This is a genomic window from Paenibacillus sp. CF095 (assembly GCF_900101225.1).
Classification (GTDB): domain Bacteria; phylum Bacillota; class Bacilli; order Paenibacillales; family Paenibacillaceae; genus Paenibacillus.
Genome location: NZ_FMZN01000006.1, coordinates 1 through 57,671, shown reverse-complemented (window position 1 = coordinate 57,671; position 57,671 = coordinate 1). Strand labels below are relative to the sequence as shown.

Sequence of the window (57,671 nt, the reverse complement as noted above, 5' to 3'; positions counted from 1 at the left end):
GTAAACAACTTGGTCGCATATTCAAACTGCCCGTTCATTCCCTCATCCAGCAACGAAATGACCAAGGTAAGGTCAAATTGGGAAACCGCATGCGTTTCCGGATAAGATTCGATCTGGATATCCCCGAAGCTTTGAACGTTATCTTCCTTCGTTTCCAGCGCAAACATGACATCGAATACAGGATTGCGGCTTTGATCGCGCGGCACCTGCAGCTTTTTAACAAGTTCTTCAAACGGATAATCCTGGTGGTCGTAGGCCCCCAGCATCGTTTCTTTGACTTCGTTTAAGTAAGCGAGGAACGTCTTCTCCCCGGATGGATAATGGCGAATCGCCAACGTGTTGACAAACATTCCGATGAGCGGCTCCAGGTCAGCATGTGTGCGGCCCGAAACCGGTGTGCCTACAATGAAGTCTTCTTGTCCCGAGTACTTGCTGAGCAGGATGGAATAGGCCGCCGATAACACCATATATAGGGTAGCACCGTTCTCATCGGCAATGCGCTGCAGCCTGTCGGTCATCTTCTTGTCGATACTGAAAGGCAGCACATCTCCCTCAAAGCTGCGAGCAGCAGGTCTGACAAAGTCCGTAGGCAACTCAAGCGTTGGCAGTTCACCTTCCAACATGTCCAGCCAGTAGGCTTCCTGGCGTTTCAGCCGTTCTTTTACAGGTTCGGACTGCTGCCAAGCGGCGAATTCCTTGTATTGAATCCGAAGCGGTTCCAGTGTCTCACCGTTATACAGGCGCAGCAGCTCTTCGATGAAGATACCCATAGACATGCCATCCGTGACGATATGATGAATGTCCAGCATAAGCAGATGACGTTCCGCTTCCCATTCAACTAAGCCCACACGCAGCAGCGGCGGCCGCTCCAAATCAAAGACACGTACAAAGGCATCCGCAATGCTTTTTGTTTCACTTTCCGTCGCTTTTGTATACTCGACGGCAAACTCTAAGTCCGAATAAACCCGTTGTACCGGTTCACCGTCGACCATTTCGAAGCCAGTTCGCAAAACTTCGTGACGAGCGATTAATCCTTTGAGCGCCGCCTCGAATTGATTCTGCTCCAAGCGCCCGACGAGAACCGTCATGCCGGACATGTTGTAGCTAAGCTCGGCACCTTCCATCTGCTGCTGGATGTACAGCCGTTTTTGCACAGAGGAAAGCGGATAATACTCCCTTTTATCCAGAACCGGAATGGAGAGGAATTCCTGCTGCTCCAATCGGCTAATCACTTCAGCCATCGCTTCAATAGTCGAGTACCGGAATACATCGCGCAGTGGCAGGTCCACGTGCAGCTCCTTGTGCACCTTGCTGACCAGCGTCGTCGCCCGCAGCGAGTGACCGCCGAGGTCGAAGAAGTTGTCCGTCACACCAATCGTAACTGACCCAAGCACGTCCTGCCAGATGGAGACCAATTTCGTCTCCAGATCGTTGCGCGGCGCCACGTATTCGCGCCCTGCACTTGCTCCCTCTTCCGGCGCCGGCAGCGCTTTCCGGTCGATTTTCCCGTTTGGTGTCAGAGGTAAATGCTCCAGCTCTACAAAGTACGACGGAATCATGTAACCGGGCAGCTCGCTGGAGATCGCTCGTTTCAGGTCGGCCGCCGTCAGTTCGATATCCGTTGTGTAGTACGCGCACAGCGCCTTTTGCCCGTTCGCATCACTTCGAACCAGCACAACCGCTTCGCGTATACCTACCACCCGCAGCAGCTGCGATTCGATCTCACCCGTCTCGATCCGGTAGCCCCGGATTTTCGCTTGATTGTCGATCCGGCCGATGAAATCCACGTTTCCGTCCTCCATCCACCGCGCCAAATCTCCCGTGCGATAAAGTCGCTCACCTACGACAAACGGACTATCTACAAACTTCTCTTCCGTCAGCTCTGGACGGTTCAAGTACCCGCGTGCCACACCGACTCCGCCGATAACCAATTCGCCCAGCACGCCGACTGGAACAGGATTCAGATGTGCATCCACGATGTAAAACTTCGCATTTAACCACGCTTTGCCAATCGGCACATGGCCTGTCTGCGGCAGTTTCTCCAACTCCTCGTCATAGAAACTGGAGTCAATTGCCGCTTCCGTCACGCCGTAGGCGTTAATGATGCGGAATGACGGGCCGAACCGTTCCTGCAAGGTACGGTAATCCGCTACACTGCAGCTGTCCGAGCTTGTGATCAACAGCTCCATATCGCTTAATTCCAACCCCTGCTCATGCACGTACTCCATGAACGGCACGATCAGCGCTGGTGTTGATTCAAAGATGGTGACCTGCTCCCGTTCTATCCAGTGGTGCAGACGAGACGGATCGATCCGGTCGTCCTTCGGTACAATGACCATGCTGCCGCCGTTGTACAACGTCCGCGCGATATCGCCCACGAAAACATCAAACGAGAAGCTGGCGAGTTGCAGCAGGCGCACCGGGAACTGATCCAACCGATATTCCCGTCGGTAACCCGCTGCCGTGTTCACCAGGCTGCGGTGCTCAATCATCACGCCCTTCGGCTTGCCCGTCGTTCCGGACGTGTAGATGATATACGCCAAATCCTCAGGACGGGCTTCATGGAAACTGTCCATACCGACAACATCAACATCATTTGGATAACTCTCACCACCACCGTTCACAGCCCCCGTTAGCTTGCCGTTGACTGGATCGAGAGCACTGCTGGAGCCTTGGCCGAAGTCCATTGGCGCATTGTTTCGTTCCCCGCTGTATGACGTTTCGTCGTCGAGATATAGCACCGTCGCCAGTGCCAGTTCCTCTTCGCTGACCCAGGCTTCAGCACGCTCTCGCAGGAGCGTTTGCGTTAGCAGCACCTTCGCTCCGCTGTCTTCGAGCATGAACCGCACGCGGTCCGCCGGATAATCCGGGTCGAGCGGTACATAGGCCCCGCCCGCTTTCCAGACAGCCAGCACGGCCACCAGCAGGTCCACCGAGCGCTCGGCGAGAATGCCAACAATCTCCTCACGGCCAATGCCGCTTCCGCGTAGCGTAGCCGCCAAGCGATTCGTCCGCTCGTTCAGCTCCGCGTACGTCAGCCGATCGTTCTCATATACGACGGCTTCCGCTTCCGGCGTGTGTTCCGCCTGTTTCTCGAACAGTCGATGGAACGCTGCCACAGGAGCCTCTTCCGGCTGCGCCGGGTTAAACGCGCCGACAATCTGCTCTTTTTCCTCTGCCGTTAACAAGTTCAGCTCGGCAATAGTCGCCGACGGGTTGCGGAGAATGGATTCAAGCAATTGCAAGTAGTGGGCAGCCAACTTCTCCACCGTTTCGGTTTTGTATAGAGCCGTGGCGTATTCAAACAGATATTCCAAGCCGTCCTCAATCTCCGTAACGTCCAAGCTGAGATCGAATTTAGAAACAATTTCTTCGCTGGCATACGTCGACAAATGAAGGCCCGGAAGCTGAATTTCCACATTTTCTGTATTCTGCAAAGCAAACATCGTATCAAACAGTGGATGACGGCGTAAATCACGAGCCACGTTTACCTTATCCACCAGTTCCTCAAACGGATAATTCTGATGTTCAAAAGCACTCAGCGTTGTCTCCCTGATTTCCTTCAAGTAGTCAAGGAACGTCTTACTGGCAGCCGGGTAACTGCGGATGGCCAAGGTATTAACGAACATCCCGATCAGCGGCTGAACGTCGCTATGATTTCTGCCCGCAATCGGCGTCCCAACCACCACGTCTTCCTGACCTGAATATTTATGCAGAAGTACTTTATACGCCGCAAGCAGAACCATGTAAAGCGTTGCGCCGTTCTCAGCTGCAAGCCGTTTCAGACCTTCGCTTTTCTCAATATTCATAAACAATTGCAGCGTGCGGCCCTCGTAGCTCTGCATAGCCGGGCGCGGATAGTCCGTCGGCATTTCCAAAACCGGCAGTTCTCCGCGGAACATGTCAATCCAGTAGGCTTCCTGCTTGGCAAGCTGCGTTTTCTGGTCGTCCGATTGCTGCCATACTGCATAATCTTTGTACTGAATGCGGAGTGGCTTGAGCGGCTCCCCGCTGTACAAGTGCACGAACTCTTCGATCAGTACGTCCATTGAAACGCCGTCAGATACGATATGATGTGTATCGAACATCAGGATGTGCCGGTCCGGCGCGAGTTCGGCAATGCCCACCCGCAGAAGTGGCGGCTTCGCTAGATCAAACGCACGAACGAATTGGCGCACCGTTTCTTCCGCCTGCTCCTCGCTGATCTGCACATATTCCACCTGGAAGGTGACTTCTTCGTAGATCCGCTGAACTGCTTCGCCTTCAACCATCTCAAAGCCAGTACGTAGCGTTTCATGACGAGCTACAAGCCCGCGGAACGCTTCTTCAAACCGCTGCCGGTTGAGCTGCCCTTCGAGCAGCATAGCTCCTGGTATGTTGTAGCTCAGCTCGCCTCCTTCCAGCTGGTTCAAGATATAGAGACGTTTCTGCGCGGAAGAGAGAGGATAATACTCGCTAGGTTCTGCAACCGGAATAGCCGTAAACGAGCCGATCTCCAAACGCTCCATAGCCACAGCCATTTCCTCAACTGTCGAGTAGCGGAATACGTCGCGAAGCGGGAATTGGGCGCCCAGCTCCTTATGCATTTTGCTGACAAGTGTTGTCGCCCGCAGGGAATGTCCACCGAGGTCGAAGAAGTTGTCCGTTACGCCTACCTTCTTCTCCCGAGCAAGCACTTCCTGCCAAATGGCGGCCAGTTTTACCTCCAGTTCGGTGCGCGGCGCCACGTATTCGCGGCCTCCGCCTGCTCCCCCTTCCGGCGCTGGCAGCGCCTTCCGGTCAATTTTCCCATTCGGCGTTAGAGGCAATTGCTCCAGTTCGACGAAATACGACGGAATCATGTATCCCGGCAGTTCGCTGGAGATCGCACGTTTCAAATCTGCCGCCGTCAAGTCTTTTTCCACTGTATAATAAGCGCACAACGCTTTCTGCCCCTCTTGATCTTCCCTGACAACAACGACTGCTTCCTTCACGCCACCTACACTCAGCAGCTTTGCTTCGACTTCGCCCGTCTCGATCCGGTAACCCCGGATTTTTGCCTGGTTATCGATCCGGCCGATGAAGTCCACGTTGCCGTCTTCCATCCACCGCGCCAAGTCTCCCGTGCGATACAACCGCTCACCAGCGGTGAAAGGGCTGTCTACAAACTTCTCTTCCGTCAGCTCTGGACGGTTCAAGTAACCGCGTGCTACCCCAACGCCGCCGATAACTAGCTCGCCCAGCACCCCGACCGGTACGGGATTCAGATGTGCATCCACGATGTAAAACTTCGCATTCAACCACGCTTTGCCAATCGGCACATGGCCTGTCTGCGGCAATTTCGCCAACTCCTCGTCATAAAAACTGGAGTCAATTGCCGCTTCCGTCACGCCGTAGGCGTTAATGATGCGGAATGACGGGCCGAACCGTTCCTGCAAGGTACGGTAATCTGCCACACTGCAGCTGTCCGAGCTTGTGATCAATAGCTCCATCCCGCTCAACTTTAGCCCTTGCTCGTGCACGTATTCCATAAACGGTACAATCAGCGCCGGCGTTGATTCAAAGATCGTCACTTGCTCCCGCTCTATCCAGTAGTGCAGACGAGAGGGATCAATCCGGTCGTCTTTCGGTACAATCACCATCGTGCCTCCGTTGTACAACGTCCGCGCGATATCGCCCACGAATACGTCAAACGAGAAGCTGGCGAGCTGCAGCAGCCGCACCGGGAACTGATCCAACCGATATTCCCGTCGGTAACCCGCTGCCGTGTTCACCAGGCTGCGGTGCTCGATCATTACACCCTTTGGTTTACCCGTTGTTCCCGACGTGTAGATGACGTACGCCAGATCCTCTGGACGGGCTTCATGGAAGTTGTCCATACCGACAACATCAACATCATTTGGGTGACTCTCATTACGGTCGTTCACAGCACCCGTCAGCTCGCCGGAGACCAGACCTGAAACCATGCTGGAGCCTTGGACGAAGTCCATTGGTGCATTCGCTCGGTCTTCGCTGTATGATGTTTCGTCATCGAGATACAGCACCGTCTCCAGTGCTAGTTCCTCTTCGCCAAGCCAGGATTCGGCACGCTCTCGCAGCAGCGTTTGTGTCAGCAGCACCTTCGCACCGCTGTCTTCCAGCATGAACCGCACGCGGTCCGCCGGATAATCCGGATCAAGCGGTACATACGCCCCTCCCGCTTTCCAGACGGCCAGCACGGCCACCAGCAAATCCACCGAACGCTCGGCGAGAATGCCAACGATTGTCTCCCGACTGATGCCGCTTCTACGCAGCGTTGCCGACAGGCGGTTCGCCCGCTCGTTCAACTCCGTATACGTCAACCGATCGTTCTCGTACACGACGGCTTCCTCTTCCGGTGTGCGCTCCGCCTGTTGCTCGAACAGTCGATGGAACGCTGCCACAGGAGCCACTTCCGGCTGGAACGGATTAAACACGCCGACAATTTCTTCTTTTTCCGCCGCCGTCAAAAGCTCTAACTCATGTACACGAACATTCGGATTAGCCGCAACCTGCTCCAATGCACGGGCAAAATGACCGTGGATCTGCCTGATGTCATGCTCTCTGAACGTCAGTGCATTGTACGTAAACCGCAGCAAAATATGCTCTTCCGGAATGACGGTAATGTCCAGATCGTAGTTCGTTTGTTCCGGCGATTGAATATTAGCGATTTTCAGCGCTTCTTGTCCTCCGCCGACAACCTGCTCAATCTGTTCTTCCATCGGATAATTTTCAAAGACCATAATATGGTTGATCAAGTCGCGCTTTTGCTCGCTCAGCGACTGAATTTCGAACAGTGGGAACGTTTCGTAAACTCCCGATGCCAGCGCTTGATCCTGGGTTTTTCTCAAAATATCGGCTACCGTTTCCTCGGCTTTACCTTGAATACGGACCGGGATCGTATTAATAAACAGGCCAATCATGCTTTCGATGCCCGGAATTTCCGCCGGACGCCCGGATACAACGGAGCCGAATACAACATCCTCGCTGTTGTTGTATATCTGTAGAACCAGTCCCCATACAGTCTGCATAAACGTGTTGAGTGTCACCTGCTGCTGGCGCGCCACACGCTCAATTTGCCCAGTCAGTCCTTGGCTGAGTTCCACATCGATTTCAGCCATTTCAAAAGCATGCTGTTTCAGCTGCGTTCTCTCCTGCGGCAGCTTGGTCTGCTGATCGTAACCCGCCAAATACTCCGACCAGTAATCCGAAGCTTTCACTACATCTTGAGCTTCCAACCATTCGATATACCGGGAGTACGAGGTAACCGGAGGAAGCTCTGGCGCTCGCTTCTCCTGAAACGCAAAGTAAGTGTCGAACACTTCCTTGATCATGAAGGACATGCACCAGCCATCCATCAAAATGTGATGATGACTCCAAATCACATGGTAAGACTCGTCGCCTGTGCGCAAAACGGTCACACGCATAAGAGAGTCTTGGGCCAAATCAAACTTGTTCGCTTTATCCGCGCTGACAAAATCGGCTATTGTCTTCTCCGGGTGTTCATCTCTTGCCAAGCGAATATCTTCAAAATACACTTCACACTTCCGCTCGCGGAATACCACTTGAATCGGCTCGTCTCTCCAGCCGGTAATAAAATTGGTCCGCAGCGCCTCATTTCGCTGTACCAGCGTATCCAATCCGCGAGTGAAAGCTTCCAAATTCAGGCTTCCGTACAGATCAAAGGTCACCTGTTCGAAGTAAGCTTCCGAATCGGCATCCAGCAAGCTATGGAACAACATCCCTTTTTGCAGCGGAGTCAGGGTATATACATTCTCCAGTTCGCCCAGTGCCGCCGTATGTTCGGACAGCTGCTCCAGTTCCTCCACCGTCATATCTTGAAGCAGTACGTCACTAGGCGTAAGCTCCGGCCGCTCTTTGGATACGCAATGGCTGATGACTTCACGCAAACTCGATTGAAGCAGGGTGCCCAGGCGCTCAACCGTCTCCCGTTGATACTGGGTTTCCCCATAACGGATCGTGAGTTCCAACACGCCTTCCGACACCATACCGTTGATATCGAGGACATAATCCATCACAGCATTTGGGCTTGAATCGGAGCCCGGACTGAACGGAGACGGCTGCGAGCCGCTGCTTTCGTAATCCTGATCGAACTGACCCAAATAGTTAAAACTGATCTCCGGCTCCAAAACGAAGCTCTCTCCGTCACGCGGCGCCGACAAATAACGCTGGATGCCGTAGCCGATTCCTTTGTTCGGAATGCGGCGCAAGTTTTCTTTCACCTGTTTCACCTGATGACCGAGTGCCTGAGCGTGACCCAGCTTCAGAACAACAGGGAATTGGCTTGTAAACCAACCTACCGTGCGCGTAATGTCCACATCTGGCAAAAGTTCTTCCCGGCCGTGGCCTTCGAGATTCACCAGCACGCGTTCCTGACTGCTCCAAGCTTGTACGGAGAGGCCCAGCGCAGTAAGCAGCAAATCATTCATTTCCGTATGGTAAGCACGGTGAGCCTGCTTCAGCAGCTGTTCAGTTTCGTCCGCTGTCCATCGAACGGTTACGAGCCCGCTGTCCTTCAGTTTGGATCTGCCTTGTTCAAAATCTTTTGGAAGCGGCTCATAGGTCATTTGCTCAATATGCTGCCAGTACTCTCTTTCGCTTTCCATCGCTGGCCCGTTCGCATGATCAGCGAGCTGTTTCGCCCACGTTTGGAATGAATCGGTTTTGAGCGGCAAGCGAATCGGTTGCCCTTGCAGCGCCTGCTCATAGGCGGCAGCAAAATCCTCAAGCAGAATCCGCCAGGATACGCCGTCTACGACCAAGTGATGGATTGCGATGAGCAGGTGGTCGCCGTCGTCACAGCGGAACAAGCCAAGCTTCACCAGCGGACCGTTTTCCAGATCAATGCTTGCTTGAATGTCATTTGCCTTAGCCTCTACCGCTTCTTTCACGTCGCTGGCTCCCTTGAAATCGACAACCTCCAGATCGAACAGCACTTCGTTCTCCCCGGCGCCTCGGTTCCAGGCGGTATAACCATTCTCGGTTTGACGATAAACCGCACGAAGAGCATCGTGATGCACGATAAGCTGACCCACCGCTTGGCGTAAAGCTTTTTCATCAAAGCCTTGCTTGGAGAACTGCATGATCGCCTGGTTGCTGTGATGAACGTCGGCCGGATTCTGTTCAAAGAACCAGCGCTGAATCGGGGTCAGGATCACCTCTCCCGTCACTTCGGATTGGCTTGCCGTTCTCTCCGCGTTTTGCAACCGCAAACTAAGGGCGGAAATCGTAGGGTAATGGAACAAATCTTTCATGACCAGCTTGTACCCCGTTTGCAAAAGACGAGAAGATACCTGTAAAGCTTTAATTGAATCCCCACCAAGCGCAAAGAAATTATCCATGGTGCCAACCTGATCCACGCCTAACACTGACTGCCAGACCAACGCGAGTGCTTTCTCGGCAGGAGTACGCGGCGCCGTGTATGCAGCCTCGGCACGAATGCTTCCTTCCGGCACAGGCAACGCTTTACGGTCGATCTTGCCGTTCGGTGTAAGCGGTAGTTGATCCAGACGCATGATTCGTGAAGGCACCATATGAGAAGGCAGTACGGCGTCCAGATGGGCCACAAGCCCTTCCAGATCAAAGCTGGAATCCACTACGATATACCCGCACAAATATTTCTGCCCCCGCTCGTCCGTCCGGTCGATGACAAGCGCTTGACGCACCTCGGCAACATTTTTCATGGCCGCTTCAATCTCACCAAGCTCGATCCGGTAACCGCGAATTTTCACCTGATTGTCGATTCGGCCGATGAAATCTACGTTGCCGTCCGGCATCCAGCGTGCCAGATCACCCGTCCGGTACAACCGCTCCCCAGCGGTGAACGGGCTATCTACGAATTTCTCCGCCGTCAAATCCGGGCGGTTCAAGTAACCGCGGGCCACACCCACTCCGCCGATAACCAGCTCGCCGAGCACCCCGATCGGCACCGGCTTCAGATTTGTATCCACGATGTAGAATCTGGCGTTAAGCCATGCTTTCCCGATTGGCACGCTGCCCGTTTTCGGCAACTTCTCAAGCGGCTCGTCATAGAAGCTAGAGTCAATCGCTGCTTCCGTTACGCCGTAGCTGTTAATAATACGGAACTGCGAGCCAAAGCGCTCCTGCAAGGTGCGGTAATCTGCTACACTACACGCATCCGAGCTTGTGATCAGCAACTGCATCGAGCTGAGGTCCAGACCCTCGGCATACACATGCTCCATGAACGGCACAACCAGCGCAGGAGTTGATTCGAACACTGTCACGGCGTAGTCGCGAATCCAGCCATAGAGGCGGGTTGGATCAATTCGGTCTTCCTTCGGCACGATGACCATCGTGCCACCGTTGTACAGCGCCCGTGCAATGTCACCAACGAACACATCAAAGGAGAAACTGGCAAGTTGCAGCAGCCGGATCGGGAACTGATCCAGACGGTAGTCCCGCCGGTAGCCCGCCGCCGTGTTCACCAAGCTGCGGTGTTCCACTGCCACGCCCTTCGGACGGCCCGTCGTACCGGAGGTGTAGATGACATAAGCCAGATCGCCCGGCTTGTTTACATTTACCGGATTTGATGCGAGATCCGCCGCTTGTACGTTCTGCTCAGCTTCTGCCGTGGCAGATGTTTCGACAGCAGCCATTGCCACTTGCACCAAAGCCTCCGCCTCCGCGCCTGCTTCGCCTAAAGCTTGTAGGCCCACAGCCGTTTCTGCCGCTCCGAGGCTGTACGTCGTGGCGTCATCAAGTGCAAGCACCGTTTGCAGCGTTAAAGCTCCGTCGCTGCGCCAAGCTTCCGCCTGCTCCAACAGGCAGGTCTGCGTAAGCAGCACCGATGCACCGCTATCCGCGAGCATATATTCGATCCGCTCCGCTGGATAGTCGGGGTCAAGCGGTACATAAGCGCCGCCAGCTTTCCATACGGCGAGTACCCCAATCAACAGCTCCGCTGAACGGCCGGCCAGAATGCCGACCACCTGTTCCGGCTTCACCCCGCGTGCCCGCAGTACATACGCCAAACGATTCGCTTTGGCGTTCAGCTCCGCATACGTCAGCTTGTTGTCTTCGTAGACAACCGCCAGCGCTCCCGGAGTGCGCTCCGCCTGCTCCTCGAACAGCTCGTGGAACGTACTCTCTCTCCAAGACTCCTCTGCTTCCAAACCTGTATCCTCTGTGGCGGATTGCTTTGCAAGAGCCGAAGAAGACACGTCAAACCCAACCAATAAATTATCCTTTTCGCTGTCTGTTAACATGTCCAAATCTGAAATCTGCGCACCCGGCTGAGCCAGGATCGACGCCAAAAGTTGCTCGTAATGACCCGCCAGCCGTACCATCGTTTCCTGTTTAAACAACGAGGTAGCGTACTCGATCTTGCAAACCAACTCGTTACCCTCTTCCACGATATCCAAGCTAAGATCAAACTTCGCCGTCTTTTCCTCGATGTCAAACAGCGACCATTCCAGGCCTTCCAGGGTTAAATCCAGGCTTTCGTGCTTTTGCAAAGAAAACATGGTATCAAACAGCGGATTCCGGCTTAAATCCCGGCTCACCTGAAGAGCTTCTACCAGCTCCTCAAACGGATAGTCCTGGTGTTCGTAGGCTCCAAGCGTCGTTTCCTTCACTTCCTGCAAGTAATCCATGAACGTCAGCTCTGCCGTCGGACCCAAGCGAAGGGCCAGCGTATTGACAAACATGCCGATAATCGGCTGCAAGTCGGCGTGAGAACGAGCGGCAATCGGAGTACCGACCACGATATCTTCCTGTCCCGCATATTTATGAAGCAATACGGAGTACGCAGCCAGCAGAAGCATGTACAACGTCGCCCCCGAATCGCTGGCAAGCTGTTTGAGAGCTTCACCTTTCTCCGCATCTAGCCTAAACGTGAGCGTTTGACCGTCAAACTGCTGAATGGCTGGACGGGAGTAATCAAGAGGCAGCTCAAGAACCGGAAGCTCGGAGCTGAATACCCCGCGCCAGTATTCCTCCTGTCGTTTGATGCGTTGACGCTGTTCCTCGGATTGCTGCCAAACGGCGTAATCCTTGTATTGAATCCGCAGCTCTGGCAGTTCTCCCCCATTGTATAGCCGCACGAATTCACGCAGCAGCACATCCATGGAAAGGCCGTCGGAAGCAATGTGATGCATATCCAGCGCGAGCAGAAATTTTTCTTTCTCCAATTCGATCAGCAGGGCGCGCAGCAAAGGCGGCTGGGTCAAATCAAAAGGCTGAATGAAGCCTTCAAGAATGGCTGCAACCTGATCTTCGCTTGCTTGAATCTTCTCGACCTTGAAAGCGACGAGTGGATGAATACGCTGAATCGGCTCCCCATTCATAATTTCAAAACCAGTGCGGAGCATATCGTGCCGGGCCATCAAAGTAGTCAGCACATCTTCAACTTTGGCCTCGTTCAAAGCCCCTTCCAATTGTAAGGCGCTTGGAAGGTTATAATTCAGCTCCAAGCTATCCAGCTGGTGCAGGACGTATAGCCTTTTTTGTGCAGAGGAAACCGGATAATATGCTTTCTCTTCCGCTTTTGGAATCGAGCTGTGCTCTGATTCTTCCAAGTTGGCAATAGCCCCAGCCATCGACTCTACCGTCATATAGCGGAACACATCGCGAAGCGGAAATTCCACGTTCATTTCCTTCCGAATCTTGCTGACAAGGTTTGTCGCCCGCAAGGAATGCCCTCCGAGCTCGAAGAAATTGTCCAGGGCCCCAATGCCGGAGTTGCCCAGAACTTCCTCCCATATCTTCACAAGCTGGGACTCCGTAAGGTTACGAGGGGCTACGTATTCAACGCCCGTTTGCAGGCTACCTTGCGGCTCCGGCAGTGCTTTACGGTCCACTTTGCCGTTGGACGTCAGCGGCATGCGTTCCAGCTGCACGAAGTACGACGGGATCATATATCCCGGCATTCCCTGGGCCAGCGAGGTTCTCATTTCGCTAACCGTCAGCGTCCGGTCCGCCACAAAGTAGGCAACAAGCGCCTTTTCGCCCCCGTTGTCCTGACGGGAAAGCACCACCGCTTCTTCCACGCCCTCCACGTTCAGCAGTTGGGTCTCAATTTCGTCCAACTCGATTCGGTACCCGCGGATTTTGACCTGATGGTCGATCCGGCCGAGGTATTCAATGTTGCCGTCCGGTAGCCAGGCCGCCAAGTCACCCGAACGGTACAGTTTCTCCCCCTCCGCAAACGGCGAATCAACAAACTTTTCCGCCGTCAGATCCGGGCGATTCAGGTATCCTCTCGCCAGGCCTTCCCCGGATACGTACATTTCGCCTGCTACCCCGATCGGAACAGGACGACGGTTTTCATCCAGAACGTACACGCTCAACGTCGGGATCGGCTTGCCGATATTACTCTTCGCCGCCTCCATCTCGATCCATGTGATTTCCTTATACGTCACGTGAACCGTCGTTTCGGTAATACCGTACATATTGATCAGTTTTGTCTCCAGATACTTCGTCTTAAAACCCTTGAGCAACAGCGGGCTGAGCGCTTCGCCGCCGAAGATGACGTTGCGAATCCTCAGATCGTACGGATGGTCCGCTAAAACCTCACGCAGCAGTTGGTAGAAATATGTTGGTGTCTGGTTCAAAATCGTGACCCGTTCGCGGCTCAGCAGTGCTAGGAACTCGGCCGGATTTTTCGCCGTAAGCGGCGGTACGATAACCAGCTTTCCTCCATTCAGCAGCGCTCCGTACATCTCCCAGACGGAGAAATCGAAGCAGAACGAGTGGAATAACGTCCACGTGTCGGACGACCCAAAGTCGAACAGGTTCTTGTCGTTGAACAAAAGGCGCACAACGTTTTTATGCTCGATCAACGTGCCTTTGGGTTTGCCGGTCGTTCCCGATGTGTAGATGACATAAGCCAAGTTACCCGGCCCGGAAATCGGCTCTAGATTCGAAGCGTCCAGCGCACCAGCGGAGTCTGCCCCTTTGTCGACCCAAACGAAATCGTCCAATTCAAGGCGCGTTCCTGCGAAGTCAGTCTTCTCATGCAAATGCTTTTGAATCAGCAATAACGGTGCGCCCGAATCCTCAATCATGAAGCGGATGCGTTCCTCCGGGTAGTCGGGATCAACAGGCACGTAGGCTCCGCCCGCTTTGAGAATCGCCAGAATGCCGACGACCATATCAAGCGAACGTTCGGCTAGAATCGCTACCAACTGATCCGCTTCGACTCCTGTCTCCCGCAGCTTACGCGCAAGGCGGTTGGATCGCTCGTTCAGTTCGTGGTAGCTCAACTGCCGCTCATTCATGACGGCGGCCACGTTATCCGGGTAAAGCTTCGCCTGCTCTTCGAACAAGCCATGAATCGTCTGCTGACGCGGGTAGTCTGCCTCCGAATCATTAAAACCGCGCACCAGTTCACGGATTTCCTGCTCCGTTAGCATTTCCAGTGAAGCAATATCCCCTTCCGGCGCTGTTGCGATAGTTTCGAGTAGCTTGTCATAATGTCTGGCGAACCGCTCCGCAGTCTCCTGTTTATATAAAGCAGTAGCGTACTCCAACCGGCATTCGAGCTGACCATCCAGCTCCGAAATATCCAGAAGCAGCTCGAACTTGGACGTTCGGTTTTCCAACGGATAAAACGATTGCTCCAGCCCCTCGATGACAATTTGCTCATTCTCCGTATTTTGCAGGGAGAAGAACGTATCAAAGAGCGGATTCCGGCCGGTCGCGCGCGGAATGTGAAGACTTTCCACCAAATCTTCGAACAAATAATTTTGGTGTTCAAAAGCCCCGAGTGTGATTTCCTTCATTTCTTCCAAATACTTAAGGTACGGCTTGGAACGCTCCGGCTGGCTGCGAATGGCAAGCGTGTTGATAAACATACCTACGATTGGCTGCACTTCTTCCTGCGTTCTTCCGGCAATCGGCGTTCCCACGATCAGATCTTCCTGACCCGAATATTTATGCATAAGGATCGAGTAAGCAGACAACAGCACCATGTACAGGGTCGTGCCCGTCCGTGCGGCCAGTTCTTTCAGCTTCTCCGTCCGTTCTTTCCCAATATCAAACTTCACGGTCCGGCCGTCAAAACTTTGCACCGCAGGCCGCGGGAAGTCCGTCGGAAGTTCCAATACAGGCAGCTCGCCCGACAGCTGTTCCAGCCAGTACTCCTTCTGCGGCTGGATCAACTGCCCGTAGGCTTCGGAATGCTGCCAAACGGCATAATCTTTGTATTGAATACGCAACGGAGCCAGCTCCTCACCCCGATACAGGCGGCTGAACTCGTCGAAAAGCAGCGCTGTCGAGATGCCATCCGAGACGATATGGTGCATATCAAACAGCAGAATGTGGCGATCCTCGGCGACTTCGATCAGGCCGATGCGAAGAAGTGGCGGCTTGGTCAGATCAAATGGGTGATAGTATGCTTCCACCACTTGGTCCACTTCTCGCTCGCTCACCTGGAAATAATCTACAGCAAACTCCACCTCGTCATAGATGCGCTGCACAAACTCGCCTTGAACCTGCTCGATCCCGGTACGCAGTGTCTCATGGCGCTGAATCAACGCCCGGAACGCGTACTCTACGCGCGTGCGGTCCAGCTTGCCTTCGAGAAGAAGCGCCGCCGACATATTGTAGCTACGCTCGGCCGCGTCAAGCTGGCGCAGGACGTACAGACGCTTTTGCTCGGATGAAACCGGATAATACTCGGCCTCTGCCGCCTTTGTAATCTCATACGTCTCCTGCTGCTTTAAACCGCCGATTCTTTGGGCCAGCTGTTCGATCGTGGTGTAGCGGAAAACGTCCCGCAGCGGAACCTCGACTTGCAGCTCTTTTCGAATCTTGGAAACAAGCGTGGAGGCCCGCAAGGAATGACCACCCAGGTCAAAGAAATCGTCTTGGACTCCAACTCTCGCAATACCCAGCACCTGCTGCCAAATAAGAGCAAGTCTTGTTTCCAGCGTTGTGCGAGGAGCCACATGCTCACGGCCCGCTTCTACCTCTCCGGTCGGTTCAGGCAGCGCTTTACGGTCAATCTTGCCATTTGGTGTTAGCGGAAGCTGATCAAGAGACACCAGCCGGGCCGGAACCATATGCACAGGCAGCTCTTGCTTCAATTGGGACAGCAGATCGCTCAGCTGCAAGGAAACATCCCCTGCCACGTAACCGCACAAATACTTTTGCCCCTGCTCATCCGTACGGTCAGTCACAACAGCCTGCTTAATCCCCGGGAAACGCAACAGGGCCGTTTCAATTTCGCCGAGTTCGATCCGGAACCCGCGAATTTTCACCTGATAGTCGATCCGGCCGATGAAGTCAACGTTGCCGTCTTCCAGCCAGCGGGCCAAATCTCCTGTCCGATACAGACGTTCGCCGGACACAAACGGGCTGTCTGCAAACTTCTCGGCGGTTAGGTCCGGACGGTTCCAATACCCGCGCGCCACCCCGGCGCCGCCGATGACAAGCTCACCCGGAACCCCTACAGGAACCGGCTTTAACCCGGCATCGACAATGTAAAACCGGGCGTTCAGCCAGGCTTTGCCGATCGGCACATGACCCAACGATGGCAGCTTGTCCAGCGGCTCATCGTAAAAACTGCTGTCAATGGCCGCTTCGGTAACGCCGTAGCTGTTGATGATGCGAAATTGTCCGCCGAATCTTTCCTGCAGCAATCGGTAATCGGTGACACTGCAAGCATCGGAGCTGGTAATCAGCAGCTGCATGGAGCTAACGTCTAGCCCTTCTTCATAAATATGCTGCATGAACGGTAGGATGAGCGCAGGTGTCGATTCAAATACCGTAATGTTTTGGTCCCGAATCCAGCCGTATAAGCGGTTCGGATCAATCCGGTCATCCTTTGGCACAATTACCATCGTGCCTCCGTTATACAGCGTCCGCGCGATGTCTCCAACAAACACGTCAAACGAAAAGCTTGCCAGTTGCAGCAGCCTCACCGGGAACTGATCCAACCGGTACTCACGGCGGTATGCATCCGCCGTATTCATGAGACTACCATGCTCAATCATGACGCCTTTTGGGCGTCCCGTCGTACCCGAGGTGTAAATCACATAAGCCAAGTCTTGCGGGGCACTATCAGCAGATTCAAATGCCACGGCTGCTGAGGTATCCCCGTTATACATCTGTTCATCGTCCATCGCATAGACAGCTTGAAGCTTCAGCCGGTCATCAGCCAACCAACCTCCGGTCCCCTCCAACAGATGACGCTGCGTAAGCAGCACCGATGCTTCGCTATCGCTGAGCATGTACTCAATCCGCTCCGCCGGATAATCGGGGTCCAGCGGTACATAAGCTCCGCCAGCTTTCCATACAGCGAGCACACCGACCAGCAGTTCCACCGAACGCTCCGCCCAGATCCCCGTAATCGTCTCCCTTCCCACGCCCTGTTCACGAAGGAGCGAAGCCAGAAGCTCGGCGCGTTTGTTCAATTCGCCGTAAGTCAGCTTTTTGTCCATGTAAACAACTGCCGGGTGATCCGGAATGTCTCGGGCAAACTTTTCGACATACCGATGAAACGCTATTCCCTCGTTCAGTGCTGCCACCGGCGGGTTAAACACGTCCAGAATTCGGCGTCTCTCCTCATCGCTCAGTAGAGAAATCTCGCGTACACGCAGTTCGGGAGTCTCAAGAAACTGGTCCAAAACGGTTACATACTGTTCCATAATGCGATCAATCTCGGTCGTCTCGAACAGGCCGGTACGATAGGAAGCATGGAGAATGACATGGCCTTCATTCAGCATATGGTCGAAGCGCAGCAGTAAATCGTCCATCTCGTGCCTAGCAAAGTGAGCCTCCAGACGTACCTTGATTTCTTCGTACTCCACGATTTTCAAAGGCAGATATTCTAGAGACGTGCGGAACAGCTCCGAAAGATCGTTGCGGCCGTGTTGTTCACGTAAATCCTGGATCAATTGGTTATAAGGATATTTCTGATGCCGCAGATCCGCCGTATTTTCCTTGGAAACCGTTTGGATCAAGGAAAGCACGGACCCATCTGGATTCAGACTAATCCGCGTAGCCACGGTGCTGACGAACATACCGATCGTATCTTTTTCCTTCTTGCTGGTGCGATTGGCAAAAACCGTTCCGACCGGCACATCGGTGCTGTCGGTCAGCTTGTACAATAAAACGTACATGGCGGACAAAAATAACGTATATAAACTGACCTGATATTGTTCGCTAAAAGCCAGAATGCGGTCGTAGCGGGAAGCATCCAAAGTGATTGAACGTTTATTCGATTCGCTGCCAATCGAGAATGGCGGAACCGATTTAATGCCGCTCGTTTCAGGCAAAGTGTTGTACTTGGTCAGCCAGTATTCCTTGCCTTTTTGATAACGTTGCGATTGCTCATACTCACGCTCAGTTGAAATATAATCCAAATAGGAAGGGGCCTGGTAACTGCTGGAGATGCCTTTGCGCAGTTCGAGGTATTTTTCCATCACCGCATGCAGCAAAGCAGTGACGGACAAACCATCGGCGATGATATGATTTACAGTCAAATTAAGCCATACTTGGCCGTTCGCAAAATGGAGCATCGTAAATTGATAGAGGTGTTCGTCGAACACGCTGGCCGGTTTTTCGGTTACTTCTTTCACCCAAGCATAGAATTGTTCGGTCGTGCCTATTTCGAGGTGGCTTATCCTGGTTTGGACATTCTCCGTCTCTTCGAACCACTGCGTTGGATTTTGCAAATCCCCGCCAATGCGGATTCGGAAAGCATCATAGGTTTTGACAATCTCTGCCGCCGCTTGCTCCAGCAGCTTGGTGTCGATCTCGCCCGTAATCTGGTAGGTCGCGGAAAGCATCGTGATGGATGTGCCCGGATTCATAATTTCCATGAACCATATCCGGCGCTGGGCTTGCGTTAATCCATATTGCTTGTTCGTATTCTCTCTCACATCGACACACTCCCGTATTAGAGATTGTTTGTAGTTAGGCTTTGTACCTGGATATCAGCAGGAAGCCGCCCACCGTAAAGCGGGTCTATCCGTACAGCCGCGCGTAATAACCTCCGAGCGCCAACAGGTCCTGATGGCGGCCCCGTTCGACGACCGTTCCTTGATTCATGACCGTAATCAAATCTGCATGTTCCACCGTGCTGAGACGATGCGCAATCAGAATGGTGGTGCGCCCCTTCATCAATACGTTCAGAGCTTGCTGTACCCAATGCTGGGATTCGTTATCCAATGCAGAAGTTGCTTCGTCCAGCAGCAGAATCGGGGCGTTTTTGAGAATCGCCCGGGCGATCGCAATTCGCTGCCTTTGTCCACCTGACAACGATGCTCCTCTCTCTCCCACCGGCGTTTTATACTGTTCAGGAAGTTCCTGAATGAAATGGTGAGCGTACGCCGCTTTGGCCGCTTCAACTACTTCTTCATCCGTTGCATCCGGATTGCCATACCGGATATTTTCCTCAATCGTGCCGGTAAACAAAAACGGCTCCTGCGGAACGTATGCAATCTGCCTGCGGATTTCGTCCAGCGTGTAATGGCCGAACGGTTTGCCCTGGAGCAGGATATCTCCGCTGTCCACAGGATAAAAGCCGAGCAACAGCTTGATCAGCGTACTTTTGCCGCTGCCGCTGGCTCCCACGATCGCAGCGACCTGACCAGGAAACACCTGCATGGACATGTCGACAAGTACCTTTTTATCCGCCTGATAGGAAAATTCCACATCGCGAAACTCCACTGCAGCCTCCGATACAAGCTCGCTACGAGAAGATCCCAGACGCTCCGGTTCCTCTTCCTCGCTTAGTACCTCTTGAATCCGGTGAGCGCCCGCGAGTGAATTTTGGGTCATCGACAGAACCATCCCCAAGTTCAACAAGGCGTGCGTCAGATTCACTTGCAAAACTGCCAGAGCGGCGACACTTCCCATTCCCATCAATCCGTAGGCATAAAGAAGACTGCCGATGACGATGATGCCGCAGAACGTGACGTAGCTAATAAAATGATTCACCGCAGCCTGCATACCGTTCTTTTTCGCCGTTTGCCGAAGCGTTTGCGTCATTTGTTCGTTCAACGCCTCGTACTGGCCGTAAATCGTGCGGATTCGGAACAGCTTCACAATTTGAATGCCGCCCATAAAATCTTTGAATTTTTCGGTCATTTTACCGAGCGTTTGCAAGCCTTGTTCGGACAAGGCACGAATATCCCGTGCAAATTTCAGACTGACCAGAGAGGACAGCAGCAGAATGACGAAGGATACGCCAGCAAACCGCCAATCGATCACCACCATGGAGACAATGGAGCCGATGCAAAAGACAACTTGAAGCAACAAAACGAAGTAAACCTGCGAGAATGTAAACTCAACGGTCGTTACGTCGTTGTTCACCCGCGACAGCAAGTCCCCATGGTGCGTCTGCTCCAGGAATCTCGGCCGCACCCGGCACAGCTTGTCATAAAGACGTTTGCGGATATTCAGCACAGTCAGCTCGACACTGCGCTGGTATAAGTAAATGAACCAGGGAGAAATTATATTCTCCAGAAACAGGGCCGCGCCCAAAATAATAAAAGCTTCCACCATCAGGGACGTATCTCGGGACACGGCGAAATCAACCAAGTTATGTACGACCAAGCTGAAGGCGATCAGAAACAATGTCTGGGTGAGCGCCGTTACAGCAAGGCCAATCGCGTACTGGGTTTTGCGCTTGCGGTTCATAAACGTCAGCAAGTAGCCAAGTTCTTTCACTTGCGATAGCCTTCCGCCCTTTTTCATGTGTACGACACCTCCCTGCGTTCGGCAGACTCGGTAAATTCCTGGTAGTACGACTGGGCGTACATTCCCTTCCTCTCGAGCAATTGTTCATGAGTGCCCTTTTCGATAATATTTCCTTGTTCCATAACCCAGATTTCATCGGCGTTTTGTACCGTAGAAAGCCGGTGGGCAATAACCATGGTCGTTCTCTGCTTCATCAATACGCCCAGCGCTTCCTGAACCGCGCTTTCCGACTCCGGATCAAGAGCCGATGTGGGCTCGTCCAGCAGCAGTACGGGAGCATCCTTCAGAAAAGCCCGGGCCATTGCAATGCGCTGGCGTTGCCCACCGGACAAAAAGCCGCCGCGCTCTCCGACATACGTCTGGTAGCCACCCTCAAGCTGCATAATGAAAGAATGAGCCTGAGCGGCTTTGGCGGCTTCGATAATCTCGTCCATCGACGCTTCTTCACGCCCGTAGCCGATATTTTCGGCGATCGTACCGCTAAACAAATATGAATCTTGGGTTACCACGGAAAAATGCGACCGAAGCTGCTCTGGATTAGCGCCGTGGATCAGGCTTCCGAACACGCGGATCTCGCCCTGATCCTCCGGAAGTGGATAAAAGCCGCATACCAGCTTAAACACCGTGCTCTTCCCTCCGCCGCTCGCTCCGACAAGTGCAATCGTCTTGCCTTCCGGCACCGAGAAACTAACATTCCGCAGAATCGGAGAACTCTCTTCATACCCGAAGGTTACGTTCTGAAAATGGATGGGAGCGGCGCTCGCTTTTGGAAGCAAACGGCCATTCTCCGTTTCGGTCGGCTGCTCGACGATTTCGGAGACCCTTCTCAGGGCACCGGTCATTTCGAACGTGCGCGTGATGAGCTCGGGAATATGCTCCAGCGGCTCCAGACACAGATTAAGCAAGTACAGGAAGGCGATTAGTTCTCCCGCGCCTAGCTGCCCGTTGTAGATCAAATAGCTACCGTAACTGACGGCGAAAATGATCGGGCTGATCATTAGCGTAGAAAGCAGCGGGTTAACCCAGGCTTCCCGCTTTTTCACGGCCAGCTTTTTTTGAGCCGTCAGTTGCAGCAACACTTGGTAGGAGCGAGATAACATACCAGATAGCAGATAGCTTTTTACAATAGGCATCCCCCCAAGCGTATCCTGGAGGTTGATGTTCATTCGGCCCATGTTTGCCTGGGCTTCCTCCGTCAACTGTTCCAACTGCTTGCCGATCCATTGGGAAACCAGCAGTGCTACGGGAAATAACAACAGGCTGTACAGCATCAGCTCCCATTGGAGATACATCAAATAAGCGAAACAGCCGATAAATAATAACGGATGATAAAACCACTGGGCGAGGTCCCGAATCATAAATTGCTGGATGAGCTGCAGATCGTTGTTGATCCGCGACAACACGTCGCCGGAGTGCTGCTTTTCCAAATAGGGGACCGGGAGTTTGCCGATATGACGCATGACATGGTTGCGGATATCCTGCACCGCAGAGGCACTGCTTCGCTCCACACCAAAGCTCATGAAAAACTTCGCCGGCACACCGATCAAGATGACCACAAAGACCGTGTACACGATCTGCAGAACGATCGGCCCCGCCCCATTCTCGGCCTGTGTGGTCAGCTGCTCGACCAAACGTCCCGTCCATATCTCAATAACCGCGGCGGCAATTGCGGACAGGATACCGACGATCATCCAGCCTTTGTGACGGCTTACATAGGACATCAGCCAGCGGAACGCTTTCCAGGTGGCATAAGCGGTTCGGCGCTTGGAAGGCGCCGCTGTGCCTTGTTCTTGAACAGACATCTGCCGATCAGCTCCCATGCAGGACCCCGGCCTCCGCTTCGATCTGCCGCTTGATTTGCACTAAGATGTCACGGATGACAATGGCCGTTTCTTCCACACGCGCGAGTTCCAGTAATTCCTCGTGTGCGCCCTCCAGCCGGTAATCAGAATAAGCTTGCGTCGTTGCCCTCTGCCAGGACGGCAACTGGTGCTCCAGGCGGAACGCTTCGCTGTCCTTCGCAATCAGTTCGTAAATACGGGCAGTTATTGTGCCTGAATTAATAAGCTGCGCTTCGTACGTCAAGGTGGCTTTGATTTTCCGATGAACACGCTCCCGCACGAGTGGATTACTCATTAATTCCTTCTCTTCTTCGTCGAAATCCGCAAGCATTTCTTCAAGCTCTTTCTCAGACGTTTCATAAGGTGTGAGTGTGTCCTTAATCCACGAGTCCACCATGAGCAAGTCCGTTACGGAATACCCTCTTCTTTCCATCATTTTGGCTACTTCGAACGTCAGGTTGCCTCCGAAGCAGTAACCGAGCAGCACGTAAGGTCCTTCCGGCTGGATGCGAACAATCTCATCCACATAACGGTTCAGCATGGCCTCGTAATCGATGACATCGTCTATAAAATCAATGCCGTAAAGCACGAATCGGCCGTCTAGCCTGCTTGCAAGCTCTCGGTAACCGATGCCGAAGCCGCTGCCTGGAGGGAAGCAGAACACGTTCAGATCCCCTGTTTTATTCAGCTTAATGAAGGAATCTCCCCCTTTATCCAGGCCCAGATCCTCCTCTCCAAAAGCCATGGCTTCAACGGTTACATGATGGAATTGGCGATTCAGCGGTATCTCGATGCCCGTTTCATCGTAAACGGCTTGAACGAGCCTCATCAGACTTAAGGAATTGCCGCCCAGCTCAAAAAAGTTATCCTTTACGCCGACCTGTGGAATGCCAAGTGTATCCTGCCAGACACGGGCGATCTTCATCTCGAGCAGTGTTCTCGGCGCAACATATTCCGCTCCTACAGCCGCAGCTTCCTCCGGCACCGGCAGAGCTTTGCGGTCGATTTTTCCGTTAGCAGTCAGCGGCATCTGCGAAAGCTGCACAAGATGCGCAGGAATCATATACCCCGGAAGCTGCTGGGCGAGCTGCTCCTTGAGTTCATTCGCCGCCAGCTTTGTTTCCGCGACGTAATAAGCAACAAGTTGCTTATGGCCGTTCGCGTCGTCCCGGGCGAGTACCACCGCTTCTTCCACGCCCTCCACGTTCAAAAGCTGCGTCTCAATTTCGTCCAGCTCGATCCGGTATCCGCGGATTTTGACCTGGTGGTCAATTCGGCCGAGGTATTCGATGTTGCCGTCCGGCAGCCAAGTCGCCAAGTCGCCTGAGCGATACAGTTTTTCCCCATCCGCAAACGGGGAATCAACGAACTTCTCCGCCGTCAAATCCGGACGGTTCAGGTATCCTCTCGCAAGCCCTTCCCCGGCCACGTACATTTCGCCCGCTACGCCAATCGGCACAGGGCGGCGGTTTTCATCCAGGACATAAACCCTCAGTGTTGGGATTGGCTTGCCGATATTGCTCTTCGCCGCCTCCATTTCGACCCACGTAATTTCCTTATACGTCACGTGAACCGTCGTTTCGGTAATTCCGTACATATTGATCAGCTTTGTCTCCGGGTACTTCGTCTTGAAGCCCTTGAGCAAAAGCGGACTAAGCGCTTCGCCGCCGAAAATGACGTTGCGAATCCGCAGATCGTATGGATGATCCGCCAAGACCTTACGCAGCAGCTGGTAGAAATATGTTGGCGTCTGGTTCAAAATCGTGACATTTTCGCGGCTCAGCAGTGCCAGGAACTCGGCCGGATTTTTCGCCGTAAGCGGCGGTACGATAACCAGCTTTCCTCCATTTAGAAGCGCTCCGTACATCTCCCAGACGGAAAAATCGAAGCAGAACGAATGGAATAACGTCCACGTGTCGGACGGCCCAAAGTCGAACAGGTTCTTGTCGTTGAACAAAAGGCGCACAACGTTTTTATGCTCGATCAACGTGCCTTTGGGTTTGCCAGTCGTTCCCGATGTGTAGATGACATATGCCAGGTTCTCCGGACCGGAAATTGGCTCCAGATTCAAAGCGTCCAGCGCACCTTCCGAATCCGTCCCACTATCTCCCCAAACGAAATCATTTATTTCAAGGCGCATTCCTGCGAAGTCGGTCTTCTCATGCAAATGCTTTTGAATCAGCAATAACGGTGCACCCGAATCTTCGATCATGAAGCGGATGCGCTCCTCCGGGTAGTCGGGATCAACAGGCACGTAGGCTCCGCCCGCTTTGAGAATCCCCAGTATGCCGACAACCATATCGAGTGAGCGTTCGGCCAGAATCGCTACCAGCTGGTCCGCTGCGACTCCCGTCTCCCTCAGCCTGCGCGCAAGACGGTTGGATCGCTCGTTCAGCTCGCGGTAGGTCAGCTGCCGTTCGTTCATGACAACGGCCACGTTGTCCGGGTAAAGCTCCGCCTGTTCTTCAAACAAACCGTGAATCGTTTTCCCCCGCTCGAACCCGGTTTCGGTATCATTAAATCGATTCAGCAACGTCTCCCTCTCGTCCGGGGAAAGCACATCGGCTTGTCCAAGCTCCAGATCTGGCTGAAATACAAGCACGGACAGAAGCCGAACAAGGTGGTCGGCCGTCTGTTCCACAAATGCACGCTCGTATCGATTCCCGTCAAAGCTTATTTCTAGCTCGATAGAGTCGTTTTGGCGGTCGAATCGAAAATCCGTATCGGCCGCCACCCGGTTACCCAGCGGTTCAGGATGAATCGGGGCGAAGGATGCGACGGTGTTGACGACTGCGACTCCTTCCCCTGTATAGTCCAGATGGAGCGGCTCCACCATTTTCCGAAAAGGCAGATGCTGATGCTCCAGCGCCTCGCCGATGGAGGCTTTGATGCCCCCGAGCAGCGTTTTCAGCGTAGTCTGGCTGCTTACGGACGTTTTGATCACCAGGATGTCATGCGACGGCTGAGTCACGTCCGGGTCCGCGCTACAAGAAGGCATGCCGACCAGTACTTGATCCTGCCCTGTATATTTGAACAGCAGGCTTTTTACTCCTGCCAAAACAATCATGTACAAAGCCAGATCCGAACCATTGGCGAGGCGAATAATTCTCTCCGAGAGCTCACTCGGCAGGGTACGGTGAAGCAAAGCCGGCTCTGCCGCAGCTTCGCCGCCCGCAGATAATTTGGAGGATTGACTATAGGGAAGGAAGCTCAGGCTGTCTTCGTCGTCAAACTTGCTGCTCCAGTACCGTTCTTCCTTTTCAAATAAAGATTTCATTCGTACCTCCCCTAAAAATGAAGTGACCGCATGCCCCGGCGCAGGTCCGATAAAGCTTGCTTTCGGCCTGCGCGTTTACGGGCTTGATTTACGGACTTGCAAGTTGTTCGACGTCTTCCCTGGGATGCGCACCACTTTCGCTTGACGGCGGAGCGCGCTTGTAATATTAAAACGCGAATTCGATCGTATCGACGGCACTCTTTGCGCCTGCCGCCGGTTTATGACATTCAATCCGGCTTAGCTCAAGTTGTGGATTTTCCGCAATTTGAGAAAGTACCCGCAGGTAATCCTCGGTTAAGGTGCGGATCATCGTTTCTTTGAACAGTTTGGTGGCGTAGAAAAAGCCCCCGCTCAGCGCCCCTTCGTTTTCATACATAAACAACGTCAGATCAAACTTCGCTTCTTCCAGTTGGTCAAGCTCGTAATTCTTCAGGCTGACCCCTTCCAGTTCGGCGTCTCGTTCTTCGATATTTTGCAAGTCGAAAACGGCATCAAACAGTGGGAAGCGGCCAGGCTCCCGCTTCACATTCAAACGCTCCACGAGCTCCTCGAATGGATAATCCTGATTCTCAAAAGCTCCCAACGCCGCTTCCTTGACTTCATCAAGGTAGGACAAGAACGTTTTTTCGCCTGACGGACGATTTCGGAGCGCCAGTGTATTAACAAACATGCCGATGACCGGCTCCAAATCGGCGTTAGTTCTTCCCGCCACCGGGGTGCCCACGATTAAGTCTTCCTGCCCGCTGTACTTGGACAGCATCACGGTATATGCCGCAAGCAACACCATGTACAGCGTGCTTCCACGCTCGGCCGCCAATTCACGCAGCCGCGCAGAGAGAGAAGCTTCGACATCGAACTCCAGATGCGCACCTTCGTAGTTGCGAACTGTAGAACGTTCGTAGTCCATCGGCAGATCCCCCGTTGGCAGCTCGCCTTCAAAGGTTTGCAGCCAGTACGCTTCCTGCCTTCCGATCCGCTCTCGGTGGGCCTCCGACTGCTGCCAAACGGCATAATCCTTATATTGAATGCGTAGTGGCGGCAGTTCTTCCCCGGCGTAGAAACTCGAGAACTCATCCATCACAATCGCCATCGATACGCCGTCGGACACAATATGGTGCATATCGAAAAGGAGAATATACCGGTTCGGCTCCAGTTCGACGACTCCGGCGCGCAGCAGCGGCGGCTTGCCGAGATCAAACGGACGAACGAAGTTGCGGACGATCTGCTCAACTTGAGCTGCATCCTCTGTATCCGCTTGATGATGCTCAATAGCAAAATCGACCTGCGGGTAAATCCGCTGAACCGCTTCGCCCTTCACCATTTCAAAACCGGTGCGCAGCGATTCATGCCGTGTTATCAGTTTCCGCAATGCGGCTTCCAACCGGTCTAAATCAAACTTGCCTTCCACCTGCACCAGTTCCGGCATGTTGTAAAGTTGATCCGCTCCATCCAGCGTGTGCTGAATAAACAGCCGTTTCTGCGCGGAGGACAGAGGGTAGTACTCTCTCTCTTCCGCTTGAGGAATGGCCTCATGCTCCCGCCGTTCCATCCGGGCAATCGCATCGGCCATCGCCGCAATCGTGGAGTGACGGAATACGTCGCGCAGCGGGAGGTTGACGTTTAGTTCCTTAAATACCTTGCCCGCTAGTGTCGTCGCTCGCAGGGAGTGGCCGCCGATGTCGAAGAAGTTGTCGTAAACGCCAATCTCCTTCACAAGTCCCAGCACCTCCTGCCAAATCACCGCCAGCTTCATTTCCAGCTCATTGCGCGGTGCGACATACTCCGTTCCACTTCCCGCTTCCCCTTCCGGCGCTGGCAGCGCCTTCCGGTCCATCTTTCCGTTCGGCGTCAGAGGCAAGCGCTCCAGCTCCACGAAGTACGACGGGATCATGTAACCCGGCAGATCCTGTGCCAGCGCACTGCGCAGATCGTTCACCAACAGCTCCGCACTGGTATCCGGTGTGTAATACGCACACAGCGCCTTCTGACCGTTCGCATCACTTCGAACCAGCACTACCGCTTCACGCACGCCTTCCACCCGCAGCAGCTGCGACTCAATCTCACCCGTCTCGATCCGGTAACCCCGGATTTTTGCCTGGTTGTCGATCCGGCCGATGAAGTCCACGTTGCCGTCTTCCATCCACCGCGCCAAATCTCCCGTGCGATACATCCGCTCACCAGCGGTGAAAGGACTGTCTACAAACTTCTCTTCCGTCAGCTCTGGACGGTTCAAGTACCCGCGCGCCACGCCGACTCCGCCGATAACCAGTTCACCCAGCACGCCGACTGGCACAGGGTTCAGATGTGCATCCACGATGTAGAATTTCGCATTCAGCCACGCTTTGCCAATCGGCACATGGCCTTTCTGCGGCAGTTTCGCCAACTGCTCGTCATAAAAGCTGGAGTCGATTGCTGCTTCCGTCACGCCGTAGGCGTTAATGATGCGGAACAACGAGCCGAAACGTTCCTGCAAGGTCCGGTAATCCGCCACGCTGCAACTATCCGAGCTTGTGATCAACAGCTCCATCCCGCTTATATCCAGCCCCTGTTCGTGCACATATTCCATAAACGGTACGATCAGTGCCGGCGTCGATTCAAAGATGGTGATCCGCTCCCGCTCCATCCAGTGGTGCAGACGAGACGGATCAATCCGGTCCTCCTTAGGCACAATCACCATCGTGCCTCCGTTATACAGCGTCCGCGCGATATCACCCACGAACACGTCAAACGAGAAGCTAGCGAGTTGCAACAGCCTTACCGGGAACTGATCCAATCGGTATTCCCGTCGGTAGCCCGCTGCCGTGTTCACCAGACTACGATGCTCGATCATTACACCCTTCGGCTTACCCGTCGTACCTGACGTGTAGATCACGTAGGCCAAATCCTCTGGACGAGCTTCATGGAAGCTGTCCAAGCCAGCAACCTTCAGATGACTCGGATCATCGCTGTTCACAGCACCCGTCAGCTCGCCGGAGGAGCCTTGTCCGAAGTCCATTGGTGCATTCGCTCGGTCTTCGCTGTATGACGTTTCGTCATCGAGATACAGTACCGTCTCCAGTGCTAGTTCCTCTTCGCCGAGCCAGGATTCGGCACGCTCTCGCAGCGGCGTTTGTGTCAGCAGTACCTTCGCTCCGCTGTCTTCGAGCATAAACCGCACCCGGTCCGCCGGATAATCCGGGTCGAGCGGTACATAGGCCCCGCCCGCTTTCCAGACGGCCAGTACGGCTACCAGCAACTCCACCGAACGCTCGGCGAGAATGCCAACGATTGACTCCCGGCCGATGCCGCTTGTGCGTAGCATAGCCGCCAAGCGGTTCGCTCGCTCGTTCAGCTCCACATATGTTAGGCGGTTATTCTCGTACACGACAGCTTCCGCTTCCGGTGTGCGTTCCGCCTGTTCCTCGAACAGCTGGTGGAACGCCGCCACAGGAGCCGGTTCTAGCTGCGCTGGATTAAACGCACCGAGAACTTGTTCTTTTTCCTCTGCAGTCAGCAAGTTCAGCTCGGCAATCTTCGCATCTGGACGGTTTACAATTGTCACGAGCAGCTGCTCATAATGTTTTGCCAGCCGTTCAATCGTCTCCCTTTTGTAAAGAGCCGTCGCATATTCAAAGCTGTAATCCAACCCGCCGTTCTCCTCGCCCACATCCAAGCTGATATCAAACTTCGCAGTATCCAGTACGCTCGGATAAGGAATCAGGCGAAGCCCTTCCAGCTCAAATTGTTCGTTCTCCGTATTTTGCATCGTAAACATCGTATCAAAGAGCGGATTACGGCTTAAATCACGGGTGACTTGCACCTTGTCCACCAATTGTTCAAACGGATAGTTCTGATGCTCAAAGGCATGCAGAGTTGTTTCTTTGACTTCGTTCAGATATGACAGGAATGTTTTTTCCGAAGACGGATAACTGCGAATCGCCAGCGTGTTTAGGAAAATCCCGATCAACGGCTGCACATCTCCATGATTCCTTCCGGCAATTGGCGTACCAACGATCACGTCTTCCTGACCTGAATATTTGTGCAGAAGCACGTTATACGCCGCAAGCAGCACCATAAACAGCGTCGTGCCCGTTTCCGAAGCCAGCTGTTTCAGGCCGTCGGTTTTTGAAGCGTCAAAGAAAAACTCCAGCGTTTGACCCTCATAGCTCTGTACAGCCGGACGTGGATAGTCAGTCGGCATTTCCAGCACTGGAAGCTCGCCCTGGAACATGTCCAGCCAATACGCCCCCTGATGCTGAAGCCGTTCCTGCTGCTCCTGCGAATGCTGCCAAACGGTGTAGTCTTTGTACTGAATGCACAGCGGCTCCAATGGCTCTCCACCATACAAGCGCACGAATTCTTCAACAAAGATTTCCATCGAAACGCCGTCAGAAATAATATGATGCATGTCGTACATCAAAATATGGCGTTCCGGAGCCAGCTCAACAAGGCCTACCCTCAGCAGCGGTGGCTTAGCCAAGTCAAACGGACGGACGAAACCGTGAACCACCGCTTCGACCTCTTGCTCATCCGCTTGATAGAACTCCACCGCAAAATTCACATCCTGGTAAACTCGCTGTGATGCTTCGCCATCCACCATTTCGAACCCTGTGCGCAACATTTCATGCCGCGCCACGAGCTTACGGAACGTTTCTTCAAACCTTGCCCGGTCCAAAGCACCCTCCAGCAGCATCGCTTCCGGCATGTTGTAGCTAAGCTCCGTACCTTCCAGCTGGTTCAGGATAAAGAGACGTTTTTGAGCAAAAGATTGCGGGTATACCTCTCGGTCATCCGCCACCGGAATAGCAACGAATGTCTGCTCATCCAGCCGGTAAATGACGGCCGCCATGCTCTCGATCGTGGAATGGCGGAACACGTCGCGCAGCGGCAAATCCACGTTCATTTCTTTATGAATCTTGCTGACCAACGTTGTCGCCCGCAAGGAATGGCCGCCGATGTCGAAGAAGTTATCGTGAACACCAATCTCCTTCGCAAGCCCCAGCACTTCCTGCCAAATTACCGCCAGCTTCATTTCCAGCTCATTCCGCGGTGCGACATACTCCGTTCCACTTCCCGCTTCTCCTTCCGGCGCTGGCAGCGCCTTCCGGTCTATTTTCCCGTTCGGTGTCAGAGGCAGACTCTCCAGCTCCACGAAGTACGACGGAATCATGTAACCCGGCAGCTCCTGCGCCAGCGCACTGCGCAGATCGTTCACTAACAGCTCCGCACCGGTATCTGGTGTGTAATACGCACACAGCGCCTTCTGCCCGTTCGCATCACTTCGAACCAGCACCACCGCTTCGCGCACATCTTCCACCCGCAACAGCTGCGACTCGATCTCACCTGTCTCGATCCGGTAACCCCGGATTTTTGCCTGGTTATCGATCCGCCCGATGAAGTCCACGTTGCCGTCCTCCATCCACCGCGCCAAGTCTCCCGTGCGGTACAGCCGTTCGCCCGCGACAAACGGGCTGTCTACAAACTTCTCTTCCGTCAGCTCTGGACGGTTCAAGTACCCACGTGCTACCCCAACGCCGCCGATGACCAGCTCGCCCAGCACGCCGACTGGCACAGGGTTCAGATGCGCATCCACAATGTAGAGTTTCGCATTCAGCCACGCTTTGCCAATCGGCACATGGCCTGTCTGCGGCAGTTTCGCCAACTGCTCGTCATAAAAGCTGGAGTCGATTGCTGCTTCCGTCACGCCGTAGGCGTTAATGATGCGGAACAACGAGCCGAAACGTTCCTGCAAGGTCCGGTAATCCGCCACGCTGCAACTATCCGAGCTTGTGATCAACAGCTCCATCCCGCTTATATCCAGCCCCTGTTCGTGCACATATTCCATAAACGGTACGATCAGTGCTGGTGTTGATTCAAAGATCGTCACTTGCTCCCGCTCTATCCAGTGATGCAGACGAGACGGATCGATCCGGTCGTCCTTCGGTACAATGACCATGGTACCGCCGTTGTACAACGTCCGTGCGATATCGCCCACGAACACGTCAAACGAGAAGCTGGCGAGTTGCAGTAGCCGAACTGGGAACTGATCCAACCGGTATTCCCGCCGGTAGCCCGCCGCCGTGTTCACCAGGCTGCGGTGCTCAATCATTACACCCTTCGGCTTGCCCGTCGTGCCCGATGTGTAGATGACATACGCCAAATCCTCAGGACGGGCTTCATGGAAACTGTCCATACCGACAACATCAACATCAGTTGGATGACTTTCGCCACCACCGTTCACAGCACCCGTCAGCTCGCCGGAGACTTTACCGGAAACCATGCTGGAGTCAAGCGGTGCATTCTCCCGGTCTTCGCTGTATGACGTTTCGTCGTCGAGATATAGCACCGTCGCCAGTGCCAGTTCCTCTTCGCTGAGCCAGGCTTCAGCACGCTCTCGCAGCGGCGTTTGCGTCAATAGCACCTTCGCTCCGCTGTCTTCAAGCATGAACCGCACGCGGTCTGCAGGATAATCAGGATCGAGCGGTACATACGCCCCTCCCGCTTTCCAGACGGCCAGCACGGCCACCAGCAGGTCCACCGAACGCTCGGCGAGAATGCCAACAATCTCCTCACGGCCGATTCCACTTGCGCGCAGCGTTGCCGACAGGCGGTTCGCCCGCTCATTCAGCTCCGTGTAGGTCAGCCGATCGTTTTCGTACACGACAGCTTCAGCTTCCGGAGTGCTCTCCGCCTGTTTCTCAAACAGCCGGTGGAACGTAGCCGCAGGAGCCGCTTCTAGCTGCGCTGGATTAAACGCACTGAGAACTTGTTCTTCTTCCTCTGCCGTCAGCAAGTCCAGCTCGGCAATCTTCGCATCTGGACGGCTTACGATCGCCGCAAGCAAATGTCCAAAATGAATCGACAGCCGCCGGATCGTGCTTTCTTTATAAAGAGCCGTTGCGAATTCAAAGTTGCACTCCAGCCCGCCATTTTCTTCCGTAACATCCACACTCAGGTCGAACTTGGCCATACCATATTCGCTAGGGTACGGGGACAATTTCAGCCCTTCCAGCTCAAACTCTGACTCCTCCAGGTTTTGCAGGGAGAACATCGTGTCAAACAGCGGGTTGCGGCTCAAATCCCGGCTAACCTGCACTTTATCGACGAGTTCTTCGAACGGATAATTCTGATGCTCGTAAGCGTCTAAGGTCGTTTCTTTCACTTCTTCCAAATACGACAGGAAGGTCTTCTCCGAAGCTGGATAATTGCGGATCGCCAGCGTGTTGACGAACATTCCAATCAAAGGCTGCATGTCGCCGTGCGTTCTGCCCGCAATTGACGTGCCAACGATCAAATCATCCTGACCTGTGTATTTATGCAAAAGCACGGTATATGCGGCAAGCAGCACCATATATAGCGTCGCTCCTCTTTGAGCGGCCAGCTGCTTCAAGCCTTCGTTCGTTGCCTCATCCACGAAGGACGTCAGCGTATGTCCCTCATAGCTCTGTACAGCAGGACGCGGATAGTCCGTTGGCATTTCCAGAACCGGCAGCTCGCCCTGGTAACGGTCCAGCCAGTAAGCTTCCTCACGTTTCAATTGCACTTTTTGCTCGTCCGATTGCTGCCATACCGCATAGTCCTTGTACTGAATGTGCAAAGGCTCTAATGACTCACCGCCATACAGACGAACGAGTTCCTCAACGAACACATCCATCGAAACCCCGTCGGAGATGATATGATGCATGTCAAACATCAGTAAATAACGATCGGCTGCCAGTTCTACGAGCTCGGCACGCAGCAACGGTGGCTTCGCCAAGTCGAAAGGTCGGATAAAAGCCTGCACGACTGCAGACGCTTCTTCCTCGTTCGCATGACGGCACTCGACGGCAAAATCAACGCTTTCGTAAATACGCTGTACCGCTTCGCCTTGCACGACCTCAAATCCGGTTCGCAACGTTTCATGACGTTTGATCAATCCGCGGAAAGCTTTCTCCAGCAGGCTATGGTCAATCGATCCTTCGAGCAACAGCACTCCCGGCATGTTATAGCTCTGATCGGCTCCTTCCAGCTGATTCAGGATAAACAGCCGCTTCTGAGCTGAGGAAAGTGGATAATACGCTCTTTCGTCTGCCAGTGGAATCGACGAGAACAACTGCTCTTCAATCCGGGAGAGGGCGAGAGCCATCTCTTCGATCGTTGAGTAACGGAATACGTCGCGCAGAGGCAGCTCGACGTTCAACTCCTGATGCACCTTACTCACCAGTGTCGTTGCCCGCAGGGAATGGCCGCCCAAGTCAAAGAAGTTGTCATGAACTCCGATGTGTTCCAATCCGAGCACGTTTTTCCATATTTCAGCCAAGCTCACTTCCAACGGAGTCCGAGGCGGAGTACGTCCTTCGCCCGGCTGCAAGCTATCCTCAGGTGCCGGGAGGGAGCGGCGGTCAACTTTGCCGTTCGTTGTCAGCGGGAGCCGCTCCAACTGGATCAGGTAAGCCGGGATCATATAGGCAGGCAGTTCCTGGGAAAGCACGCTCTTCAGCTCGGCCGCCGGAAGATCACGATCCGCTTCATAATAGGCGCAAAGCTGCTTCTCTCCGGAGGTGTTTTCCCGCGCGAATACCGTCGTTTTCCGAATTCCCTCCACTTTCTGAAGCTGAGCTTCGATCTCGCCCAGCTCAATACGGAAGCCGCGGACTTTCACTTGATCATCCGTCCGCCCCACGTATTCAATCGTGCCGTCCGGTAGCCATTTTGCCAAATCCCCTGTCCGGTACATGCACTCTCCCGGCACAAACGGATGTTCCACAAATTTCTCCGCCGTCAGCTCCGGCCGGTTATTGTAGCCCCCTACCAAGCCTTCTCCGCCGACGCAAAGCTCCCCGGCCACGCCGATCGGCAGAAGTTTATTCTGGCTGTCGACGATATACACCGTCGTATTGCTGATCGGCCGTCCGATGGGTACGGTAACCGCCGACTCATCGACAAAGTCGACTGGAAGATACGTGGTATAAACCGTGCTTTCCGATGGGCCGTACAGGTGGTTGAGCCTGCCAGGTCCGATATGAGCGAGCGCTTTACGCACATGGCCAACCGACACGCGCTCTCCTCCGAACAAAATCGCCCGGACATCCCGCAGGCAGTCGACGTTCACATCCACAAGGACGTTGAAGAAAGCCGTCGTAATCAGCATGACCGAGATTCGCTCGCGCTGGATAAGATCCGCCAGCTGGCCGATTTCCAGCAAAGTCTCGTGGGGAACCAGCACCAGCCGTGCCCCGTTGGTCAAAGCGCCGAAAATATCAAAAATCGCTCCGTCGAACGAATAGCTTGAAAGCTGGAGTACATGATCCCGCTCAGTGATATCGATATAATTCGTATTTCGCACGATCCGCACGATATTGCGGTGCGAAACAAGGTTGCCTTTTGGCTTGCCCGTCGTGCCTGACGTATAGATGATGCAAGCCAGATCTGTCGCTTCGTTGCCCGGATTTAGATTTGTGCGGTCCTCGTGATAGAAGGACTCGTCATCCAGGAAAATCACGGAGTCCGAACCCGCCAGACGCTCGCGCAATCGGCTTTGCGTCAGCATGACCTGCGCACCCGAATCCTCGATCAAGAAACGGATACGCTCCTCGGGATATTCCGGGTCAATCGGTACGTAAGCCGAACCGGCTTTGTGTGCCGCCAGCATACCCACCACCATTTCAATGGAACGCTCAGCCATAATGGCGACCAAACGACCTTTGGATATCCCGTGGCTACGCAAGGTACGAGCAAGGCGGTTAACGCGTTCGTTCAGCTCGCGGTAGGTCAGCTCTTGCCCATTCAAGGAGATGGCAGCTGCATCCGGGATGCGCTCCGCCTGCTCTTCGAACAATTGAATGAGCGTTTTCCCGCGTGGAAATTCCGTGGTGGTGTCATTAAAACGTCCAAGAAGGTCAGCCTTTTCCGCCTCCGTCACAAGTTCCAGCTCGCCCACGGTAATTTCCGGGTTATCCACCACCTGTTCCAGCAAATGAACGAGATGCCCCTTGAGCCGCTCAATACTATCTTTATCAAACACTTCGGCGTTAAAGTCGAACCGAATTTCAATCTCGTCTCCCGGCACCACGGTGACGTTGAAGTTATAGTTTGTCTGCTCCTCCATCTGAACATCAGCGATCGTCAGGTCGCCGTGCTGCTGGTCCCCCGCCTGCTCCATCTGCTCGTCCACCGGATAGTTCTCAAAAGCGATGATATGGTTGATCAGGTTCTGCTTTTGCACGCTGCGGGCCTGAATTTCATACAGCGGATAGTAATCATAACGCCCGGACTCCAGCGCCCGCTCTTGAAGCTTCGCCATCAGGTCGGCGAACACGGTGTCCGCTTCGCTCGTGACCCGGACCGGCACCGTATTGATGAACAACCCGATCATGGACTCAATGCCCGGGATTTCCGCCGGTCTTCCGGCCACGACGCTGCCAAATACGGCATCGTTTGTTCCATTATATTTTTGCAGCATCACGCCCCAGATAGCTTGCAACAGTGTATTGACCGTAACCAGGCGCTGTTTCGCCACCCGGTCCATCCGCTCGCTCAAGTCCTTGCCCAGCTCGGCGGTGACGTGATCAGCCGTAAATCTGCCGTTGGGCGCCAGTTCCTTTTGTCCCGGGAGTACGGTTTGCCCTTCATAACCTGCCAGGAATCCCTTCCAATAGGCTGATGCCGTCTGATCGTCCTGTTTCTCCAACCATTCGATATAGGCCCCATAATCCGATCCCTTATCTCCCGCTGACTGCTCGCCGGATGTCAAGGCCGAGTATGCCTCAAACAGCTCCTGTGTCAGCTGAGCCAGGCACCAGCCATCCATCAAAATATGTTGGAAACTCCACAGTACATGATAGCTTTGCTCTTCGGTGCGCAGGATCGTGAACCGAACGAGCGCGTCATGTTCCATGTCGAAGCCGCGAAGCTTGTCCTCCTCGGCCTTTTTATCCAAGTAAGCTTGTTTCTCGTCCACCTGCAAATGAAGCAGCTCTTCATATTCAAAACCCACCGGCTTGTCGCGGTGTATGATTTGCAACGGCTCGCCCGCCGGTCCTTTCACAAAATTCGCCCGCAGCACCAGATGACGTTTCGCAAGCTCCATCCAACTCCTCTCAAAAAGCTTGACGTCGAGCGCTCCCCGCATCGTAAACCGCGTCTGCTCAAAGTAAGCTGACGTTTGCCGGTCAAGCGCGCTGTGGAACCACATTCCCTTCTGCATCGGCGTAAGTGAGTAAATATTTTCGATTTCCGAGAGATGGCCCGAGCGCTGGGCGATTTGCTCCAATTCTGCAATGGTCAAGCCTTTAAATTGAACGTCGCTAGGCGTCAATTCAGTGTTTTCTTTGCCTGCACAGTGGATAATGAGGTCTCGGAGACTGTGCTCAAGTTGCTGAGCGAGGGCTTCCATCGTTTCCTTGCGATACTGTTTCTGGCTGTAGCTGAGATCGAGCGATAAAGCGCCGTCCAGCACCATACCGTTGATATCCAGCACAAAGCTGCGGGCCTGCCGGTCGCTAGCCGGGCTGCCGCTGGAATAAGAAGATATGCCGATCTCGTCTTGGTTGACATCATCGTCGAACTGACCGAGGTAGTTAAAATTAATTTCCGGCTCTGCGCTCCAAACCAATCCATCCTCCGATTTCGAGAGATAGCGACATATACCGTACCCAAGCCCCTTGTTCGGAATGCGACGCAAGTTTTCCTTGACCTGTTTAATCTGATATGCCAAATCTCGGTCGGTTTCCGGCTCCAGTACGACCGGAAACTTGGTCGTAAACCAGCCAACTGTACGCGTGATGTCGATATCCGTTCCGATCGATTCACGTCCGTGTCCTTCGAGATTGATCCGCACCCGTTCGTGCCCCGTCCATTTGTGTAAGGCTATTCCGAGCGCCGTTACCAAAATATCATTCATTTCGGTGTTGTAGGCACGGTGAACCCGCTTCAGTAGCAGCTCCGTTTCTTCAGGAGATAAACGGACAAACAGCGATTCGCTGTCATACTGCGTCGTAACGTCCGCCTCCATATCCTTCGGCACGGCCAGAACCTCCATTTGTTCCACGGCCTGCCAATAGGCCCGTTCCTTCGCTATCTCCGGACTTTGCGCGTAAGCAGCCAGCTGCTCGGACCAAGTGCGGTACGCATCTGTTTTCGCCGGGAAACGAATTTCCTCGCTTTTTCCAGTCTTCTCGTAACCTAGAGCGAAATCCTCCATCAAAATGCGCCAAGACACGCCGTCTACCACAGCATGATGAACCGCGAGCAGCAAATGATCTCCGTCCTCGCACTGGAACAGTCCCGCCTTCATGAGGGGCCCGTTCTCCAGATCGATGCCTGCTTGAATGCCCGTTGCCTTCGCTTCCACAACCTGCGTGGGATTCTCCGCATCCTTAAAGTCGAACACGTCCAGCGTGAACAGCCCACCATCCTGAATCGCTCGGGTTAACGCACTAAACCCTTGTTCCGTCTTGCAGAACACCATGCGCAAGGCATCATGATGCTCGGCCAGCTTTTGCAGCACCTGATACACTGTCTCTTCGTTGAAGCGTTCCTTCCGATAAAACATCACCGACTGGTTGAAATGATGCGGGTCCGCAAAGGAACTCTCGAAAAACCAATGCTGAATCGGTGTCAAAGCCGTTTCACCCGTTATTTCGCCTTGATCGATGGTACGTCTGATCGGTTTCACATGCAGGCTGAGCTGTGAAATCGTCGGATATTTGAATAAATCCCGGATTTCCAGCTTGTACCCGGCTTGATGAAGCCGCGAAGATACTTGAATGGACTTGATCGAGTCTCCGCCGAGCTCAAAGAAATGATCCGTTACCCCAACACGATCGGCGTTCAATACCGCCTGCCACACAGCAGCAAGCGTTCGCTCAGTTTCATTGCGGGGAGCTACGTAAGCGCCACCGGTCAGTGCGTTGCCTTCCGGGGCAGGCAAAGCCTTACGATCGATTTTGTCGTTCGGCGTGAGCGGCATCCGCGGTAGCTGAACAAAATGCGCCGGAATCATGTAATTCGGCAATTTTTGCGCCAGCGCGCTTCTCAGCTCGCCGAGCGTAAGAGGGAGGCTCGCGACCAGGTAAGCGCACAGTTCTTGCCCACTTTTGCCTTCCCGCGCGATCACAATCGTCTCCTGCACCGAGTCGATCTTCAGAAGTTGCTCTTCAATCTCACCGACCTCGATTCGGAATCCACGGATTTTCACCTGATGGTCGATCCGGCCCAAGTACTCCATATTACCGTCCGGCAGCCAGCGGGCGAGATCTCCTGTCCGGTATAGGCGTTCTCCCGGCGCAAACGGATGTTCCACGAACTTCTCTGCCGTCAGCTCCGGTTGGTTCAGGTAACCTCTCGCAAGCCCCACGCCTGCCACGCACAGCTCACCGTCCACTCCCGGAGGCACAAGTTGCAGGTGGGCATCCAAAATAAAAATCTGATGATTAGCCAGCGGGCGCCCAATCGGAATAACTCTGCGCTCCGGCTGCTGCTCATCCGCATCCCAAAGCGTCGTAACAATCGAAGCCTCGGTAGGGCCGTAAGCATTGAAATAGTGAACCTTCGCTTTCCACTGCTGCACGAATTCGGCTGATACCGCCGAACCTCCCGTTACAAGCTTTGTTAAGCTGGGAAGACGATCTGGGTTCAAATGAGCGCTGTACGTCGGAGGCAAAATCGCCGCCGTAATCGCATGCTCGTTCATATAACTCTCGAACAGACGAGTGTCGAGAATTGTCTCTGCCGTCGGGATGTACAAAGCCGCGCCAAAATAGAGTGCTTTGAAAACTTCCCAGCAGGATGCGTCGAAGGACAAGCTCGCAAATTGAACGATCCGGTCTTGCTCCGTGATGCCCAGCCTGTCTGCGAACATCAGCTTCAAGCTGACCAAACCACGATGCTCCAGCATGACCCCTTTGGGTTTGCCCGTTGTACCTGACGTATAAATGACATAAGCAAGATCGTTTGGACCGCTGGCCGCCTCCAGGTTGGAACCATCGTCGCTATAGAATTGCTTGTCATCTAGCGCCAATACGGTCCCTTCGAACGGGACTTGCTGTAACAGCTCTCTTTGAGTCAGCAGCAGCTGCGCGTTTGAGTTCTCAAGAATGTAGCGGATACGTTCTTCCGGGTACTCCGGGTCGATCGGCACGTAGGCACCACCAGCTTTCAGAACCGCCAGAATGCCAATGACCGTCTCCAGCGATCTCCTGACCATCAAGCCTACCAACTGATTAGGCAGCACGCCGACCGATCGTAGCGTACGCGCCAGCTGGTTCGCCCGTTCGTTCAGCTCTGCATATGAAAGCTGCTGCCCCTCAAAAACAACCGCCGTCGCCTCGGGCACACGCTTCGCTTGCTCCTCCACAAGCTGATGAATCGTCTGATCACGAGGATAGTCCTTCTCGGTATCGTTAAAGCTTTGCAGTAATTGAAATTTTTCGTCCTCCGACAGCATGTCCGCTCGCACGATGTCCAGCTCCAGCTCATGAAGCCCCACGGACAGCAGGCGATTCAGATGGCCAACGACCCGATTCATGAACTCGGAGTCATATAAGTGCTCGTTATATGACAGCGCTAGCTGTATCGTCCCGCCGGTTAAACTGAATTCAAAGGAACAGTCTGTGACCACGTTTTGCCCAATTTCGTCCAGATGCAACTCCTTAAGGGATACTAGCGTATGGACGAAGGGTATCCCTTCTGCATATTGCAGATCCAGCTTCTCCGTCATTTTCAAGAACGGAATATGTTGATGCTGAATGGCTTCCGGCAAGGAAGTCCTCAGTTCGCTCAGCAGCGTTTTAAAAGTTGCCCCCACCGAAAGCGAGTTTTTCAAAATGACCGTATGATTAACGGATCGACGCGTCTCCGCCTTTTTCCGCACAACTGGCATGCCGACCAGAATGTCTGAAACTCCTGTATATTTATGCAAGAGTGCCTGAACACCAGCGAGCAAAATCATAAAAGCAGCCAGCGGAGCACCCTTGCTCATTTGAAGGACGCGCTGCGCCGCTTCCTCCGAAAGCGAACCGCCAACGGTTTTGACATTGGGCACCCGGGAGTTTGGAGCTTTGCTGTAAGGCAACCGCGTCAAGGTATAATCGTCACTACCGAATTTTTCGTTCCAAAACAACGTTTCTTTTTCAAAAGCCATCTGGATCGTTCCCCTCTCTTCATCGGTAAAAGCAATCCGGCGGAGCATATGCCAAAGCAACGCTCCAGCCTCGCTCATCTCCTTTTCAAACATCTGACAACAATATCAATGGCTTGCGCCATGTCACTGCTTGGATTGCCCAGTTGATCGCATGCGGCAATCCTCTGCCTAGCAGCTGTGCCCCTCGGCTCCCATGCGTAAAGGACAACAACAAGCATCGTTCTACGCAAGAGATGCGGCTGCTTCGGACTCCTCTGCTTCAATATGATTGCTGCGGACGAGCCACCCGAAGACGGGATTTGGTTTAACATGGGGTTCGGAACTGGATTTGGGGATAAACGACAAGGAATGTTCCTCCTGTCGATGTAAGGCTTGCCGCAGGGTTCCGGCCGTCCAGCAGGAAGTCGACCGTAATTCCTAATTTGGCACCCGAGCTGCCTTTGACGAAGCCTATGTTTAAGGGGTATTGATACACTCTATGTACGATTTGCTTATTCCCCCACAGCCCTGGTGTGGATAAGTAAAGATTCGGCTGCGGGGTAGTGAGCTTTTCCTGACGATTAAATTTAACGAGGGTACTGCATGAGACTCAAGGAATGCTCCGTATGACATGAACGGGACTGCCCTTGGATTGGCGGAGAAGTCCATGTTGATTGACGTTACCGCAGGTAGCATGAGGAGAAAGTCTTCCACTGAGGTGAAAGCGCTACCTTAACATCAAGTCCGCACGCCCTCCGGAAGGTACTTTCGTGCCTCTTGCCGGGGGCGGCCAACGGCTTGGCCAAGCTTAGGTCGTAACTAGCAAATCCTTGGTCTCCTGAGAGATCACCTGCTGCATACTGGACTTTATAATGTCGCAGCCGGCAGCCAGATGCTCCATCGAGACGGTCAGCGGAGGCATGATCTTCAGCACACAGTCTCCTCTGCCGGCTCTTTCAATGATGAGCCCGTTGTCGAAGCTGATATCCGTCACCCGCTTCGCCCCGGCTTCATCCATGAACCCCGAGACGTCAATGCCCCAGATCAGGCCGAGTCCGCGGATGGCGATGGACGGATGCAGAGGCTTGATTTCTTGATCAAGGAACGAGCGTACAAACTCTTCCTTCTGTTTCACCTGAGCTTCCAATTCGGTTCTGTCCCGGAACTCGAGAGCAGCCTTCGCGGCCACAAAAGCCAACTGGTTGCCGCGGAAGGTGCCGTTGTGCTCGCCCGGCGTCCAGATATCCAGTTCGGGCTTCAGCAGCAGCAGGGACATTGGCAGGCCGTACCCGCTGATCGACTTCGACAGGGTAATGAGATCCGGCTCGATCCCCGCACGTTCGAAGGAGAAGAATTCGCCTGTCCGGCCGCATCCTACTTGAATCTCGTCTGTAATGAGCAGAATATCGTGTCTGCGGCAAAGCTGCTGCAGCTCGCGTAGCCACTGCGCGTCGACAACGTGAATTCCGCCTTCGGCTTGTACCGTTTCAAGCAGGATCGCGGCCGGCTTGTCGATTCCGGAGTGCGAATCAGTCAGGATATTCTCGATATAGCCGAGCGTATCCATTTCTGCGAAAGCCCCGCTCGGGTGCGGCATGAACGTAACTCCGTCCAGAGGAAGCCCCGCCCCTTCTCTCATAGACTTGGAGCTTGTCGCCGATAGACTGCCGAGCGACATGCCGTGGAAGCCACCCATGAATGCGAATATTCCACTTCTCTTCTTCGCCTTGCGTGCGAGCTTCAGGGCCGCTTCCACCGCATTCGTCCCTGTTGGACCACAGAATTGAAGCTTGTAATTCAGCTTCTTCGGCTCCAGGATCCGCTCCGAGAAGCTCTGGATGAATTCACGCTTGGCCATTGTATACATATCCAGACCGTGCATAATCCGGTCGGAGGTCAAGTAATCGAGAACCCGGTCTTTAATATAATCGTTGTTATGGCCGTAATTGAGTGCCCCGGCACCTGCAAAGAAATCAATATATGCTCTTCCGTCCTCAGAATATAAAAGGTCTCCCTTGGCCCGGTCGAATACCACCGGAAAGCTTCTGCAGTAAGATCTTACGTTGGATTCCAGCTTTTCAAAAATGCTCACTCACTTCATCCTCCATCGGAATTGGGATAAGGTTGGCTCCATCTTTCTGAACCTTCCTTTCTGAACCTTCTGACGTCATGGAGCAACATATTCTAGGCTGTCATTTTCCACAATTGTTGGTCCCCGCATGCCGGCTTGTTGGTTAGCCAGTATACTGGTCTCTCGCACACAGCTTGGATGGGTATAAAAAACCCTACAATTCCATTTATTAGAATAATAGGGAATAAGACCTAGGTTGAATTATATCAAAATTTACAAGAATGTATAGTGATTTTTTTGTTAAATATAGTCATTATATTGTTAAATTTGGTTCGTAAAACATAATGTGTTAACATTTTTCGTTAAAAAAAGTGAATGGAGAAGAAACGTTAGGAATGATTTGACATCAATCGAGGAATTAGACGAGTGTTGACATTCAGCCATTGAACAGGTAAATTTGGTACATATTACCTTAAAATATTCTTTGCCGGTGTTCCGATTCCTTGCACTTTGTAATAACTTAACATGATTACCTGACCAATTTCTGAAAGCCTGGTTGGAAACTGGCCACAGCGTCCGCACGGATGGCAGCCGACATAGTTGTGTATCACGCCTTCTTCTCTGCTCCTCCTCATCAAACCGTGCGTGAGGTTTTCCCTTATACGCTATCCGATGTCCTTCACTCATTTACATACAGATTACAATAGCGTTCTGAATCCAAGTTGAACGGACAATGATTTCACTTCGCGCATAGGCTCCTTCATCGTGCGCATTGTTGCTTCTTGGCATACCATTTTGTGAGTCGCTGAAGGATGTACCAGTCACGTTTAATCACCTTTCTTTATTATTCAAATGATCTCATATGCCCGATCTGCATCCTGCTTGAGGATATATTGGCACTTACGAGTTGCGAATGTTGATGACTCTCTTTAAGAAGTTGATTACATTCGTGCACGAAGAATATTTCAAATGTGAGAATTACAAAAGATACTCTTCCTAAGGTACTCTATAATCTGGTGAATTTTCGTTCAATGAATGACCGCAATTTATAATGCAAAAACACAAATAAGATGGTTCTAATATTCAGAATCACTCTCCTGAAACATCAAAAAAGTCCTGACGACTTAGAGTCATCAGGACCATAATTTTGTTCATACTTTATTAGTTTACTGAATCTATTGATTAACCCATTTATCCAAGTCATTGGACAATAGTTCGTGTAGTTCCATACTTTTGTTAATGGTTCTACACTTATTTATCATTGGACAATAAACTAATTTGTACAGAATACCTTACTCAACCGTTACACTTTTCGCCAGGTTACGTGGTTTATCCACATCATGACCCAGTGCCAGGGAAGCATAGTATGCCAGCAATTGCAGAGCAACTACAGACAAAGCAGGGCTAAGCAGTGGCAACGTCTTAGGAATCGCAAACGCTTGGTCTACGGATTTCAGCAATGGTGCTACGTGCTCTTCGTACGTAATTGCCAATACATCTGCGCCACGTGCTTTTACTTCCTTAATGTTGCTCACTGTTTTCTCAAGTACGTTCTCCTGCGTTGCCAGGGCAATAACAGGGATACCGTCTTCGATCAATGCAAGCGTACCGTGTTTCAACTCACCCGCAGCATACGCTTCGGAGTGAATATAAGAAATCTCTTTCAGCTTCAAAGATCCTTCTTGAGCTACTGCATAGTCAAGACCACGACCAATGAAGAAGAGATGTTCATGTTTGGAGATTTGCTCTGCATACCCTTTGATTGCCTCCGCTTGCTCCAACATGGATTCCACTTGCTCAGGCAATGCTTGCATTGCTGCCAGCGTGTGTGCAATCTCTTCTGCAGATTGAGTACCACGAACTTGTGCAAGGTACAGACCAAGCAAGTTGAAAGCAATCAACTGCGAAGTATACGCTTTGGTAGAAGCTACTGCAATCTCAGGACCTGCCAATGTTGCGATAACATCATCTGCATCACGTGCAATGGAGCTACCCACTACATTTGTGATTGCCAGTACATGTGCACCATTGGATTGTGCTTCACGCAATGCAGCAAGCGTATCGGCAGTTTCACCGGATTGGCTCACTACGATTACAAGTGTATCTTTGTGCACGATTGGGGAACGGTAACGGTACTCGGAAGCCACATCTGTTTCAACCGGAATACGTACCAATTGCTCAATCACTGTACGTCCAACCAGACCTGCATGGTACGCTGTACCACATGCAATGATTTGAACGTTACGGATATTTTTAATTTGTTCTTCAGTCATTTTCAACTCAGGAAGTTGAACTTTTTTGCCTTCATTATCGATGCGACCCAGCATAGTATCACGATATGCTTTTGGTTGCTCATGAATTTCTTTCAGCATGAAGTGCTCAAATCCGCCTTTTTCTGCGGTTACAGCATCCCAATCGACACGAATCATTTCCCGAGAAATAAAGTTGCCTTCAATCGTCATCAATTCGACAGCATCATGTGTCAATACAGCCATTTCACCATCATTCAGAATGTACACGTTACGTGTATGTTCCAGAATTGCAGGGATGTCGGAACCAATGAAGTTCTCGCCTTCACCAATACCAATAATCAATGGGCTTGCTTGACGCACAGCTACGAGTTTCTCAGGCTCATGCTCTGTCAATACACCCAGTGCAAATGCGCCACGCAACAACGTGATCACTTTTTGTACTGTTTTGACGATATCACCATTGTATTCACGTGCGATCAGGTGAGAGATAACCTCAGTATCTGTCTCGGAAGTGAACGTGTGACCTTGAGCCATCAATTCGTCCTTCAGATCCAGGTAGTTCTCAATAATACCGTTATGCACAACAGAGAACTTCTGGCTTCCATCCGTGTGTGGATGAGAGTTCTCATCCGATGGTTTACCATGAGTTGCCCAACGTGTGTGTCCGATTCCGGCATTACCTACCAGAGGTGCACCATCCAGCTTGGCTTCAAGGTTCGCAAGACGACCAAGAGCTTTCGTGATTTGCAGACCTTCCGGTGTAAATACCGCGATACCTGCAGAATCATAACCACGATACTCGAGTTTCTTCAATCCTTCGACCAATACCGATTGAGTGTTCTTATTACCAATATATCCAACAATACCGCACATAGTTTATTTCCTCCGTTTGTATATGAATACTGTGTCACGAAGAGAAACAGGCAGAGGCGGCATATCGGAAAAATGAGTGATTGCCTAGCGTTTCATGAATACTTGGTACTTATTCAATTATCAATGATCAGAGCGACCTCGTGTCGCCCCGCAGTCATCATAAGCTGTTATGAATGCAATCATGAATGTACATCATTTTCCCGTCCGCGTACTGTTTACGCTCTTCACGCACATTCATTTGAATTTTAATTTAAATCTTGCACCTGCACCGGCGCGTTGTGTGGACAGTCACCTATCCATTTTCCGCAATCCGGTTTACGGCTCTGGTGCTTCACCGGGAGGTCCCCGCCGAACAATCCGAACACCTCCACCTCGTCAGCTTGATTGCCGTTGATCTTAATCAGCCGTTCTTCAACCCGAAGAAATCCTGATCAACATCATCCCGCGCAACTCCAAGCTCTGGCGCTTGTGTAACTGTAACCTTACGTTCCTCACTTTCTGTGTCTGAATGACGACTCCACTCATTATATGCACGTCAGGTCCATTTTGCAATGGAGCAAAGTACCTGTGACAATTTTAGCATATTTACCTACAATCCCGACCGGATAAACGGACCTATGGTCTCATCAGGCCGGGACGCAGGAATATTCATCTTTAGAGGAAATTCAAAAAGTCCGCTTTTGATTACGAATCATGCCTATTGGCATAATCAGCATCGAATATGAAATTCAGCCGAAATGTCCGTTGCTCACGTAGTTTCCCTACGCTCCGCTACTCCATTTCTATCTTCATTCCATCTTCTCGGTACTGAAAACCAGACTTTTTGAACACGCACTATATGTCTTAAATCCTGTTATATCATACCCTTTATACACAACAATTCCCTTTAGAAAACCGTATGCACAAGGGATTTCTTTCAGTCCTATACCAGTTCTTTTTGCACTACATCTGCGATTTGAGACACAAATTGTTCAAGTTCGTTTTTATCTGGTCCTTCCGCCATAACACGGATAAGAGATTCAGTACCTGAAGCACGAACGAGTACACGTCCATTATCACCGAGTTGTTGTTCTACTGTAGCAATAGCTTGCTCGATTGCAGCATTGCCCTCGTATTTGCTCTTATCTTCAACACGCACATTCACCAATACTTGTGGGTACTGGGTCATTAGCGCTTTTAGTTCACTCAGTTTTTTACCGGAAGCCTTGAGCGTATCCACGAGTTGAATCGCAGTCAGCATACCGTCTCCAGTTGTATTGTAATCCAGGAAAATAACATGGCCAGATTGTTCTCCACCCAAGTTGTAACCGCCGCGACGCATTTCCTCCATCACATAACGGTCACCTACTGCCGTTTTAGCTGTTTTCAGTTCAAGTTTCTCCGTTGCTTTGTAGAATCCGATGTTACTCATAACGGTCGATACAACGGTACTGTCCTTCAACTTGCCTGCACGATTCATCGCATCACCGCAGATACACAGAATGAAGTCTCCATCCACCTCAGCGCCTGTCTCATCAATAGCAATAAGACGATCCGCATCCCCGTCAAAAGCAAGACCCAGATCTGCCTTATGTTTGAGCACTTCTTGTTTCAGGTTCTCTGGATGAGTTGATCCACATTGCTCATTAATATTCAGGCCGTTAGGCTCAGCGCCAATGGCAATGACTTCTGCACCTAGTTCACTGAACAATTTTGGTGCCAGTTCATAAGCTGCTCCGTTTGCACAGTCCAAAACAATTTTAAGTCCAGAGAACGATTCATTTACAGTCGTTTTCAGGAAATCAAGGTAACGATAACGGGATTCTTCATCTGTCGTTACAGTACCCAGCCCGCCACCAACTGGCCGTGGCAATTGATCTGTCTCCGCATCCATCAGTTCTTCAATCCGGTTCTCTGTTTCATCAGACAGCTTGAAGCCATCTCCACCAAAGAACTTGATTCCGTTATCCTCAACCGGATTGTGGGAAGCCGAGATCATCACGCCCGCGTCAGCTTTCAACAAACGTGCAATATACGCCACTCCCGGAGTGGATACAACGCCCAGACGGATCACATCAGCGCCAATGGACAACAGGCCTGCAACCAGTGCGGATTCCAACATCAATCCCGAGATACGAGTATCCATGCCGATAACCACTTTTGGTCTTTCCACACCACCTGCAAGCACGTAACCACCACAACGTCCAATGCTGTAAGCCAGCTCTGCCGTTAACTCTTTATTGGCAACCCCTCTTACACCGTCTGTACCAAAATATTTCCCCATGATTTAACTCCTTCTATTCGCATCATATACGAGCACTATTATTATTTTTTGAGAATTTTAAAATTAGAACGTTTACGGATTCGCGCCACTTTTACTGCCAGTACCGCTGTTATTATTATTTAAATTACCTCGACTGCTTGTGCTCCCCTGTTGACCCTGATCCTGAGTATCCGTATTCGATTCCGTTTCTTCTTCATCAGGAACAGGCTCCGTTTCCCCATTTTCGACCTCGGCTGGTGAAGGGTCAGGTGCTACCGTTCCCTCTTCAGTCGGATCTTCGCTAGGAGTAATTGTGGTGTCTTCAGCCTTTTCGCTAATTTTGACCGTTGCACTCAGAGCATTGGATGATTCATCCAGTTTGGCATAACGGGGCAGGTCGGCTTCAAGCTTGATCTCATGCGTTCCGACCGCAAGTCCAGTGAGATCCCCGGTCAACGTGAGATCATCACTACTTAGACCCTCAAGCATACTAGCTGAGCCTGTGAGTGTAAGGTTCAGACCGCCGCTTCTAGGCGTAACCAGCGTCCCTTCCAGTCCATTCCCCGCACCGGTAAGTGTGATGGGGACGTTCGGAAAGACTTTGGTTGTCTCCTCTGCCTCGTCAAATGGTGATATGGTTACCTTGATCTGAATCGAACTAGGCTCGATTTTCTCAAAACCGGAAGGCGGCGTCAAGTCCACGTTAACTGTCGATGTACCCGACTGATCAAACTGTGTAAGATCAAGGGTTACTTGGTCGTAGGCCTGTATACCCGCAAGCGCATCCTCTGATCCATAAACCGAGACTTCTTTCACGCTTGGCTCTACCGTGGAGAGTACCAGGCCTTCCGGAAGCTGTCCCGAATATTTGATTCTTAAGGGTACAGATGTATAGGGCTGATTGACCGGAACTCGGACTTCAACCGTTTGAGGCGTTATAATCGCATTTTCAAGGACCTTGCCTTCAGCATCGTATGCTTGAAGTTTCACTTTTTTCTGTATGACATCTTCCTTGGCATCTTTCACGCTCACACTGCCCTGAACCTTCGCTACAGCCTCGAGTTGTCCTTCGGGCAGAGTTACCTTAACCGGCGTCGAAGGTTCAATTACGGGCGTTCCAGCGCTGTATCCGGCGGAAGGTTCCCCTTCGGGTACAATATTCACATTGAAGGATTTGGTGCCCAATTTTTCTACATTCACCGTAACCATGGAAGGTTCCATGCTGACCACTTCTACCCCGGAAGGCAAATCAGGTACAAGTGGCAGTGTATTGGACCCATCTTTCACCTGACTCAGATCGACCAGTACTTTGTAATCGTCATTCGTAAAAATCGATGTTAGCATCGAGCGCTGTCCTTTGATCTCCAGCCGGACCTCATCCGTACTTAATGAAGTAAGCACATAGCTGTTGCTGTCTAATCCATAAGGTTGAACAGGCACCGTACGTTCCACAACCTTGTTGGTTGTCCCTGTTGTAATCGTAGGGGTGGTTGGTACTTCATCCAGATGAATCATGAACCAGAGCAGCAGGCTCACCGCAAGCGCAAGTATTTTGGCAAAGTTATTATTGTTAAACCACTTATCCATTGTTACGTCCTCCCTTCCGTTTCCAGAAGGTTGTCCAGCCATTCTTTTTCAGATTGGATGTAGGGCGCAACTCCTCATACAGTTTGGCAATCAGCGATTCTTCCTTAATATCACGAACGACCTGTCCATTCATTGCAAGTGACACTTGTCCTGTCTCCTCAGAGACAACCAAACAGATCGCATCTGCAACTTCGGTAATCCCGATTGCTGCACGGTGACGTGTTCCCAGTTCCTTACTGATAAAAGGATTCTCCGATAATGGCAAATAACAAGCTGCCGCCGAAATCTGTTTTCCCTGTATAATAACGGCTCCATCATGGAGCGGTGTATTTGGAATAAAGATGTTAATCATCAGCTCCGAGCTGACCAGAGATTGCATCTTAATGCCCGATTCCGTGTAATCGTTCAGACCCGTTTCACGTTCAAATACGACCAATGCGCCAATTTTACGCCGTGACAAATAATTAACTGACTTAATAATCTCACCAATTAACACCGTTAATTCTTCATCACTCGCTGCCGCTGAACGTCCAAACAGCTTACCGCGTCCCAATTGCTCCAGACCACGACGCAGTTCCGGCTGAAAGATAATGAACACCGCAACAACACCAAACGTAAACATCTGGTTCATTAACCATTTGAGCGTATACAGGTTTAGCCACGTACTTAATGCCCAGATCAGCACAAGGAACAGAATTCCTTTCAGGAGCTGAACCGCACGTGTCCCTCGCACAAGCAAAATCAGTTTGTACATAATATAGGTAACGATCAATATATCGATAACGTCCTTAATGGACTCTGTCCACGTTAAGTCAGCAAAATAATTCATAAGCCAGCCCCCGCTATCCCCATTGATGAGTAAACCCTGATCTCATATTAACCCATTAGGATTTTATATAATCCTTTGTCTCCGCATTTCTGCATCATTCAATTTGTGCAAAATGCGTATCTATATGTAGTAGTATGTTCTCTTTAGTATCTAGGTTATAACGTTAACGTTCAGGTTGCAAGTTACGGCAGTCTCAAACTGCACATAAACATCACATTTACCATGAATTACAAAGTTTGCGTATAAAAAAAGAGTACCCCATGCAATCTGGAGGTACCCTGCTTGGTATATACCATTGAAGATTTTACCCTGTTCTAGCGATAAGCCACTTCATTTACCATATTGGTTATTTTGTACCAGAACCAGTCCAGCGCCTGATCAATACTTTTCACCTGACCTGAAATATGCGCCGTTGAAGCCTGAAACAGTTGTCCGTCGATAACCGTCAGATTGCCGTTCACATCACCATATACTTGTGCGGTTCCATTTTCTATCGTAAGATCGCCAGCAATTGACTTACCTTCAGGAACAATAACCGTGTTACCCTGAATCACGATCTGGTCCAGATTATTTCCCTTAACAACCATTTCGTTATTCTGATTCCAGAAATTCAAGGCGCTAAAGAGCATCACGACCAAAAAGAAGGCTGCCGCCGTCAGCGCGGGATGTCCTTTGACCCATTTGAGCCATGCTTGCTGTCTCTTGGGCTGGGGCAGAGCATTCATAATTCGATTGGTCAGCTCATCAGAGGCAGACGGTGAATAGTGTTTCATGGCAAAGAGTAACATTTCCGTCTGTTCCAACTCTTTAAAGCGCATGCGACAATCCGGACAGATCACAAGGTGACTTTTCAATTCAACCTTCTGGGCCGGGGACAACGACTCATCCAAACATTCATGCATTAAAGAGACGGCCGAGTTGCAATCCATATGAGAGCCAATCCTTTCTTAAATCACTTAGTCCATGTGCCATTAAAAAGCACGCATAAGACTTGCATACATTACATACGCATCCGTTTCGGATATGTTTCAAATAATTTCGCCCATATTTAAAGGCGTTTAACATTTATAACTTATACTCCAATTTTTTACGTAGAAAATCACGGCCCCGATGAACGCGTGTCTTGATCGTTGTTACGGGCATACCTGTCACGTCACTGATTTCCTGTAGCGACAAGTCCTGTAAATATCTCAGAATCATAACGGACTTATACTTAGCTGGTAAACTGTCAATGGCCTCACGAATGAGTGTCTGCGTTTCTGACAGGAGCGCTTCACTCTCCGGTGTACGATCATCACTCGGGAGCATCGCATAACCATCAGATCCTTCCTGGTCATTCAGTTCAGCATCCAAAGAGTATGAAGGTTTCTTTCTGCGCAGTCGGTCAATACACAGATTTGTCGCGATCCGGTAGATCCAGGTTGAGAACTTCTGGTTCGGATCGTACTTCTCCATATTACGAAACACACGCAAAAACGTCTCCTGCACAACGTCTTCAGCTTCATGACGATTGTTCAGCATCCGGTATGCCAAATGAAATAGCTTGTCCTTATATAGTTCAACGATTTCTGCGAAGGCTCTCTGGTCGCCCTTGAGCACCAGTTTCACAAGCCTGTTCTCCAAATTGTCCACCCTTATTCCCCCAGACATGCTGATGGGTCTTCCGTCTTCTGATACCCGTCCACACTTGTAATTCACCAATCAAATCGTAAATCAACTTTGGTCAAAAATCAAGACTGTATGACAAATATCCGCCAAAAACAGTAAAAACGGGAACTCCAGCAGGAGTCCCGTTTCATCTCTCACTCCGTAGAGCAGAGAATGGAGCTTTTTAGTTAACAAAGTAATGAGTACTTTGTTACATATGAATTATTCATATGCATCAGTTCAGGCATCAACCTGTATTACGCAGCCCTGCAGCAATACCGTTGATAGTCAACAACACTTCTCTAAGCAGCTCCGTATCGTCCTCACCACGTTCACGCATATCTCTGAGCTCGCTCAGAAGTTGAACCTGCATGTAGGACAACGGATCTACATAAGGGTTACGAAGACGAATGGATTCTTGAATAACCGGTACATCATCCAGAATTTCAGCTTCTCCGGTAATTTTCAGAATCAGCTCTTTTGTGAGCTTGAATTCGGCTTCGATCTGACCGTATATGCGATCACGGGCTTCCTTGTTCGAAGTCATTGCTGAATATTCTTTGGCAATCACCAGATCTGCCTTGGCTACGGCCATCTGTACCGTATCAATTAATGTACGGAAGAATGGGAAGCTTGCATACATTTCTTTCAGGACAATTAGATTTTCCTCTTTATCCTGATAGTAACTTTGCAATCCTGTTCCTGCCGCGTACCATGCCGGAAGCAGATATCGACTTTGAGTCCATGCGAATACCCAAGGGATCGCTCTCAGATCTTCAAACTTATCGCTATTTTTACGCTTGGATGGACGGGAACCAATATTCAGTTCACCAACCTCCGGAAGCGGCGTTGATTCTTTGAAGAAGGTAAAGAAGTCTGGATCACGGAAAATCAGATCCTGATATTTCGTCAGAGATACTTCCGAAATCTCTTTGATGATGCTGTCCCAATGGCGCTCGGATGCTGACTCCTGAGGCTCTAGCCCATTAAGTGCTGCTGTAATCAAAGCCGAAGTTGCTTGCTCCAGACTGCGGTATGCAATCCCCTGAAGGGAATAACGGGAAGAAATAACCTCTCCCTGCTCCGTAATCTTGATGCCTCCACCAATCGTATGTGGTGGTTGAGCAAGAATACTGCGGTTGAGTGGCATGCCGCCACGTCCAAGAGCCCCGCCACGTCCATGGAAGAACTTCAGCTTAACGCCGTGTTCATTACCTACAGCCGTGATGGCATTCATTGCTACGCGCAGTTCCCAGTTGGCTGTAACCACTCCGCCATCCTTGTTACTGTCTGAATAACCAAGCATGATTTCATGCAGTTCATTCCGTCCTTTTACGCTTGCGCGGTATACAGGAAGGTTGAACAGCTTCTCCATAATGTCCGAAGCCGCATGTAGATCATCAATCGTTTCAAACAGCGGTACCGCTTGAAGTGTAGATACAACGTCACCGTTGTGACCTTTGGTGAATAAGCCCACTTCCTTGGCAAATACCATAACCTCAAGCAAATCACTTGCGCCCTGCGTCATACTGATCAGGTAACTTGTGATACAGCCGTCCCCAAATTCGTTCTGGGCACGTTTAATGGTACGGAAGACATCCAGACACTCTTTGGTTCCCTCCGTGTATTGGTGATAAGGAGAAGTAAGCGGACGTGGATCATCCAGCAAACGAGCAAGCAGATCGATTTTACCGTCTTCAGTCAGACGCGCATAATCCTCTACAATGTTCATTTTCGCCAAAATCTCCGACATCGCATTTTCATGTTCCTTACTGTGCTGACGCACATCCAATGCTGCGGTATGGAAACCAAATAACTCGACTTGACGAATCATTTTGCGAATGGTCGTATCTGCTACGTAATCGGCAAAATGATGGCGCAGACTTCGATCAATAATCATCAGTTCATCAATCAAATCCTGTGCGCTATGATAACGGTCAGGCTGACCTAATTTGTTCTCATCCAGTACATTGTTCAGCTTGGCAATCATATAGGCCAATTTGATGCGGTATGGCTCTTTTTCATTCCGCCAGATATCCACTTTTTTCAATGTAACAGAATTACGGTCCTGCTCAATCGACTGCACCAGCTCATCCGATACATGGATGATGTTTGTGCTGAAGCTGAGATGGCCCATAAGTTCAATCATAATCCGTTGGTATTCACGCAAAGCGAGCTTGCGTTGCATCAACAGCGTCTGCCATGTTACATCTGAAGTTACCGAAGGATTTCCATCCCGGTCTCCACCGATCCAGGAACCGAACCGCAAATACGTCGGCACATGCCAGTCATGGTCAGGATAAAATTTGTTCAGGCAGCGTTCCAGCTCCTGATATACATCCGGAAGTACGTGGAACAACGTTTCATGAAAGTAATACATCCCGTTCCGCACTTCATCGAGTACTGTCGGTTTGCGGTCACGAAGCTCATCAGTCTGCCAAAGTGTAATGACTTCGTTCAGCAGCTTCTCCCGCAACTGTTCACGTTCACGCAACGTCAGCGTAGGATTATCAAGTGACATGACATCTTCGGATATCCGCTTGTGGATGTCCAGAATAACCCGGCGCATGGCTTCGGTTGGGTGAGCTGTCATGACGAGTTCCAACGACAAATCATCGAGAATCTCTTCCACCTCTGTATGAGACAGTCCACGTTCCTTAAGATCCTGTACTGCTTTCTCAATCGATCCTGGCTGCACAGCGTCCCCTGCAGAACGTTCATAATCCCGTTTACGCCGGATCCGATGGTTTTGTTCAGCAATATTAACTAATTGAAAATAAATAGCGAAAGCCCGAATAACCTGGTGACGATTGTCCGAGTCTAATTCCTGGATCATCGTTTTGAACTCTGCATAGAGTTCTGGCAGAAATTCTGCACGCAACGATTTGCTCGTTTCCCGAATCTTCTCAACGATATCTAGAAGCTCCGTGCCGCCTTGATGGACAAGAACTTCTCCGAGTATATTGCCCAGGAACCGCACGTCTCGCCGAAGCAGGTTGTTGGATTGGCTTTTGCTGGCGGTTACCATAGTTTCAGTCATGCTTATCCTCCCATCTGATCGTTCCATTCGTACACGTAAATTTGACACCTTCATAACATCATACAATAAAATGGTACGAAAATCTTTATTTTTCTACTAGAAAAAATGGGGATTATCCCCGATTTACAGCACAAAAACACGCTTTTTTATTCATTTTCTTGTTCTGCTTCAATTAATGGTCATATACTGTCGCATGATACCTTTTTCACGTACTTTAGATAAATCAAAAGTCTCATACCTATTCTTAAAAACTCATAAATATACAGTTCTTTTAGATATGATCCCATGTACTTGATTGTAAGGTTAAACCGCATAATTTCATTGTTTGAGAACAGATGATATACAAAGAAACATGACCGGCAAAGCAAGCTTTTGTATACTTTACCACAGTGACGCAATAAATTAAAGATGTAATTATAAATTTCTTTTCACTACAAGTCTGCTTATTAGGGGAGGTTCTTATGTGTGTTCCTAACCTACTGTAATTGTAGGGATATCTTAACAGACCATTTCTACATAATGTTCTTAGCTTTTTGGGCAGATTAATCTATAGCTCTAACCAAAAAGGAGGAATTTAAATGATGAAGAAAGGTACAACAATTATTGCTTCCGTGCTTCTGGTGGCCGCGATGGCTGGCCCTGCTGCAGCTGATGGTCAAATGTCCAAAGGAATGGATACCAACACCAATGGATCACGTGTCCGGTCTTATCAGGACACCAACTACATGGATCGCACAAACACCAACCTGAATATGGATGGAAACTACCGCAACAATGGTGACTATCGTACCAACAGTGTTCGTGCAAACGCCACAACAACCGACCGTGATAACGGCATGGATTGGGGCTGGCTCGGTTTGCTGGGACTGCTTGGATTAGCGGGCATGCGTAGAAGAGTGACGGATCACAACGAACGTTAAATTGTACTCACGTCAAGTTACAATAGCTGCTACGTCTTAGAAGCAGCTCATCCACAGAGATAAACAGAAGAGCCAAGACCTCCCTATTTGGATTGCAAAGGGGTCTTGGCTCTTTTTGAATAAACCTGCACTGTACCTTACATAAAATATTATATAAAATAACTACTAATTATTACGTTAATAAAAATAAAAAAACCTCTGCATCTGCAAAGGCTCTTTCATTATATCCTGTAAGCGGGTGATGGGAATCGAACCCACGCTATTAGCTTGGAAGGCTAAAGTTCTACCATTGAACTACACCCGCATAAACAAAAAAATCGGGATGACACGATTTGAACATGCGACCCCCTGGTCCCAAACCAGGTGCTCTACCAAGCTGAGCTACATCCCGATACTAAAAAAATAATGGCGCGCCCTGAGAGATTCGAACTCCCGGCCTTTTGATTCGTAGTCAAACGCTCTATCCAGCTGAGCTAAGGGCGCAAAATATTGGAGCGGAAGACGGGAATCGAACCCGCGACCCTCGCCTTGGCAAGGCGATGCTCTACCGCTGAGCCACTTCCGCAAATAAAGGATGCGCGTGGAGGGACTTGAACCCCCACGTCAAAGACGCTAGATCCTAAGTCTAGTGCGTCTGCCAATTCCGCCACACGCGCATATGATGGTGAGTCATGAAGGGCTCGAACCTTCGACACCCTGATTAAAAGTCAGGTGCTCTACCAACTGAGCTAATGACTCATACTAAAATGGCTGGGGATATAGGATTTGAACCTATGCATGACGGAGTCAAAGTCCGTTGCCTTACCGCTTGGCTAATCCCCAATAAAAAATATGGTGGAGGCTGAGGGGATCGAACCCCCGACCCTCTGCTTGTAAGGCAGATGCTCTCCCAGCTGAGCTAAGCCTCCAACTATATGACCCGTAGGGGATTCGAACCCCTGTTACCTCCGTGAAAGGGAGGTGTCTTAACCCCTTGACCAACGGGCCCCATTTCCAAAGCTCTCAACCGGGATCGAACCGGTGACCTCATCCTTACCATGGATGCACTCTACCTACTGAGCTATGAGAGCAAATGGCTCCCCGAACAGGGCTCGAACCTGTGACAACTCGATTAACAGTCGAGTGCTCTACCAACTGAGCTATCAGGGAATAATATGCATTTGCAGGGCAAATGCAATTCATCGTACAACGTCCACATGCAGAGCCTGTTTTCTATGTATGATGAAAGAGTTCGCTTGGCGGCGTCCTACTCTCCCAGGACCCTGCGGTCCAAGTACCATCGGCGCTAGAGGGCTTAACGGTCGTGTTCGGGATGGGTACGTGTGGAA

Annotated in this window: 15 protein-coding genes, 11 tRNA genes and 1 rRNA gene (1 of these 27 running past the window's edge); 1 reads left to right on the top strand and 26 read right to left on the bottom strand. The window is 51.6% G+C overall.

From position 1 onward, the window contains the following. From BLS69_RS27705 to ppc, 14 genes are all read right to left on the bottom strand, one after another. A protein-coding gene (locus BLS69_RS27705) for a non-ribosomal peptide synthetase (protein WP_091038399.1) crosses the window boundary here: on the bottom strand, positions 1–18,863 show its 5' portion. The gene continues 151 nt to the left of window position 1, outside the view; only the first 18,863 of its 19,014 coding nucleotides appear in the window; its start codon is at positions 18,861–18,863; its stop codon lies off the left edge, out of view. A gap of 85 nt (positions 18,864–18,948) precedes the next feature. Beyond that, positions 18,949–20,682: an ABC transporter ATP-binding protein gene (locus BLS69_RS27700; RefSeq protein WP_091038396.1), complete on the bottom strand. Its 1,734-nt coding sequence runs from the start codon at positions 20,680–20,682 to the stop codon at positions 18,949–18,951. Next, complete coding sequence (locus BLS69_RS27695; RefSeq protein WP_091038395.1) at positions 20,679–22,505, bottom strand: ABC transporter ATP-binding protein; 1,827 nt, start codon at positions 22,503–22,505, stop codon at positions 20,679–20,681. Before BLS69_RS27695 ends, BLS69_RS27700 begins: the two co-directional genes overlap by 4 nt. Then, positions 22,495–25,803 (bottom strand): non-ribosomal peptide synthetase, encoded by a 3,309-nt coding sequence (locus BLS69_RS27690; protein WP_091038393.1) that lies wholly within the window; start codon positions 25,801–25,803, stop codon positions 22,495–22,497. Before BLS69_RS27690 ends, BLS69_RS27695 begins: the two co-directional genes overlap by 11 nt. A 166-nt stretch (positions 25,804–25,969) precedes the next feature. Beyond that, the gene (locus BLS69_RS27685) at positions 25,970–40,996 is read right to left on the bottom strand and encodes a non-ribosomal peptide synthetase (RefSeq protein WP_091038392.1); all 15,027 of its coding nucleotides are present in this window, start codon (positions 40,994–40,996) and stop codon (positions 25,970–25,972) included. Between the two features lie 129 nt (positions 40,997–41,125). Beyond that, positions 41,126–41,248, bottom strand: a complete 123-nt coding sequence (locus tag BLS69_RS32800) for a hypothetical protein (protein ID WP_256332438.1) — start codon at positions 41,246–41,248, stop codon at positions 41,126–41,128. Between the two features lie 442 nt (positions 41,249–41,690). Beyond that, positions 41,691–42,974, bottom strand: coding sequence for a diaminobutyrate--2-oxoglutarate transaminase (gene ectB / locus BLS69_RS27680; protein WP_091038390.1), 1,284 nt, complete (start codon positions 42,972–42,974; stop codon positions 41,691–41,693). Between the two features lie 1,271 nt (positions 42,975–44,245). Beyond that, a complete protein-coding gene (glmS, locus tag BLS69_RS27670) occupies positions 44,246–46,078 on the bottom strand; it encodes a glutamine--fructose-6-phosphate transaminase (isomerizing) (RefSeq protein ID WP_076217241.1) in 1,833 nt (610 codons plus the stop codon). Positions 46,079–47,000: 922 nt separating this feature from the next. Beyond that, entirely contained in the window at positions 47,001–48,341 is a 1,341-nt protein-coding gene (gene glmM / locus BLS69_RS27665) for a phosphoglucosamine mutase (protein ID WP_091038388.1), read from the bottom strand. A gap of 72 nt (positions 48,342–48,413) precedes the next feature. After that, entirely contained in the window at positions 48,414–49,907 is a 1,494-nt protein-coding gene (locus BLS69_RS27660; protein WP_176873097.1) for a CdaR family protein, read from the bottom strand. Next, on the bottom strand, positions 49,900–50,736 hold the full coding sequence (gene cdaA / locus BLS69_RS27655; protein WP_047841664.1) for a diadenylate cyclase CdaA: 837 nt from the start codon (positions 50,734–50,736) through the stop codon (positions 49,900–49,902). Before cdaA ends, BLS69_RS27660 begins: the two co-directional genes overlap by 8 nt. Before the next feature lie 314 nt (positions 50,737–51,050). After that, complete coding sequence (locus BLS69_RS27650; RefSeq protein WP_036614042.1) at positions 51,051–51,665, bottom strand: zf-HC2 domain-containing protein; 615 nt, start codon at positions 51,663–51,665, stop codon at positions 51,051–51,053. Between the two features lie 136 nt (positions 51,666–51,801). Further along, a complete protein-coding gene (gene sigW, locus BLS69_RS27645) occupies positions 51,802–52,368 on the bottom strand; it encodes an RNA polymerase sigma factor SigW (protein ID WP_017692117.1) in 567 nt (188 codons plus the stop codon). A gap of 262 nt (positions 52,369–52,630) precedes the next feature. After that, a complete protein-coding gene (gene ppc, locus BLS69_RS27640; protein ID WP_091038385.1) occupies positions 52,631–55,423 on the bottom strand; it encodes a phosphoenolpyruvate carboxylase in 2,793 nt (930 codons plus the stop codon). 578 nt (positions 55,424–56,001) lie between these two features. On the opposite strand from ppc, the gene BLS69_RS27635 reads away from it, so the two are divergent. Next, positions 56,002–56,343 carry a WGxxGxxG family protein gene (locus tag BLS69_RS27635; RefSeq protein WP_091038383.1) on the top strand — a complete coding sequence of 114 codons (342 nt, stop codon included), beginning with the start codon at positions 56,002–56,004 and terminating at the stop codon, positions 56,341–56,343. A 233-nt stretch (positions 56,344–56,576) separates the two neighbouring features. Here BLS69_RS27635 and BLS69_RS27630 read toward each other — a convergent pair. The 12 genes from BLS69_RS27630 to rrf all read right to left on the bottom strand — a co-directional run. Beyond that, positions 56,577–56,647, bottom strand: a tRNA-Gly gene (locus BLS69_RS27630). 13 nt (positions 56,648–56,660) lie between these two features. Beyond that, positions 56,661–56,734: transfer RNA gene (locus BLS69_RS27625), tRNA-Pro, on the bottom strand. 15 nt (positions 56,735–56,749) lie between these two features. Next, positions 56,750–56,826 (bottom strand) — tRNA-Arg (locus BLS69_RS27620). Between the two features lie 7 nt (positions 56,827–56,833). Beyond that, positions 56,834–56,908 (bottom strand) — tRNA-Gly (locus BLS69_RS27615). Between the two features lie 10 nt (positions 56,909–56,918). Beyond that, a tRNA-Leu gene (locus tag BLS69_RS27610) sits at positions 56,919–56,999 on the bottom strand. Positions 57,000–57,005: 6 nt separating this feature from the next. Beyond that, positions 57,006–57,081 (bottom strand) — tRNA-Lys (locus BLS69_RS27605). Between the two features lie 9 nt (positions 57,082–57,090). Beyond that, a tRNA-Gln gene (locus BLS69_RS27600) sits at positions 57,091–57,165 on the bottom strand. Positions 57,166–57,175: 10 nt separating this feature from the next. Further along, positions 57,176–57,251, bottom strand: a tRNA-Val gene (locus BLS69_RS27595). 7 nt (positions 57,252–57,258) lie between these two features. Beyond that, positions 57,259–57,330, bottom strand: a tRNA-Glu gene (locus tag BLS69_RS27590). Positions 57,331–57,340: 10 nt separating this feature from the next. Next, positions 57,341–57,413 (bottom strand) — tRNA-Thr (locus tag BLS69_RS27585). 3 nt (positions 57,414–57,416) lie between these two features. Then, a tRNA-Asn gene (locus tag BLS69_RS27580) sits at positions 57,417–57,492 on the bottom strand. Positions 57,493–57,576: 84 nt separating this feature from the next. Next, positions 57,577–57,671, bottom strand: a 5S ribosomal RNA gene (gene rrf / locus BLS69_RS27575); the annotation flags it as partial.

Excerpts from the sequence above, each read along its gene's own strand:
- BLS69_RS27695 (WP_091038395.1), bottom strand. The coding sequence starts at position 22,505 with ATGGGAGCTGATCGGCAGATGTCTGTTCAAGAACAAGGCACAGCGGCG.
- glmM (WP_091038388.1), bottom strand. The coding sequence starts at position 48,341 with ATGGGGAAATATTTTGGTACAGACGGTGTAAGAGGGGTTGCCAATAAA.
- ppc (WP_091038385.1), bottom strand. The coding sequence starts at position 55,423 with ATGACTGAAACTATGGTAACCGCCAGCAAAAGCCAATCCAACAACCTG.
- BLS69_RS27650 (WP_036614042.1), bottom strand. The coding sequence starts at position 51,665 with ATGGATTGCAACTCGGCCGTCTCTTTAATGCATGAATGTTTGGATGAG.
- glmS (WP_076217241.1), bottom strand. The coding sequence starts at position 46,078 with ATGTGCGGTATTGTTGGATATATTGGTAATAAGAACACTCAATCGGTA.
- BLS69_RS27690 (WP_091038393.1), bottom strand. The coding sequence starts at position 25,803 with ATGAAATCTTTATTTGAAAAGGAAGAACGGTACTGGAGCAGCAAGTTT.
- cdaA (WP_047841664.1), bottom strand. The coding sequence starts at position 50,736 with ATGAATTATTTTGCTGACTTAACGTGGACAGAGTCCATTAAGGACGTT.
- BLS69_RS27700 (WP_091038396.1), bottom strand. The coding sequence starts at position 20,682 with ATGAAAAAGGGCGGAAGGCTATCGCAAGTGAAAGAACTTGGCTACTTG.
- BLS69_RS27660 (WP_176873097.1), bottom strand. The coding sequence starts at position 49,907 with ATGGATAAGTGGTTTAACAATAATAACTTTGCCAAAATACTTGCGCTT.
- BLS69_RS27685 (WP_091038392.1), bottom strand. The coding sequence starts at position 40,996 with ATGTTTGAAAAGGAGATGAGCGAGGCTGGAGCGTTGCTTTGGCATATG.
- BLS69_RS27635 (WP_091038383.1), top strand. The coding sequence starts at position 56,002 with ATGATGAAGAAAGGTACAACAATTATTGCTTCCGTGCTTCTGGTGGCC.